Here is a 57671-nt window from a genome sequence, read left to right as displayed (position 1 = left end):
GCGTCGAGGACCACATTCAGGAGAAGGTCCGCGCACTGGTCACCGGTGAGCCGGCTCAGCCGGGCCGTGAAGGGCTCACCGGTGGCGGTGCTCGCGCGCCGTCGCTTCGGTGGCATCAGCTCGTGCAGCAGCGGCGGCGTGCCTTCGGCGGCTGCCGGGTGCAGGCGCATCGGCGCGAGCACCGGCCGGCCGGTCCCGGCGGCGAGGTCGAACAAGGCCATGCCGTCGGCCTCCCGCAACGGCCGCAGCGGCCCGCGCTGATCGAGGCCCGTCGCCATACCGGTCTCCCAAGGACCCCACGCCAGCGAGGTCGCGGGAAGTCCTTCGGCCCGGCGTCGCCACGCCAGGCCGTCGAGGAAACCGTTGGCGGCGGCGTAGTTCCCCTGTCCGGGGCTGCCGATGATGCCCGCGGCGGAGGAGAACAGCACGAACATCGCGAGGTCGCGGTCACGGGTCAGTTCGTGCAGGTTGACCGCACCGTCGACCTTGGCCGCGAACACGGTGTCCAGCCGTTTCCGGTCCAGCGCGCCGATGACGCCGTCGTCGAGGACGCCGGCGGTGTGGACGACCCCGGTCAGCGGATGTTCGGCCGGGACGCCGTCGAGGACGGCGGCGAGCGCGGCGCGGTCCGCGACGTCGCAGGAGACCACCCGAGCGCCGGGCACGTCCACGGTGCCACCGCTTCTGCTGAGCAGCAGGAGATGCCGTACCCCGTGTTCGGTCGCCAGATGGCGGGCGACCGCGGTGCCGAGCGCGCCGGTGCCACCGGTGACCACCACGGTGCCTTCGGCCGCCCATCGCGGGCTCGATGCCACGCCTGCCACCCGTCGCAATCTCGGCACGAACACCACCCCGTCGCGGACGGCCACCTGCGGCTCGTCGCCGATCGGCGGACGGCAGGCCGGATCGTCGACGTCCGCCAGGAAGATCCGGCCGGGCTCTTCAGACTGCGCGGACCGGACCAGTCCCCAGACGGCGTTGCCGACCGGATCGCCGGAGCCCGGACCGACCAGGCCACGGGTCACGACCACCAGGCGATCGGTTCCGCCGGCGCGGCCGAACTCCTGCAGAGCGGCCAGTACACGGGCCACGACCGTGCGGGCGTCACCGTCACCTGCTTCGCATACGATGAAGTCCGAAGTGGACGGATCGACCCGTGCGGGCACCCAGGCCACGTCGAACAGTGAACCTTCCACGGCCCGGCTCGGGGGCAGGTCGCCGAAGCGGAGCGAGCCGATGGTCAGAACCGGCCGGTCGTCGCGATCGGTGGCGAGGAGCCCGCCGGCGGGGGTGTGCCGGACGCGGAGGTCGCGGGCGCCGTCCGCGTGCAGGACGACATCGCGCCAGACGACGGGTTGCCGGTGCCCGAGGGCGGCGTCGACCAGCCGGGGGTGGATGCCGAAGGCGCCAGGATCGTGGTCGAGGCCGACGTCGAGGTGGTCGCCGGAGAAGGCGATGGCGGGTCCAGGGCAAGGCGGGGTCAGCGTCGCACGGGCGTGCTCTTGCCAGCGGTCGTCGTGGCGGGAGTGCACCCGCACCTCGCGGTGGCCGTTGTCACCGGGACCGCCGACGGTGATCTGGACGGTGATGCCGTCCCCGACGACCGGCGCCGTGTCGAGCGTCAGTTCGGCCACGACCGGGCAGCCGACCTGGTCGCCGGCGTGGATCACCATGTCCAGTACCGCGGCGCCGGTCAACGGCCCGGAGTCCCACTGGGACACCCGGCCGGTGCACACCACTCCGCCGTCGGGCAGCGGGACCAGCGCGTCGAGAAAGGGATGGCCGAGGCCCGCCAGTCCCGCCGATTCCACTTTCTGTTCCACCGCCGTGGTTTCCAGCCAGAAACGCTCATGCTGGAACGCGTACGTCGGCAAGTCGGCGTGCCGGTACCCGCCCCGGAAGGCCGGTGTCCAGTCCACGTCGATTCCGCGGGCCCACACCGCCGCCAGCGCTTCCAGGAGGGCGCGTACTTCCCCGCGGTCCCGGCGCAGGACCGGCACGCACAGGGTCTCGTCGACAGCCGCGGCCAGGACACCGTCGGGTCCGACCTCGATCAGTGTCGACGTCCCCAGGGCTTGCAGGGTCTCGATGGCGCCATGGAACCGGACGGGCCGTGGTATCTGCTCGATCCAGTGTCCGGCGCTGTGCTCGGTCAGGAGCTCGCCGGTCACCGTGGAGACGAGGGGGATCTCCGGTTCCGCGAAGGAGATGCCTTTCAGCACGGTCGCGAACTCGTCGAGGACGGGTTCCATCAGGGGAGAGTGGAACGCGTGGCTGACCCGCAGCCGCCGGGTCCGGCAGCCGCGTTCGGCGAACTGTCGCGCGATGGCCTTGACCGCGTGGTCTTCGCCGGAGATCACGACCGAGGCCGGACCGTTGACCGCGGCGAGCCCCGCTGTCTCATGACGGGCCAGCGCGGCGAGCGCTTCCTGTTCGGAGGTGGCGATGGCGATCATCGCCCCGCCCTGCGGCAGCTCGTGCATGAGCTTGCCGCGTGCGGCGACGAGAACGCAGGCGTCCGCCAAGGACAGTGCCCCGGCGACATGCGCGGCGGTGATCTCGCCGACGGAGTGCCCGGCGACGAAGTCGGGGCGGAGACCGAAGGACTCCAGAAGCCGGAAAAGCGCGGTCTCGACGGCGAACAGTGCCGCCTGGGTGTACCGGGTTTCGTCGAGCAGGGCGAGTTCGGTGTCGCCGAACACGATGTCCCGCAAGGGGAATTCGAAGTGCCCGCAGATCTCGTCGAAGACCTCGCGGAAGAGGGGATAGGTGCCGTGGAGTTCGCGGCCCATCCCGATGCGCTGGCTGCCTTGCCCGGAGAACACGAACGCGGTCTTGCCGCCCCCGGCGACCGCCGGGGTGAGGCCACCCAACGCGGTGACGAGTTCGTCGTGATCGGCGGCGACGACGGCGGCACGGTGGCCGAGTCGCGCGCGGTTGAGCAGGGTGTGCGCGACGTCGGCGATACCGGTTTCGGGGTGTGTCCGCAGGTACTGGGCGAGGCGGGCCGCTTGGTCGTGGAGTGCGGCCTCGGTGCGGGCGCTGATGATCACCGGCCACGGTCCGTCACCAGGGTCCACTGTGGACTCAGATGGGTGGTGTTCGAGGATGAGGTGGGCGTTGGTGCCGGAGATGCCGAAGGAGGACACGGCTGCTCGGCGGGGTTCGGGCCAGTCTCGGTGTTGGGTGAGGAGTGTGGTGTTGCCGGTGGTCCAGTCGACTTCGGGGGTGGGGGTGTCGACGTGGAGGGTCTTCGGGAGGGTGGCGTGGTTCATGGCGAGGATGGTTTTGATGATTCCGGCGACACCGGCGGCGCCTTGGGTGTGGCCGATGTTGGATTTCACTGAGCCGAGCCAGGCCGGTGTGTCGCGGTCTTGGCCGTAGGTGGCGAGGATGGCCTGGGCCTCGATCGGGTCGCCGAGTCGGGTGCCGGTGCCGTGCGCTTCCACCAGGTCGACGTCGGCCGGCGTTAATCCGGCGTTGGTGAGGGCGGTGTGGATGACGCGTTGCTGGGCGGGGCCGTTGGGGGCGGTCAAGCCGTTGGAGGCGCCGTCCTGGTTGACCGCACTACCGCGTATCACGGCGAGGACCGGATGGCCTCGTCGTTGGGCGTCGGAGAGGCGTTCGAGCAGGATGAGGCCCGCGCCTTCGCTGAACGCGGTCCCGTCGGCAGTGCTCGCGAAGGGTTTGCAGCGGCCATCAGGAGCCAGGCCACGCTGACGGCTGAAGTCCACCAGCAAACCTGGAGTGGCCATCACCGTCACCCCACCAGCCAACGCCAGTGAGCACTCACCCCGCCGCAGCGACTGCGCCGCCAGATGCACCGCCACCAGCGAGGACGAACACGCTGTGTCCACCGTCAACGCCGGGCCCTCGAGGCCGAACGTATACGCCACCCGGCCGGAGATCACGCTGCCGGAGTTGCCCGTGCTCAGGAAACCCTCCACATCGGACGAAGCGCCGGATGCCCTGGCGAGATAGTCGTTGTACATCACGCCGGTGAAGACGCCGGTGTCGCTGCCCCGCAACGACTCCGGATCAATACCCGCCCGCTCGAACACCTCCCACGAAACCTCCAGCAGCAACCGCTGCTGCGGATCCATCGCCACCGCCTCACGCGGACTGATCCCGAAAAACCCCGCATCGAACCCCGCCACATCCCCCAGAAACGCACCCCCACGCACCGACAAACCCCCCAGATCCCAACCGCGATCCGACGGGAAACCAGCCACCGCGTCCCCACCGCGATAGAGCAACTCCCACAACTCCTCCGGAGAACCCACCCCACCAGGGAAACGACACCCCATCGCCACAACCGCCACCGGCTCCTCGGAAACCCCCACGGACACCGGAGTTCCGATCGCCGGGGATTCACCGGCCAGTTCCCTTCGCAGCAACTGGGCGAGCGCGACCGGGTTCGGGTGATCGAAAACCACCGTCGCCGACAGTTTCAGCCCGGTTTCGGCGTTCAACCGGTTGCGCAGCTCGACGGCCGTCAGCGAGTCGAACCCGGCTTCCTTGAACGGCCGCCGCGGATCGATCGCTTCGGCGGACGTGTGTCCCAGCACGGTCGCCGCCTGGGCCCGCACCAGCTCCACCAGTAGCGCCTCTTGCTCCACTGTGGACAGACCGGCGAGCCGGGCCGGCTCCGGCTTGTCCGCCGAAACCCGGCGGGTGCGGCCGGGCCGGAGGTCGAGATTCGCGGGAAGCAGAACGGGTTCGACCGAGCGCAGTGCCGCATCGAAGAGACGCAGGCCCTCTTCTTCGGACAAGGCGGTCATCCCGCCACGCCTGGTGCGTTCGAGATCGGCCTTGCCGAGCCCTCCCGTCAGCCCGCTGGGCGTCGCCCACAGTCCCCAGGCAAGCGACACCGCGGGCAGCCCCAGCGAGTGCCGGTACCTGGCCAGGCCGTCGAGGTACGCGTTCGCCGCCGCGTAGTTGCCCTGCCCCGGATTCCCCAGCACCCCCGAAGCCGAGGAGAACAGGACGAACGCGTCGAGGTCCAGGTCCTCGGTGAGCTCGTGCAGGTTCCAGGCGCCGTCGACCTTCGGGCGGAAGACGGGGTCGAACCGCTCCGGGGTCAGCGCGGAGATCACTCCGTCGTCGAGCGCGCCCGCGGTGTGCACCACGGCGGTGAGGTCGGGAATGGCCGCCAGGACGGCGGCCAGCGCGTCGCGATCGGCGGCGTCGCAGGCGACGATGTCGGCCTCGGCGCCTCTCGCCGCGAGGTCGGCGACCAGTTCGGCCGTGCCCGGCGCGGCCGGTCCCCGCCTGCTGGTGAGGACGAGGCGCCGGATCCCGTGTTCGGCCACGAGGTGCCGCGCGACCATGGCGCCCAACGTTCCCGCGCCGTTGATCAGCACCGTTCCGGGGCCGAGGCCGCCCGGCATGGTCAGCACGACCTTGCCGATGTGCCGGGCTTGCGCGAGCTGCCGGAACGCCGCCGGTGCCTGCCGGGCTGGCAGGCTCGTCACGGGCAGCGGGGTGAGCTCACCGCGTTCGACCATGCCGGTCAGCTCGGTCAGCAGTTCCTGCGCCCGGTCCGGCCCGGCCTCGCGCAGATCGTAGGCGCGGTAGCCCGGTACGCCTTCCCGGAGATCGGTCTTCCCCAGTTCGAGGAACCGTCCGCCGGGGGCGAGCAGCGCCAGCGAAGCCGTCACGAAATCGCCGGTGAGCGAATTCAGCACGATGTCGACGGGCGGGAAACGGTCCGCGAACTCCAGCGTGCGCGAAGACGCGAGGTGCTCGTCGTCGAGACCGAGTTCCCGCAGCGCGTCCCATTTCTTCGGGCTCGCGGTGCCGAACACCTCCAGCCCGAGAACGCGGGCCAGCCGGACCGCGGCCATCCCGACGCCGCCCGCGGCCGCGTGGATCAGCACGCGCTCCCCCGGTTCGGCCTTGGCCAGATCCCGCAGCCCGTACCAGGCGGTGAGGAACGCGACCGGGATCGACGCCGCCCGCTCGAACGTCCAGCCGTCCGGCATCTTGACCAGCAGTCGCCGGTCGGTGACCGCCACCGGCCCGAACGCGCCGAAGGACCGGTCGAAGGTGCCCATCACCCGGTCGCCTGCCGCCAGCCCCACCACGTCGGGCGCGACCTCCAGCACGACTCCGGCGCCTTCGCCGCCGATCCCCGACTGGCCGGGCACCATGTCCAACGCCACCATGACGTCGCGGAAGTTCAGCCCGGCGGCCCGCATGCCGACCCGAACCTGCCCGGCGGCCGGCGGTTCCAGCACCTCCGGGCACGGCACGACGGCGAGTCCGGGACCCGCCACCTCCCAGCGCCAAGCGCGTCCGGCCGTGCGCGCGAGCCGGTGCACCGACACCGCACCCGCCCGCACCAGGGCCTGCGGTTCACCGGAAGCGACCACGGACGGCACCATCGCGGACGACGCGGGATCGTCGTCGACGTCGACGAGGAAGTAACGCCCAGGGCTCTCCGCCTGCGCCGAGCGGACCAGTCCCCATGCCGCGGCCTGGGCGGGTTCGGCGTCGACACCGCCGCGGGTGAGGACGACCAGCGGGGCTTCCCCGGAGTGCAGGGCCGCCAGCACCCGTGCGGTGATCGCACGAGCGTCGCCGGGGTCTTCGGTGAGGTCGAGCGTCACGAAGTCCGCGGACGCCTTCGGCAGCACGCGCGGCTCCCACTCGGAGCGGAACAGCCCTGAACCCGTCGCCACGCGCAACTGACCGTCCGTGACCGGCCTGAGCCTCAACGAGCCGACCGCGGCGACTGTCTGTCCACTGTGGTCGGTCAGCAGCAGTGAGACCTCGGCCTGCCCTGCCGGGACGGCCCGGACCCGCAGCGCGGTCGCGCCCGTGGCGTGCAGGGAGACCCCGGTCCAGGCGAACGGCAGCAGGATCTCGTGCGACTCCTGCCCGGCGCAGAGACCGGACGCGTGCAGAGCGGCGTCGAACAACGCGGGATGCAGGCCGAACCCGGACACCGGCTCGGCCAGTTCGACCTCGGCGAAGATCTCCTCGCCTCGTCTCCACGCCTTTCGCAGCCCCTGGAACACGGGACCGTACTCGTATCCCGCCTCCGCCTGGCGTTCGTAGAAGCCTTGCACGTCAAGGGGAACCGCTCCGGCAGGCGGCCACTGACCGAGCCCTTCCGGCGCAGGAGCGTCGGCGGACAAGGATCCCGAAACGTGGCGGGCCCAGGATCCGCCCGTCACTCTCGCGTACGCGCTGAACGTGCCGTCGGCGCCGACCCGCACCTGCAGCTCGGCTTCGTCCTCGTCCGGCACCACGAGCGGTGCCTCGATGACGAGGTCCTCGATCACCGGCCGCCCGGCCTCGTCGCCCGCCCGGATGACCAGGTCGACCCAGGCGGTGCCGGGGAAGACGACGGCGCCGGACACCGCGTGGTCGGCCAGCCACGGATGGGCGGACAGCGAGACGGAGCCGGTGAGGACGACCTCCTCACCGTCACCGGCCAGGCCGACCACGGCCTCGGCGAACGGATGCCCGGTCGCCGTCCGGTCGCCGAGCTCCAGCCAGTAGCGCCGGCGTTGGAAGGGGTAGGTCGGCAGATCGACTCGTGGTCCGCGGCCGAGATCCCACCGGACCGGGACGCCACGGATGTGGAGCCGGGCCGCGGAGGCGAGAACCCTTCCCCAATCGCCGTCGTCGCGCCGCAGGGTCCCGGTGACGACCGTGGGCCTGGCGCCGTCGACGATGTCCTCGATCGCGGTGGTCAGGACGGGATGCGGGCTGACTTCCACGAAGGTGTCGTGGCCCTCGGCCGTGAGCGCCCGGATCGCCTGCTCGAAACCGACCGGCCGCCGCAGATTGCGGTACCAGTATCCGGCGTCCAGCTCGGCGCCGCCCGCCCAGCGTCCGTCCACTGTGGAGTACATCGGCACTTTTCCCGGCATGGGACGGACATCGGCCAGCGCCTGGTGGAGCTCGTCGTGGATGGTGTCGACATGCGGACTGTGAGAGGCGTAGTCGACCGGGACGGTCCGGGTGCGGATCCCGAGCGCCGCGCAGTCTTCGGCGAGCCTGACCAGCGCCTCCGGTTCTCCGGACACGACAACGGATTCGGGACCGTTCACCGCGGCGAGGGACAAGGTGTCCGCGAGCAGGTCGCGCACGCGAGCCTCGGCGGCGGACACCGACATCATCCCGCCGTGCCCGGCCAGTTCCCTCGCGATGATCGCGGAGCGGCGCACCACGATGCGGAGAGCGTCGTCGAGGGTGAGGATCCCGGCGACGTGAGCGGCGGCGATCTCGCCTTGACTGTGGCCGGCCACGGCGGCGGGTTCGACGCCGAGCGAGCGCCATACCGCGGCCAGGGACACCATCACCGCGAACGACACGGGCTGCACCACGTCGACGCGGGACAGCATCACCTCGTCGGCGAGCACCTCCCGCAGGTCCCAGCCGACGAGCCGTTCGAGCGCTCGGGAGCAGGCGAGCATCGACTCCCGGAACACCGGGCTGGCGCCGAGGAGTGCCCTTCCCATTCCCGTCCACTGGGCACCCTGCCCTGGGAATACGAACACACCTCGGCCCACCACATCAGCAGAACCCACATCACAGGACTCCAGCTTCTCGGTCAGGTCCCCGGTCGAACCGGCCACGCAGACGGCGCGGCTGGGCAGCAGCGCCCTGGTTTCGGCCAGTGAACGGGCGATGTCCGCGACCCTCAGTTCGGGGCGCGTCCGGACGAATTCCTTCAGCCGCCGCGCTTGCGCCCGCACCGCCTCGGTGCTCGCCCCCGACAGCATCACCGGCCAAGGCCCGGTCGCGGTGTCTTCCGCACCGCGTCGATCGGCTTCGTCGATCGATTCCAGGATGAGGTGGGCGTTGGTGCCCGACACCCCGAACGAGGACACGCCGGCACGGCGCGGCTCGGGCCACTCACGCGGCTCCGTCAGCAGGTCCACTCCCGAGGACGACCAGTCGATCTCGGGGGTGGGGGCGTCGACGTGCAGGGTCTTCGGGAGGGTGCCGTGACGCATCGACTGCACCATCTTGATCACGCCGGCGATCCCGGCGGCGGCCTGCGTGTGGCCGATGTTCGACTTCACCGAGCCGAGCCACAACGGACGGTCGCGGTCCTTGCCGTAGGTCACCTGCAGGGCCCGTGCCTCGATCGGATCACCGAGCCGGGTGCCGGTGCCGTGCGCGTCGACGGCGTCGATGTCCGAGATTGTCAGCCCGGCGTCGGCCAGCGCGGACAGGATGACCCGCTGCTGCGCCTGCCCGCTGGGGGCGGTCAGGCCGTTGGAGGCGCCGTCCTGATTGACCGCCGAACCGCGAACCACCGCCAGCACCGGATGCCCGCGTTCCCTGGCGACGGACAGCTTTTCGAGCAGCACCACGCCGACGCCTTCGGACCACGCCGTCCCGTCGGCCGTCGCGGCGAAGGATTTGCACCGGCCGTCGGGCGCGAGCGCGCCCTGGCGGGCGAACTCCGCGAAACTCTCCGGGGTCGACATGACCGTCACGCCACCGGCCAGCGCCAGCGAGCACTCACCGCGGCGCAGCGACTGCACGGCGAGATGCATCGCCACCAGCGACGACGAACACGCCGTGTCCACGGTGATCGCCGGTCCCTCCAGGCCGAACGTGTAAGCCACTCGGCCCGAAGCGACACTTCCGGCGTTGCCCGTGCTGAGGTAGCCCTCGACCTCTTCCGGCGGCGACCCCGGCCTGCTGAGGTAGTCCCGGTGCATCACGCCCGCGAAGACCCCGGTGTCGCTGCCGCGCAACGAAAGCGGGTCGATCCCCGCGCGTTCGAGGAGTTCCCAGGACGTTTCGAGCAGCAGCCGCTGCTGCGGATCCATCGCGAGCGCCTCACGCGGGCTCACCCCGAACAGCTCTGCATCGAAGTCGGCCGCGTCAGGGAGGAAGCCGCCTTCACGGGCGTAGGATCCGCCGTCCGGATCCCAGCCACGATCGTCCGGGAAGGCCGAGATGGCGTCGCCGCCGTCGGCGACCAGGCGCCACAGATCCTCTGGCGACGCCACGCCACCCGGATACCGGCAGGCGAGCGAGACGATCGCGATCGGCTCGTTCGTCGCGGGAGCCTGTCGCGCCACGACAGGCTCCATCGGCTCGCCGGTGAGGTCGGACCGGAGCCGCGTGGCGAGCGCGGACGGTGTCGGATGGTCGAAAACGATCGTCGCGGGCAGGTCCAGCCCGGTCGCCGCGGCGAGCCGGTTGCGCAGCACGACCGCGGACGCCGAGGTGAATCCGAGGCTCGTGAACGTGGGCTCGCGACCGGGCGTGGCAAGCCCCGCGCAGTCACGCACCTCGGCCGCTTCGGTACGGACGAGTTCGAGCAGCAGGCGATGCTGCTCCACCGCGCCGATCCCGGTCAGCCGCACCGGTTCCACCGCCGGGACAACGGTGTCGATCAGGCCCCTGAACAGCGGCGGGACCGCGCCGAGGGCCGCGGTGTCGAGATCGGTGAGCACGGCGGAGACCTGGTCCGTCGCGCGGGCGCCGTCCAACGCGGCCATGAGCCGCTGCGCCGGAGGCCGCGGGATTCCCGACGCCAGCACCATTCCCCGACCGCCGCGGGCGCGGCGTTCGGCGATGACCATCTCCAGGAACGCGGCCGCCGCCGCGTCGTCACCATGCCCGGCCCCGCCCAGAACGCCGTGGAGCGAGGAAAAGACGACCAGCTCGGTCGTCGCGGTCAGCGCGTCGAGTTCCAGTATTTCGTCCACAAGGGATTCGAGGGAGCCGGAAGGCAGGTGGATCACGGCGGACACGCCGGACAGCGCGGCCCGGTCCGGTCCGGGCAGGCGCACGTCCCGGATCCCGTGCCCGGTCGCCAGCTGCCGCGCCAGGACCCCGGCCGTCTCCCCGTCGGCGCCGGTGATCGCCACCGCACGCCACGGATCCCGCTCCTCCCCCACCGAAACCCGCACCAGCCGCGGCGCGAGCAGCACCCCCGAGCGCACCGCCAGTTCCGGCTCGTCCCGGACGAGCGGTGGCAGCGGAGTTCCGGGTTCGAGATCGACCAGGACCAGACGATCGGGGTGGTCCGCCTGCGCACAGCGGACGAGCCCGCGCAACGCGGCATGCGCCGGACCCCGCGTGACCACGGTCAGCCGTGCATCCGCCCCGTCGATCCGGGCCCGAAGCTCGTCGACGCTCCGCCGGACCGCGGCGCCGGAGAGCTCCGGAACCGGCGGGCACCAGACCACCTCGCCGGGATCGACGGCGGCCGGGACGGCGGTCACCGGAACCCAGTCGACCCGGAACAGCGATTCGTGATGGTCACCGCCGCAAGCACGCAACCTGGCGGGTTTGTCGAGCAGCGCGTGCCGGGTCGTCTTGCCGGACGCCGTCCGCGGGACACGGTCGATCTCGTAGAGCTCTTCGGGCACTTTGAAGGACGACAGCCGCTCGCGGCAGACGGCCAAGAGCCGGTCCGGGTCGAACCCGCCCTCACCGGGCACCACGAACGCGACCGGAACCTCACCGAGCACACCGTGCGGCTTGCCGACGACGGCGACGTCCGCGACACCGGGCACCGAGCGGATGACGTTCTCGACCTCGGTCGGGTGAATGTTCTCCCCGGCCCGGATGATCAGATCCTTGATGCGGCCGGTGACGGTGAAGTAGCCGTCCTCGTCCCGGCGGGCCAGGTCACCGGTGTGATACCAGCCCCCGCTCAGCGCGGCCGCCGTCGCGTCCGGCTGGTTGTGGTAGCCGGCCATGACACTCGGCCCGCGCACCCACACCTCGCCTTCCGCGCCGTCCTCGGCGTCGGTCCCGCTTTCGACGTCCACCAGCCGCACGCCGAGGCCCGGCACCGGCAGCCCGCACGATCCTTCGACGCGGGCACCGGTCGGCCAGTTGATCGTGATGGAGCCGCAGGTTTCCGTGCTGCCGTAAGCGTCGAGCAGGGGGACGCCGAAGGTCTCCTCGAACGCGTTGCGCAGCGCGGCGGTGGTGACCGCGCCGCCGACCAGGCCCATCCGCAGATCCGGTGCGCGGAAGCCCTTTTCCCGCGCCGCCCGCACCAGGTGGTGGTACAGGGCGGGGACACCGGCGAGGAAGGTCGACCGGTCCGAGCTCAGCGCGTCGAGGACGTCGTGCGCCGAGTACCCGTCGACGATCCGGGCGCCGGCGCCGACCGCGGTGACCGCCAGCACGCAAGCGATGTGGGAGAGGCTGTGGAACAGCGGGAGCGGCCACAGCACGCGGTCGGAGCCGGTCAGGCCCGGCACGGGCACGTAGCACGCGGCCACCGACCAGAGGCAGTTGCGCTGGGTGGACAGCACGCCTTTGGGCGCGCCGGTGGTCCCCGAGGTGTAGAGCATCCAGGCGATGTCGTCGAGACCGAGGTCGTCACGGGCCGGGACGCCCGGATCGGTACCGGTGAAGGCGGTGTAGTTCTCGTCCACGACGACGACATCCAGCCCGGACCGCCGGTTCCGGCTCAGCCGGGCGGCGTGCGCGGCGTCGGTGATCACCATCCGCGCGCCGCTGTCGTCCAGCAGGTACGCCAGCTCGGCGTCGGTGGACCGCGGGTTGACCGGTACGCCGACCGCGGCCGCCCTGACGATCGCGAGATAGCTTTCCACCGTCTCCACGCGATTGCCGAGCACGATGGCGACGCGGTCACCGGGCTGCACCCGTCGCCGGGACAGGTGACCGGCCAGCCACCGCGTCCGCCGCTCCAGCTCCGCGTACGTGACCGCGCGGTGTGCGTCCCGGAAGGCGACCTTGTCACCCGAAACCGAGGCGTGCGCCGTGAGCAACTCGGGCAGGGGCCGGATCAAGTCGGTACGTAGCACCCTCCTAGCCTCACCCGGAAACGGGGTAACTCACCCCCCTATCCATCCCCTCACACCGTCCGGTTACCGGGCGGGGGAACTTCCCCTCGGCGTGCCACCCCGGCCGGCACGAGAATGGATTTCCATGAACGAGGTCGAAGTGGCTCTCGGCGAACGCTCGTACTCCGTCCACATCGGACCCGGCGCCCGCTCCCTGCTGCCGGGGATCGTCGCCGGACTCGGTGCCCGCCGCGCGGCCGTCGTCTCCGCGCGGCCCATCGAGTGGCTTCCCGACCTCGGTGTGCCGACCCTTGAGCTGCCCTTCCGGGACGGCGAGCAGGACAAACGCCTCACCCAGGTCGAACGGCTGTGCCGCCGGTTCGCCCGGTTCGGGCTGACCAGATCCGACGTCGTGGTTTCGTGTGGCGGCGGCACCACCACCGACGTGGCCGGGCTCGCCGCCGCGCTGTACCACCGCGGCGTGCCCGTGGTGCACCTGCCGACTTCCCTGCTGGCACAGGTGGACGCCAGCGTCGGCGGCAAGACGGCGGTGAACCTGCCGGAAGGCAAGAATCTCGTGGGCGCGTTCTGGCAGCCGGGCGCGGTGCTCTGCGACACCGATTTCCTCGAAACGCTTCCGCGCCGCGACTGGCTGAACGGATACGGCGAGATCGCCCGATGCCATTTCATCGGTGCCGGTGAGCTACGGGGATTACCGGTGCTCGACCAGATCGTCGCCAGTGTCACGCTCAAGGCGTCCCTCGTCGCCGCCGACGAATACGACCGCGGCTTGCGGCATCTGCTGAACTACGGCCACACGCTCGGGCACGCGCTGGAACGCGCCACGGATTTCGGGCTCCGGCACGGCGAAGCGGTCGGCATCGGCACGGTCTTCGCCGGTCGGCTGGCCGGCGCGCTCGACCGCATCGGGCGGGCACGGGTCGACGAACACGCCGAAGTCGTCTCGGGTTACGGCCTCGCCACGGCTGTCCCGGCGGAGCTGGATCCCGCGCGGCTGGTCGCGCTGATGCGATCCGACAAGAAGGCCAGGGACGGCTTGACCTTCGTCCTCGACGGCCCACACGGCCCCGAACTCGTGGAAGTCCCTGAGGCTGTGGTCCTGGACGTTCTTCTCACCATGCGCGAGTAGCCGTGGGGTCTCGTGGGTGATACGGCTGGGGCTAGCCGTCCTGACCGCTCACGACCGCCGAGAGACTGCGCGGCCCGGACACACGCCGCGTGTCGCGAAAGCCACTTTCGCGACGTCTGATGTCCCGAAAGTGGCTTTCGCGACACGATCGCCGGGTAGTGCCTAGGGCACACAGGGCAAGCGCCTGAGGCGTGACTGAAGGGACCACACTCACGGCCGGGCCGAACACACGTGTCGTCCCATCCGACACACGACACCGCCACCCGCGCACCACAAGCAGGTACCTGAAACACCCTTGGCTCTAACGACCCAAATCACTCACGACCAGCTGGACCGGCCGCCCGCCCCCGCTTCCCGCAGACGTTGCGAAAGCCACTTTCGCAACGTTGAAGGTTGCGAAAGTGGCTTTCGCAACCTCCGCACACCTCCGGACAGCATCGGACAGCGTCGGTACAGGGGTCGCCGCCGCGTGACTGGTCGGACGACTCGTGTGATCAGACGGACGACACGCGTGACTGGAGAGACGACACGTCGGGCGACCAGGTCCTGTCATGAGTCGTCCACCTGATCACGCGAGTCGTCCGTCCCATCACGCGAAACCGCCACCCGCGCACAGGAGCAGGTGCTCACGAGCAGTCGGCGGACGTGAGCGGTCCAGCCGGACACGCGGGCCTCCGAAACCTGCGCGCGATCGTAGGTCACGTCGACGTTCAGGCGACCGTCCACAGTGGTCACGAAGACCAGCGGGGTCGGGCCGGGAGCCGTGGTGAAGAACCGGACCGAGGTGACGTCGAGGCCCACCGGCGCTTCGAGCCGCCCGAGGTTCGAGATCGCCAGTGACGCGGGCGTGAAAGCGGTCTGGGGGCCCGGCCCGCAGAAGACCATGGCGAACCGCCGCTGGGGGACCTCGCGCTCGAGTCCCGCGCGCAGCTGCGGCATGAGCTGCCTGCCGAAACCGACCGGGCAGGCGGGGCCGGTCAGTACGGCGGGCAGGTCACCGATGCAGTTCAGCCCGGCGTCGGGCCGGACCGGCCGCGCCAGCCGGGGCCGCAGGTCGACCGACGACGTCACGAGCAGCGGGGCCGGGTTCGGTTCGAGTTCGGCGTGCAGTGCCGCGGTCAGGATCCCGCCGAGCAGGGCATGCACCGACAGCCGCGCGCGCCGGGCCGCGGTGATCATGCCGGTGGTCTCCGCCCGCCCGAACCCGAGACCGCGGACGCCGTACCCCGTCGCGTCCGGGTGCCCGGCCGGAAGCCTGGCCACCAGGGGCGGCGGTTCGGGCAGGTCGTCGAAGTGGTGGTAGACGCCGCGCAACCGGACGTCCAGGGGCGGTTCGAGCGGGCCTGCCGGATCTGGCCGCACCGACCGGCCGGCGGCCAGTTCCCCGTAGTGACTCAGCAGCCGGTACAGCATCGTCACGCAGAACCGGCCGTCCGCGAAGGCGTGTTCGACGCCTAGAGCCACGTCGGCGCCGGACAGCAGTGCCCGCGCGACCCCGTTCCGGGACGTGGTGCTCTCGGCGAGCAGGTCACCTCCCACGCCGAGTCCGGGCCCGTGGTCCCCGACGAGAAGCCGATCGCCGACGACCTTCCCGCGCAGCAAGGGGTTTTCCGCCGCGAGGATCTCCAGCGCGTCGGCGAGGATCCGCGCGTCGACGGTCCCGGCGACCCGCGCGACGGCGAACACCGGACCGACCCCCGACCCGGCTACACCCTTCTCACTGGCGGACAGCACGCGTTCCATGATCAGTGGCGGACGACCTCCGGGCACAGGGCCAGCAGATCCGCGGGCTCACGCAGGACCATGTCCGGCCCTGCGCCCAGAAGCGAAGGCTCGTCCGTCTCACCCCATAACGCGGCCACCGCGAGCGTCCCGGCCGCCTTCGCGCTGGCCAGATCGGTCACCGCGTCGCCGACCATCATCGCGTCGTCCGGGCCGAGACCGAGCCGGTCGAGCGCGTGCCGGACGATGTCCGGCGCCGGTTTGGGGTTCGCGACCTCGTCGGAGCCGATGACATGCTCGAAGTCCGGGAGCAACCCGACCACGTCCAGCAGCGAGCGGGCGCGGGGGCCGCTCTTGCCGGTCGCGACCGCGAGGCGCAGGCCGCGTTTGCGCAGGGTCCGCAGGAGATCGGGCACGCCGTCGAAGACCGGCACCTGATCCGCGAGCCGGTAGCTCTCGCGGACGAACGGCTCCTCCATCTCCAGCGGCAGGCCCATGATCCGCATGATGTCGGGGAAATAGCGGCCCAGATGACGGTTGTACTCGGCGAACGGGGCCTCCCCGGCGCCGACCACCTCGGCGTACGCGGTGAGGAAGGCCTGCCGCATGACGTCGAAGCTGTTGACCAGGACCCCGTCGAGGTCGAAGATCACTCCGAGCGGCGGGCACCGGCCGGTCATTGTCTCCAGCGCGTCCAAGGACTCGTTCCTTTCACACGTAAGCGGCGGCCGACGCGTAACAGCGCTCGATGGCCTCGACGGTCCAGGCGGCGTCTTGGATCGCCCGGCCGCGGCAAGCGGGATCGGTGAGCTGAGCGGGAATCAGGTCGAGCTGCCTGCGGTACTCCGCGCCGATCGGCTCCGGCGGCACCGCGATCGGCACGGTCTTCCCGTCGCGGAGATGGGTCAGCACCGGGCCGCCCGCGCGCTCGGTGCTGAAGCCGAAGGTGCACGAAAGCGTTGCCACGCCGGCACTCCCCTCGACCCGGATCGTCGTCGTGTCGACCGGTTCGTGGGACGCCCAGCCGGCGCGCAGTGACACCGAGACACCGTCCTCGGTGACCAGGAATCCGCGCGCGGTGTCCTCGACGTCGCCGAGATCAGCTCCGCCGAGATCCACCCGCCAGGTGACCCGGCGGCGTTCGTCGTCGAGGAAGTCCGCGGACAGCGTTCCCGCCGCCTGCGCGATCGCGCTGCCGCCCAGCAGCGGCGACGCGGTGTCCAGCAAATGCCAGCCGAGGTCGATGAGCGCGCCGCCACCGGACATACCGCGCCGGGTGAACCAGCCGCCCGGCACGCCACCGGCCCGGATCCAGCCGAGGTCGACATGCCGGATCCGGCCGAGGCGCCCGGACAGCTCGTACAGGGCGCGGACATCGGCCCGGTAGCGCGCGGCGCTCCCGCCGAGGAGCACGGTGTCACCGTGTCGTTCCGCCTCCCGCAGCCTGTCCGCCTCGGCGGTGCTCAGGCATACGGGCTTCTCGACGAACACCGGGATTCCCTTGGCCAGCAAGGCGCAGGCGAGCTCACAGTGCAGATGGTTCGGCGCGGCCACGACGGCGAGGTCCACTTCGGACGGGGTGAGCACGTCGATGCCGGTTCCCACCAGCAGGCGGGCTTCCAGACCGGCGCCGGCGGTGTGATCGGGATCGACCACCGCGGTCAGCTCGAACGCCGGATGGTGCGCGAGCTGCGGCAGCCAGATCGATTTGGCCGCCACACCGAGCCCCACCAGGGCGACCCGGATCGTCACAGGAGCCCGGCCAGAACCGACGCGATGTCGCGCATCTGCTGCTCGGTGCCCAGCAGCGCCCGATGGTGCAGCCAGAGGCAGTCCTTGCCCAAGGCCTCGGAGTTCGGGCAGGCGCGGGCGAGTTCGTCCGGCGTCGTCTCGGGCGCGCCGGTCTCCCAGAAGGCCTTCGTCCGGTAGATCGCCCGGAAGGCGACGAACGCGGGGATACCGTGCTCGACCAGCGCGGCGACGATCTCCGTCCGGCGCTCTTCGGTGATGCCGGGAATCCGGAACATCGCCATGTAGTGCGGGTTCCGGTCACAGCGGCCGTCACGCGACTGGGGCACGACGCCGGGGATCTCGGCCAGCGCGGCGGACAACACCGGCCAGCGCCGCTCGCGAAGGTCGATCTGCTCCCCCAGCCTCGCCAGCTGGGCCCGGAGCACGGCCGCGGTGAACTCGGTGACCCGGAAGTTCGACCCGGACGTCGCGTGGAAGTACCCCCGGTCACCGCGCGGACGGCCACAGCTGTGCCGCAGGAAGGCTTCCTCGTATTGCTCACGGTCGTCGAACAGCACGGCGCCGCCCTCGCCCGCGGTCATCAGCTTCCCGTTCTGGAAACTGAACGCCGCCACCGATCCCAGCTCGCCGACGCGTTTGCCCTGCCACTGCCCGCCGTGGGCGTGCGCGGCGTCCTGGAGCAGGGGCACCCCGGAATCGGCGGACAGTTTCGTCAGCGCGTCCATGTCCGCGAACTGGCCGCCCATGTGCACCGGCATGATCACGCGGGTCTTCGGACCGAGCGCGGCCTCGACCGCGGCGGGGTCGAGACAGTAGGTGTCCGGATCGACGTCGACCGGGATCACCGTCGCGCCGAGGCGCTGCGCGGCCTGCGACGAGGAGATGAAGGTGAACGCGGGAACGATGACTTCGGTGCCGCGGCGGACTCCGAGCACTTCGAGGCTCAGTTCCAGCGCGTGGGTCCCGGTCGTCACCGCCAGCGCGTGCGCCGCGCCGTGGTACTCGGCGAACTCGGCTTCGAAGGCGTCGACCTCGCTGCCCGCGATACGCCACCATTGACCTTGCTCCAACGCTCGGATCAGCCCGGTCCGTTCCTCGTCGCCGTACCGGGGCCACGCCGGGAATTCCAATTCCATGGTCTCGATCCCCATTCCACCCGAAATGATCGACACTTCCGAAGCTACCGACACCGACAGAGACACCCAACCCCCTATAAATCCCCTCAATCCCCCTTACCCGCTCTTACCGGTTCCACCTTTCCCTACAGGCTGACATAATCGTCTTTCGTGACCGGAATACTGCTGATCAACGGCCCCAATCTCGGCATACTCGGCAGGCGCGAACCCGAGATCTACGGCACGGACACCCTCGCCGACATCGAAACGGCCGTCGCCGAGGAAGTGGCCGGTTCCGACTGGAAAGTCCTGGCATACCAACATGACTGCGAAGGCGAGCTCGTCCGCTTCGTCCAGGACAACTACGACACCGCGGGCGCGATCATCAACCCCGGCGCGCTGATGATCCACGGCTGGAGCCTGCGCGACGCGCTCGCGAACTATCCGAATCCGTGGATCGAAGTGCATCTGTCCAATATCTGGGCGCGGGAATCTTTCCGGCACGAATCCGTACTCGCTCCGCTCGCCGCCGGAATGGTCGCCGGCCTCGGCGCCTTCGGCTACCGTTTAGCCGCCAAAGCCCTACTGGAAATGGCCTGACCGTCCGTGAAGGCCTCCTTCCCTACTCTCAAGGTAGGGAAGGAGGCCTTCACGGATCAAGCCGCGGGCCGCACCCACAGGAAGTAGAAGAGATCGTGCGGCGGCTCGCACGGGAAGGTCCCGGCGATCTCCAGCCCCGCGGCCGTGATCATCGGCCGGAACACCTCGGGATCCGAAGCCGCCCAGCATTCCTGGAGCAGGACGCTGCCGCCGGGCGTGAGACGGTCCCCGACCTGGTCGTAGAAGCGCCGGTGGATCTCCCAGTCCTTGTCCGCGTAGACCAGCTCGGGTTTGATCCGCCGGAACACCTCGACATGCTCGGCGGGCGCGGTGGTCACGTTCATATGCGGCGGGTTGCCGACGATCAGATCCCATTTCCGGTCGGCGGGCACGGTGTCGAAGCAATCGCTGTGGAACACCGAGACCCGGTCGCCGAGGCCGTTGGCCGCCACGGTCGCCCTCGCGACGTTCACCGCTTCCTCGTTCACGTCGCACAGCTCCAGGCGCTCGCACAGATCGGCGCCCAGCAGCGAAAAGCCGATGAACGCCGGTCCGCAGCACCATTCCAGCAGCCGCGGGACCTTCCCGAACCGCGAGGCGACGAAGGGCACGTATGCCCGGCCGAAGTCGCTGCCGCCGCCGTCGAGGTGATCGGCGTAGCGGACATCCACGCCTTCGCAGTCCACAGTGTGCATCGTCATGGGCCCAGCCTTTCGATCAGCGGAATCAAGACTCCAGACCGCCCATCGGTGCCAGCGGCCGCACTTCGACGACGTTCAGCTTCGCGTCGGGGATCTCCGCCGCGATCTCGATCGCGCGGTCCGGGCCGGCGCAGTCGACCACGTAGTAACCCCCGAGGTATTCGTCCGACCCGGTCAGCGGGCCGGACGTCACTTCCCGCCTGCCGTCGCGCACCCGGACCGCGTGCGCCTGCGTCCGGTCGGCGAGCGGGCCGCCGTACCGGTGTTCCCCGGACGCCTTGATCTTCTCGGTGAAGGCCAGGTACTCCGCGAGGAATTCCTCCTTGTCCGCCTGCGTCAGCGTCTTCCAGCGATCCGCGCTGGTGTGGATCAGCAGCATGAACCTCATGCGTGGCTCCTCCTTCCGAGCGGTTCAGCCGAGCGCGCCCGTGAGCCAGCGGGACAGCTCTTCCCCCGGTGCGGGACGCCCGCGCCAGGCGAGGTGCGCGTCCGGGCGGATCAGCAGGACATCGCGTGGGCTCCCGTCCGCCGGGGTCAGCGAGACGACCTCCTTGTCCCCCAGCGCGTCCGCCGCGACGGCGACGCTCCCGGCGGCACCGGGACCGCCGAGCACCGCCCATCGCCCCTGAAGCGCTTCGTGCAGGCGGACGGTCACGCCGTCTCTGTCGCGGCACAGGATGTCCGGCACGCGTTCGCCAGGCCTGGGACCGAAGCGCCGGCGCGAAGGCGCGGCGAGCGGGCCGCCACGGTAGTGCACACCGAGCTGGGACGCGTTCCGCCACAGGGCGTTCTGGACCTTCGCGGTGTTCATCAGCGGCATCACCACCCGGTCGCGCAGCAGCGCGGTCGCCTTGTTCTCCGCCATCACCAGCCTCGTCACGAAGCCGGTGCCCGCGAGCACCCCGCGCGCGACAGGACGGCGCTCGGCCTCGTAGCTGTCGAGAAGCCTTTCACCGGCGCGATCACCGATCACCAGCGCGAGCTTCCACGCCAGGTTCTCCGCGTCACCGAGCCCCGTGTTCATCCCCTGCCCGCCGAACGGGTGATGGATGGCGACGGCGTCCCCGGCGAGCAGCACCCTGCCCTTGCGGTAGGTGTCCGCGAGCCTGCGGTGGATGCGGAACGTCGAGAGCCACTCGACGTCCCTGATCCCCGCCACCCCGTACGGAGTGCATTTGACGAGCTGCCGTTCGACGAGCGCGAGGATGTCGTCCTGGCTCAGCTCACCCTCGGTGCCGGACGGGGACGGCCCCATCAGCCGCCAGCGGCCCTCGCCGGGGAGCGGGCAGACGCTGATCATGTCGCCACCGCGCGACCAGCTGCCCATCACCTGCCGGTCCAGCCGCCAGTCCGCGCGGACGTCGGCGATCAGGAAGTGTTCCGCGACCGGCACACCGGGGAAGCCGATCCCGGACAGCTTGCGGACCCGGCTGTGCGCGCCGTCGCAGCCGGCCAGCCAGCCGGCGCGCACGGTCTCCGGCCCGGACGGGCCGCGCAACCTCACCGTGACGCCGTCGGCGTCCGGAGCGCAGTCGACCAGCTCGTGTCCCCAGCCCGGCCGCACCCCGAACTCCGCCAGCCGCTCGCGCAGCGCGCCTTCGACCTCGACCTGCGAAACGAGCAGCGGCGAGCGGCCGGAGGCGGCACCCATCCGGTCCATCGGCATGGTGGAGATCAGCTTCCCGGCGACGTGCATCCTGACCTCACGCAACGGGATCACCCGTTCGGGCAGGTCGGCGAGCGCGCCGAGCCGGATCAGCACCTCGACACCGCGTGGTTGCACCCCGAGCGCACGGGAGGTGCCGATCGGGCCGTCCGCGCGGTCCACCACCCGCACCGGAATCCCCTTGGCCCGCAGCCCGCACGCCAGTGCGAGCCCGGTGGGCCCGGCGCCCGCGATCAGCACGGCGGGCTCGATCACGGTCGCGCCGCCGCGACCTCGGCCCGGTCCGCCGCGTCCAGTTCCGGATAGACCGGGCAGCCGAACACCGGCCGGAACGGCGCGAAGGTGCGCCAGGCGGTGTTGGCCCGCAGTGCCTGCGCGATCGGATTGTGTTCGCTCCAGAAGTCGCCGCCGAGCAGGCGCACCATGTACATCTCGAGGTTTTCGCGCTCCACCACCGTGCTCGCGTCGGCGACCGCGCTGATCAGTTCGCTCTGGTAGAAGGCGAAGATGAGCCGGACGTAGGTGTCGTACCCGGTCTTGAAGAAGTTCGCGTACTCGTCGGTGAGCGCCCGCTCGGCACCGGGATCGGCGAGCACGCGGGTGATGGTGTCGGCGGCCCGCGCCGCGGTCACCATCGCGACCAGCGTCCCACCCGAGAACATGGGATCGCCGAAGCATCCGGCGTCCCCGGCCATCAGCCAGCCGGGGCCGGTCACCTCGTCGGCGTGATAGCAGTAGTCGGCCTCCACCCGGAACTCCGTCGACGGGCGGGTGCCGCTCAGCCGCTGGACGATCCGGGGGATCCGGGCGACGTGCTCGGCGAAGACGTCTTCCTTCACGGCCTCGCGGAACACCGCCCGCGGCATCACCGTGCCGACGCTGACCTTGTCACCGGACAACGGGATCGCCCACACCCAGCCGTCGGCGTGGCTGCCGATCTGGATGTCGCCCTCGTGCCCTGGGTTGTGCCGCTCGTCCAGTCCCTCGTAATGCCGGAAGACCGCGACCATCCGCAGGCCGTCCGTCGTCTTCCGGAGGCCGAACCGGTTCGCGATCGTGCCCGCCCGGCCGCTCGCGTCGACCACGAACGAGGCACTGATCTCGTGCTCGCCGCCTTCGTGGCGGTAGCGCACGCCGGTGATCCGGTCGCCCGTCATGACCAGGTCCCGCACCGACGCGCCGGTGATCACCTCGGCGCCGTTCGCCCGCGCCTTCTCCAGCAGGACCTGGTCGAAATGCGCGCGCTCGACCTGAAAGGTCTCGCTGTGCCTGCCTTCACCCTGTTTGGAGAAATCCGCGCGGTAGACACCGGGAGTGACGAACTTCGTCCCGGTCGGGTCGATGAACTCGCCGCCGCGTTTGACCACGTACCCCTGTTTCCCGACCGCGTCCAGGAGATCGAGCCGCTCCAGGAGGCCGATCATGTACGGCAGCATCGATTCACCGATGTGGAACCGCGGGAATTCCTGCCGCTCCAGCACCGCGACGGAATGACCGTGGTCGGCGAGCGCGGCCGCACAGACCGAACCCGCCGGGCCGCCGCCGATCACGATGACGTCGAAAGCCTTGTCCGCCATGGATTTCCTTCCTGGAGCCGGAATGTTCCCGAATCTAGGCCGGGTCGCCGCGGCCGACAACGTGATCGCGCCGGGGAGGGTTCCACCGGGACGTAACCGGAAACCCATTGCCGCGCCGATGGGCGGAGAGTGGAAGGTCTTCCCTGCCCCGGCGAGCCCGGCCGGACCTACCGTGACCTCCGTGACTGGTGATCGGGTGACGGACCGGGTGACGCTGCTCGGCGCGGGCGTGATGGGCGCCGGTATCGCGACTTTGGTTCTGGGACAAGGGTTTCCGGTGCTGCTGATCGATATCGACGGAGCCGCGCTGGACAAGGCGCGAAGCGACGTCGAAGCCCAGCTGCGGATGGCGCAGCTGATGGGCGCGCGCGGCGGTGACACCGGCGAACTGTCGACGAGCACCGTCGCCGCCGACGCGGCGGAGTCGACGGTCGTCATCGAAGCGATCACCGAACGCGCGGACCTCAAAGCCGCGGCGCTGCGCGAAATGACCCGGATCGTGCGCCCCGGCACACCGCTGGTGTCCAACACGTCGTCGATCCCGATCGCCGAACTGGCCGCCGTCCTCGACCGCCCGGAGGACCTCGCCGGTACGCATTTCATGAACCCGGCGTATCTCATCGGCACGGTGGAGGTGGTCAAGGCCGCCGGGACCGCGAGGGCGACGATGGACGCGGTGACCGGGCTGCTGACCGCGCTCGGCCGCGTGCCGGTGGTCGTCGGCGACGCGCCGGGGTTCGTGACCAGCCGCATCCTGCATCCGATGATCAACGCCGCCGCCCGCGTCGTCCAGGCGGGGACGGCCACCGCCGAAGCCGTCGACACGCTGATGCGCGACTGCCTCGGGCATCGCACCGGCCCGCTGCGCACGGCGGATCTGATCGGCCTGGACAACCTCGTCGACTCGCTCGCGGTACTGCACGCCCGGACCGGGGACGAAGACTGCCTGCCCTGCGAACTGCTGCTGGCCAAGGTCCGCGAAGGCAGCCTCGGGCGGAAAAGCGGCCGTGGATTCTTCGACTACCAGGAGGCGATGCCATGACCGTACCCACTGTCGAACAGGATCTGCTGCGCTATCTGGAATCCCGCACCAAGGCGAGCTGGGAGCCGGACCGTGACCTGTTCACCGCGGGCGGGCTGTCGTCGCTGTTCGCCATGGAGCTGGTGGTGCACATCGAGCAGGTCTTCGACGTGGTGATCGCCGGCGCCGATCTGCGGCTGGACAACTTCCGCACGGTGCACGCGATGACGGCCCTGGTGGACCGGCTCCGGGACAACCATGCCGGGTGACACGCTGGCGCGGGCCACGGCACTGATCACCGAACTGGTCGAAGGCCAGGCCGAAGAGTGGGACCGGACCGGGCTGCTGCCGCCGGAACTGTTCGGCAAACTCGGTCCGGTGCTGTGCGCGCAGGTCGCCGCCGAACACGGCGGCCTGGGGCTGAGCAGCCGCGACAACGGCGAGCTCACCGCGCATACCGGCAGCCTGTGCGGTTCGGTCCGCAGTGTCATGACGACGCAGGGCATGGCGGCGTGGACGATCCGGCGCTCAGGTGACGCGGCGCAGCGCGCCCGCCTGCTGCCGAGGCTCACCGGTGGTGAGCTGGCCGCCGTGGCGTTCAGCGAGCCGCGGGCGGGCAGCGACCTGTCCGCGATGACGACGCGGATCCGCGACGAGGGCGACACCGTGGTGCTCGACGGCCGCAAGGTGTGGGTGACCGGCGGGCACTACGCCGGCCTGATCGTCGTGTTCGGCCGGTACGGCGAAGGAGGCGCCGCCGTGGTCGTCCCCGCGGACGCGCCGGGAGTGCGGATACGCCGGATCCCCGATCCGCTCGGCTGCCGTGCCGCGGGGCACGCCGACGTGGACCTCGACGGGGTGAGGCTGCCTGCGGACAGCCTGCTCGGCGGCGCCGGGCAATCGCTTTCGCTGCTGGTCACCTCGGCCTTGACCTACGGCCGGTTGTCCGTCGCGTGGGGCTGCGCCGGCCTGCTCCGCGGCTGTCTCGCGGCGGCGACGGACCACGCGCGCTCACGCTCCCAGTTCGGCAAGCCGCTCGCCGAGCACCAGCTGGTTTCCGGGCATCTCGGCAGGCTGCTGATCGCCGAACAGGTCAGCGCGCGGGTCTGCGAGCACGCCAGCGAGCACTGGGACTCCGGATCACCGGATGTGGTGATGACGACGGTGCTGGCCAAGCACGTCAGCGCGGGCAACGCCGCCGACGGCGCGTCGGCGGCGGTGCAGGTCCTGGCCTCGGCGGGCGCGCACGACGGCAGTCTGGTGGCGCGGGCCTACCGGGACGCGAAACTCATGGAAGTCATCGAGGGCACCAACGAGTTGTGCCTGCTCATGCTCGCCGGGCACGCGCTGAGCGGGGTCCGCCGATGACCGGTGAGGTGAAGTGCCTCGTCTGGGACCTGGACGACACCCTGTGGCGGGGGACCCTGAGCGAAGGGGACCACGTCACGCTGCCCGACCAGGTCCGCGCGACGGTCGTGGAACTGGACGCGCGCGGCATCCTGCAGTCGGTCGCCAGCAGGAACGATCACGATCGGGCGTGGAAGCGCCTGGTGGAGCTCGACCTCGCCGGGTACTTCGTGCTCCCCCAGATCGGCTGGGGCGCCAAATCCGGCGCGCTGCGCAGGATCGCCGACAAACTGGGCTTCGCGCATCACACGATCGCGTTCATCGACGACCAGCCCGCCGAACGCGCCGAGGTCGGCTTCCATCTCCCCGAGATCCGGTGCTACCCCGCGGACCAGGCGACCGCGCTGACCCGGCTGCCCGAGTTCAGCCCGGCCGTGGTCACGATCGACTCCCAACGGCGCAGGCAGCTCTACCAGGCCGGGTTCCGGCGTGAGGCCGAGCGCGCCGGGTTCTCCGGCCCGGACACCGACTTCCTGAAGTCGCTGTCCCTGGTGATGCGCATCGGCCCGGCGACCGAGGAGGATCTGTCGCGGGTGTCGGAACTGACCGCCCGGACCAGCCAGATGAACGCGACCGGCGTGGTCTATTCCGACCGGGCGCTGCGCGAACTCCTCGCGGCGCCCGGCCATGACGTGCTGGTGGTCAGCATGTCCGACCGGTTCGGCCCGCACGGCGCCGTCGGCATCGTCCTGCTCGAACGGCATCCGCGGTCATGGCACCTCAAGCTGCTCGCCACCTCGTGCCGGGTGGTCTCGTTCGGGGCGGGCAGCGCGCTGCTGTCGTGGCTCGCCTGCCGGGCCGCCGCGGCGGACGTCCACCTGGTGGCCGACTTCCGGCGGACCGGCCGCAACCGGATGATGGAGATCGCCTACCGGTTCGCCGGGTTCGAGGACCTCCCCCGGCACGGCTGTTCCTGCGCCGCCACCTTCGGCGAGCACTCGGGGGTGCAGCGAATGCATCTGAAACCGGTTACCCAACCGGAATCCGAAACCATCCAGATCTTGTCACCGGCACTGGAACGGAATGGATATGGGTGAGCAGGTCGGCACCACCGAACGCCTGATCGACTATGTCAGACGGGTCTCATTACGGGAGGACGAGATTCTCCGCGACCTGCGCGCGGAAACGGCACGGCTTCCGGCGGGGCGGCACCTTCAGGTAATGCCCGAGGAAGGACAGTTGCTCGGGATGCTCGTCGGCTTGGTCTCGGCGAGACGGGTACTGGAGATCGGCACCTTCACCGGCTACAGCACCTTGAGCATGGCACGCGCGCTTCCGCCCGGCGGCCGTGTCGTCACCTGCGACGTCAGCGCGAAATGGCCGGCGATCGCCGAACCCTTCTGGCGGCGCGCGGGTGTCGCCGACCGCATCGAGGTCCGCGTCGGCGACGCCATCGAGACCTTGGCCGGGCTTCGCACCGAACAGGGTGGCGGCCGGTTCGACCTGGTCTTCATAGACGCCGATAAGGTGAATTATCCTTGGTATTACGAGGAAGCCATGCTTCTCACCCGTCCGGACGGGTTGATCGTCATCGACAACACGCTGTTCCTCGGCAAGGTCGCGGATCCGGACTCGAACGACCAGGACACCCTCGCGATCCGCAAGCTCAACAGCATGCTCCGTGACGACGACCGCGTCGAACTCTCCCTGATCGTGATGGCCGACGGAATCACGCTGGCCAGGAAAAAAAGGTGGGGACCGGAACGTGAATATCCGACTGCCGGGCAAACGGCGACCGAGCGCGACTGATCGCGGCGGACGACCGCTCCAACGGAGCAACGACGGCCACGACCGCGTGTCACCTTCCTTGTCAGGTCAACTGGGAATATCCCCGCACAGTGGCAAAACACTGACAAACTCGCACCGTTCCCGACCGGCACCGGTGCCCCGGACCGGTGACGCGCACCGATTACCTTGACCGGTCCCGGTCCCGGCGATAACTTGGGAATGCGGGAAATCAGCGAGCCCGCCCAGCGAGTTCTTGCCATTCAAAAAAGCAAGTCCGACTCGATGCAACAGATGCTTCGCACTCACCGGGAAAATCACAGGGTACGAGGACGGATGCGAGATGCTACCACCACTGCCAGCTTTCTTGATCGGACTGGTCATCGCCCCGCTTGCCGGCAAGATGGTGAAGCCGCTGGCCCGCGGCGCCGTCCGGGCCTCGGTCGGAGTCGCGCTGGAACTGCGCAAGCTGGCCGCACAGACCAGCGAGGAGTTGCAGGATCTCGCGGCCGAGGTCAGGGACGCCGAGCAAGCCGAAAAGAAGAGAAGCGCGCCCTGAACTCACCGGTGAACGCGAATTTCCCCGAACAGGAAATCGGTGACGGCGAAACATGTCATTAACAAAGGGGCGAGGACACGAAAAGCTGAGCGCGCGGCCGAGGTCGGTCATTCCGGGGCGCCAGCGCTGGGACATCGGCGTGGTACGAGGACGGCCTCGGCTGGCGGCCGCCCTCGAAACGAGCCTGCGCGCCGCGCCGGGTGTGCTGGCGGCACACGCGAACCCGGTCACCGGCAGGCTGCTCATTCACCATGACCCTTGCCTCACCGGTGAAGAGGCAGGCCGGACAGTACTGAAGGCCGTCGCCGGCGCGGTCCGCGAGATCACCGGCTCCGGCCAGGTCACGACGGCCGGACAGGCCAAGACCGACGGCGGTCTCGCGCTGATCGCCGTCGGTGCTTCGGCGACGGTCGTCGCGGTGGCGGTGCCCGCCTCGCTCGTCGGGCTCGGCGCCGTGCTCGGCACCACCGCGATCATCATCCGCTCCGCGTGGCGGAAGTCGAAACGCGCGGCCTCGCTCGAACCGTCCCCGCCGAAGTGGGCGAGACAGCCACCGCTGCTGACCATCGTCGGCAGGCACCGCAAACGCTTCTACCTCGCGTCGGCCCTTTCCGTGCTCGGGCAGCTCATGGACATGCTGCTGGTGCTGGTCATCGGCTGGATCGTGCTCGTCCTCGTCCGCGGCGAAAGCGCCGCGCTGATCAGCGTCGGCCTCGCCGGTGCCACCACCCAGATCTGGGTGCTCGCCGGAGCGGCCGCGCTGGTCTGCCTCGGCCTCGCCGCCCTCTCCTACACGGCCGGGATCCAGTGGCGTGCCCTCGCGCACGACGTGCGGCACGAATGGCGGGACCGGCTGTACCCCCACGTGCAGCGTCTCGAACTCCGCTACCTCGAGGACGAGCGCACCACCCGGATGGCCAGGCTGCTGACCGACGACATCAACCAGCTCGGCACCTTCCTCTCCTCGTCGGCGCACGAGGTGCTGACGCTGACCACCAGTTTTCTCGTGCTCGTCCCGGTGTTCCTCGTCTTCGCGCCGCAAATCGCCTGGGTGGCGTTCCTGCCGGTGCCGATCGTCACCTGGCTCTCGTTCCGTCACCACGACAAGGTGGGCCCGGACTACGTCGACGTCGCCGAGAAGGAGTCCGCGCTCAACAGCAGGCTCACGGACAACCTGGCGGCGACGGCCACGGTGAAGAGCTTCAGCGCGGAGAACCACGAGATCCAGCGGGTCCGCGCGCTCAGCGAGCGGTACCGGGACAGCGGCAAGCGGCTCGACCGCGGCGCCGTCTCCTACACCGAGACCGTGCGGGTGTCCGCGACCGTGTCCCTCGCCGGGATCCTGCTGCTCGGCGGGCGCGCGGTGCTCGCGGAGACCCTCCGGTTCGAGATCTTCAACCCGCTGGTCGGCCTGCCGCAGCAGGTGCTGTGGAAGCTCCCGAACCTCGGGAACGTCGTCGACGGGTACCAGCAGACCGCGGCCGCGCTGCATCGCGTCCGCTATCTGGAAGACCTCCCGACCGAATCCGGCACCCGCGGGCACCGGCTCGACGTGGCCCAGGTCAAGGGGGAAATGGTGCTGGAGAACGTCACCTTCGCCTACCCAGGGCGCGCTCCGGTCCTGCGCGGGCTGACCATGCACATCGCGCCGAAGAAGGTCACCGGCATCGTCGGGGTGACCGGCTCGGGCAAGACGACGATCGCCAAGCTCATGATGCGGTTCCAGCGGCCGGAGTCGGGACGGGTCCTCCTCGACGGGCAGGACGTCACCGGGATCCGGCTGCGCGATCTGCGCCGGGCGATCGGTTTCGTGGCGCAGGACGCGTTCCTGTTCGACGGGACGATCGCGGACAACATCCGCTACGGGAGCTTCCAGGCAAGCCATCGGCGGGTGGTGGACGCCGCCCGGATGGCGGCCGTGGACGAGTTCGTCGAAACGCTGCCGTCGAAGTACGCCACGAAGATCGGCGAACGCGGGGTTTCCCTGTCCGGCGGCCAGAAGCAACGCATCTCGCTGGCTCGCGCGTTCGTGAAGGACGCGCCGATCGTCGTGCTGGACGAAGCGACGTCCGCGGTGGACAACGAGACCGAGTCCGCGATCCAGCACGCGCTCAGGGATTTCGCCCGTGACCGGACACTCGTCGTCATCGCGCACCGGCTGTCCACCATCCGGCACGCCGATCACATCTATGTCCTCGGTGCGGACGGGGTGCCCGCCGAGGAGGGAACGCACGAGGAACTCCTGCGTCTCGGCGGCGTCTACGCCTCGCTCTGGCGGCTGCAGGTCGGGGAGGCCGGTTGATTCGGTGACCGAACCGTCCAGCCACCACCGCAACCTCACGCCAGGGGGACATATGCGATTCCAGTTGTTAGGCCCGCTGGAGGTCATCGACGACGGCAGACCGCTGGCGGTGAACGGCAGCAAGCAGCGCGCCGCGCTCGGTTTCCTGCTCCTGCACGTCAACAGTGTGGTCGCCACCAGCACCCTGCTCAAAGCGCTCTGGCCGGTCGAGATGCCGACCACGGGACGGAAGATGCTGCAGAACGCCGTTTCCGGGCTGCGCCAGTTGCTGTCCCCCAGCGGGTACAGCTCCGATTCCACCGTGCTGCTGACCCACGCGCCCGGCTATCTGCTGCGCGCGCCGTCGGACAGCGTCGACCTGAACCGCTTCCACGACAAGGTGAACGACGGCCGGGCGAAGCTGGCGGACGGTGACTGGCCGCGGGCCGCGAGCACCCTGCGCGACGCGCTGGCGCTGTGGCGCGGCCCGGTCCTCGCCGATCTCGTCGAGCTCGGCGTCGACTGGCCGGTGCTGACGACCGTCCGCAACTCGCGGCTGGCCGCGATCGAAGACTACGTCGAAGCCGAGTTCGCGTGCGGCCGCTACGGCGAGGTGATGCGCGAGCTGGAGACGTGGGTCGAGGCGGAGCCGCTGCGGGAACGGCTGTGCGGCCAGCTCATGCGTGCGCTCTATCACAACGGCCGCCAAGCCGACGCGCTCGGCGTCTACCGCCGTATCCGGACCAGGATGATCGACAGCCTCGGGCTCGACCCCGGTCGCGAGCTGCAGGAGCTGGAGCAGGCGATCCTCAATCAGGAGCTGGTGATCGAGCACCCGCGCCCGGTCTCGCCGTCCGAACCCCGGCGCCCGGTCGAGATCACGCCGCGACCGGCGAAACGGCGGGAGCCGTCCGGGCAGATCGCGGAGCTCAAATGGGTCAGCGTCGTCGTCGTGATGACCCGGTTCGGCCGCGACGTCCGCAACGCGGGCCCCGAACACGTCGACGCGGAGCTGCAGCATGTCGCGGCGACCATCCGGGAAGAGACCGAACAGCTCGGCGGCATCATCGGCGGCACGATCGGCCCGCTGTGGCTCGCCCTGTTCGGGCCGTTGCGCTGCCGGGAGGACGACGCCGCCAGGGCGGTGCGCGCGGCGCTGGCCATCCGGGACCGGCTGCTCCGCCCCGCCGGCAGGGCGGGCACGCTGACCGTCGCGGTCGCCGTCGCCACGGGCGACGCGCTCGTCCGCCGCCATCAGGGCGACGCCGGCGAGCCGCCGATGGTCACCGGCGCGGTGCTCGACCGCTGTCTCCGCCTGCTCACCCAGGTCCCGGACGACGAGGTTCGGGTCTGCGCGGAGACCCGAACCGCCAGCGACTCCGAGATCGCCTACGCCACCGCCGGAAGCCATGACGAGGGCTCCCCGGCCGTCACCGTGCTGCCGAGACAGTCGCATGCCCGGTCGACGGCGCCGTTCGTCGGCCGGGATCGCGAGCTCGGGATGCTCCTCGGCGCGCTGAACCAGGTCGGCACCCGGAGCAGGCCGCATCTGGTCACCGTGCTCGGCGAGCCGGGCATCGGCAAGAGCAGGCTGATCGCCGAGTTCCATCACTCGACCTCGGCCCGCGCCCGGTTCGTCACCGGCCGGTCCTCCCGGTTCGAGACGCCGGGCACGCTCGCCGCGCTGGCCGACTGCGTTCGGTCCTACTCGGGGATAAGCGACGCCGACACGGCCGAGCGCGCGGACCGCAAACTGACCGAAACGGTGACGAAGCTGGCCGGTGACGGGACCAGGTCGGCGTGGCTGCTCTCCCATTTGCGCACCCTGCTCGGGCTCGGCACGGATGCGGAGATCTCGCGCGAATCCTTCCCCGCCTGGCGGCAGTTCCTCGACGCGGCGAGCGGTGAGGAACCGCTCGTGCTCGTCGTCGAAGATCTCCATCTCGCCGAGGATCTGCTGCTGGACTTCATCGACCACCTCACCGGCAACGCCGGGCTGTTCCCGATCCTGGTGGTGGTCACCGCGCGGACCGAGCTGCTGGACCGGCGCCCCACCTGGGCGGGCGGCAAGGCCGGTGCCACCACGATCACCCTCGATCCCTTGTCCGACGAGGACATCACTCGGCTGCTGGCCATCCTGCACGACGGCAGGAGCACCGGGCGGGCGCTTCGGTCCTATGTCTCGCACATCGGCGGAAACCCGCTCTTCGCCGGCGCGTTCGCGCGGATGCTGCGCGAGAACACCGCCGAGGACGCCGGCAACCCCGGCCCGCCGGTACCGCAACTGGTGCACCGCACCGTCGCGTCCCGTTTGGACAGTCTGCCCACCGGGACCAAGGCGGTGCTGGTCGACGCCGCGGTCATCCGTTCCGGCATCCGGGCGGCGGGGGTGAGCGCCGTGGGCGGCCAGGCGGAGGACGAGGTTTCGGGCGCGCTGGAACATCTCGAACGCCATGGCCTGCTCACCCGCGTGCGCACGAGGGAACCGGGGGTGACCACCTACGAGTTCCGGCACAAGCTGATCCGCGACATCGCCTACCTGACGATCCCGCAGGCCGTCCGCGCGGACAAGCACCAGCGGGCCGCGACCTGGGTCGAACTCCAGCCAGGGCGGGACGCGCTCCTGCTGGCGTACCACCGTTCGAAATCCCTGGCCGCGACGCATGTCCCCGCCCAGCGCGGAGCCGAAATGATCCCCCATGCGAGCGTGGGATCGTGAGCGTGCGGCGAATATTGTGCACGGTGACGGGAGCTCGCTCTCACGCGCGGGAGATGATCCCCGCGGCGTCCGCGCTCGCACGGGCGGGGCACGAGGTGCTGGTCGCGTGCGTGCCCCAGCTCGTCGAGGAGTTCACTTCGGCCGGGCTCAAGGCCGTCGCCGCGTTGCCGGATCAGGCCGAATGCTGGGCCGAGATCACCGACACCGGTCATGACCAGGTGATCAAGGTCGTCGTCGGGCAGCGTCTCCTTGCTCGCGGGTATCCGGAACTGCGCAAGGTCGCGGCCTGGTTCGAACCGGATCTCGTCCTCCGTGACGGCATGGAGTTCTGCGGCTGCCTCGTCGCCGAGCAGCTCGGTATTCCGCATGTGGCGGCCCCGTCCGGCGCGGTCAACACCCTGGCTCCGGCCGCGATCGCGCCGCTGTTGAACGAACGTCGCGCCGAATTCGGGCTCGACGTCCAGGACGACCCGCTCGCGATCTACCGCTACGGCCGCATCGACTCGCTCCCGCCGCGCTACTCGTTCGCGGCGCGCGGGATCCCGCGGGCGGTGGCCTACCGGCAGCCGGAGGCGTCCGACCGGTGCGAGCCGCTTCCGTCGTGGATCACCGAACTCGACCCCGGCAAACCCTTGGTGTACGGCGCCATCGGCGTCGCCCTGCCGACGGCCGCGGCGTCACGGGACGGCGGGAAGGCGTCGACCATCCCGGCCGATCCGGTGCGGGCACTGGCCGCGCTGGTCGGCGCACTGTCCGAACTGGACTGCACGGCGGTGGTGTCGACGGGCGGTGTCTCTTTTCCACGCGCCGGTGTTCCGCCGCATGTGCGGCTCGTCGAGCACATCGCCCAGCCGTTGCTGCTGCAGACCGTCCAGCTGTTCGTCACCCACGGCGGGTACAACAGTGTCCGCGAAGCCGTCCGCGCGGGTGTGCCCATGGTGGTCGCTCCCCTGTTCGGCGATCAGCTCGACAACGCGCGGAAGGTGGCGGAACTCGGGCTGGGCGAGCAGGCCACCGCCCCGTCGGAGATCGCCGCCGCCTGCCGGAAAGTGCTCGGCAGCAGCGAAAACCTCGCACGCGCCCGGCACGCGCAACGTGAACTGCTTGCGCTGCCGCCGGTCGACGAGGTCGCGCGACGACTGGCGCTCCTCGCCTCTGCAAGGTAACGCGGTCCGTGAAGGCCTCCTTCCCTACTCTCAAGGTAGGCAAGGAGGCCTTCACGGACTTGCCAAATGGGTGGTCAGTGGAATCCCGGAACTCCCGGTCCCGACAGTGCGCTGGCTAGGCTGGCTCCGGCGGTTCCCATCGACACCGATTGGTCCGGTGAAACAATGCTCGTACTCGGTTTGAACGGGAACTTCTCCGCCGGGAACACCGATCTGGTGGACGGCATGCTGGAGTTCTTCTGCCACGATTCCTCGGCCAGCCTGGTCCGCGACGGTGTCCTGATCGCGGCGGTCGAGGAGGAGCGGCTCAACCGGATCAAGAAGACGACCAAGTTCCCGGTCAACGCCATCCGCGCGTGCCTCGAACGAGCGAACGTCCGCGTGGACGAGATCGACGCCGTCGGGTACTACTTTCCCGAGGATCACATGGACATGGTCCTCAACCAGCTGTACACCGAGCATCGCGAGACGCCGACGCGGTATACGCGGGAGCTGATCAAGGACTGGCTCAGCCGCGAGCTGGACTGGGACCTGCCCGACGACAAGCTCTTCTACAGCCCGCACCACACGGCCCACGCGCTGTCCACCTATCGTCATTCGGGGATGACCGAGGCGCTGGTGGTCATCATGGACGGCATGGGGGAAGAGAGTTCGGGCACCGTCTACCGTGCCGAAGACGGGGATCTGCACACGCTGACCTCGTATCCGATTCCGAAGTCGCTGGGATCGCTCTATCTCGACGCGACCCGGCAGCTGGGCTACAAGTTCGGCGACGAGTACAAGGTGATGGGCTTGGCGCCGTACGGCGACCCCGGCACCTATCGGGAGATCTTCGAGTCGTTGTACACCTTGAAGGACAAGGGAGACTACGAACTCGCGCCGGGCGCTTTCGGGCTCAACAATCTGGGACCGGCACTGTTCGGGAACGGGCTCTTGCCGAGACGGAAAGGTGAGACGTTCACCCAGCAGCACATGGACATCGCGGCCGGCATCCAGGAAGCCGTCGAGACGATCGTTCTGCACGTCCTCACCTACTGGGCCGAACTCACCGGCCTGCGAAAGCTGGCGTTCGGCGGTGGTGTCGCGCACAACTCCAGCCTCAACGGCGTCATCCTCCGCTCCGGCCTCTTCGACGAAGTCTTCATCCACCCCGCCTCCCACGACTCCGGAGCCGGAGAAGGCTCGGCACTGGCCGCCCAAGAACGACTCGGCGCCACGCACACCACACCACGGCTCCGTGCCGCCGACCTCGGCCCCGAACTCGGCACGCCCCAGCACATCGAATCCACCCTCCACGCCTGGAGTTCCTGGGTCGACGTCGAAGAACCCGACGACATCGTCGAGCGGGCAGCACAACTACTCGCCGACGGCGCCGTGCTCGGCTGGGCCCAAGGCGGATCCGAATTCGGACCACGAGCCCTCGGCAACCGCAGCATCATCGCCGACCCACGCCCCAAAACCAACCAGACCCGCATCAACGCCATGGTCAAAAAACGCGAAAGCTTCCGCCCCTTCGCCCCCGTCACCACCCCCGAAGCCGCCCACACCTACTTCGAAATCCCCACCACACAAGGCAACCACGACTTCATGTCCTTCGTCCTCAACGTCCACCCAGACCGACGAGAAGAACTCGGCGCCGTCACCCACATCGACGGAACCGCACGCCTCCAAATCATCGACCCCAACACCAACCCACGCTTCCACCACCTCGTCACCACATTCGGCGAAAAAACCGGAACACCCGTCCTCCTCAACACCTCCTTCAACAACAACGCCGAACCCATCATCCAAACCGTCCAAGACGCCCTCACCTGCTACCTCACCACCGAACTCGACCACCTCATCATCGAAAACCACCTCATCACCCGCAAACCCGACTGGCGAAGTCGGCTCGGTCAAGCCGTCCTCCACTTCCGCCCCACGACAAGGCTGACCAGGCTCGTGAGATCCGGTCCGCAGGGGGAACCCGTTACGGGAAGCGAGATCCGGCTCGACTATTCGACGGGACCCCGAGCCGATGTCTCCCCAAGGCTGTACGCGGTGCTGAAGCAGGTGGACGGGCCGACGCCGTTGAGCGAACTCGGGCTCACCCAGGATCTGCACGCGGAGCTGTACACACTCTGGCAGGAACGGTTCTTCACCCTCACCCCGATTGGCCGGTGAACGAGATGCTGGTGCTCGGACTGAACGGCAACTTCTCCGCGGCGGACACCGATCTGGTGGACGGCATGATGGAGTACTTCTTCCACGACGCCGCCGCCTGCCTGGTCCGCGACGGCGAGCTGATCGCGGCGGTGGAAGAGGAACGGCTCAACCGGATCAAGAAGACCACCAAGTTCCCCATCAACGCCATCCGCGCCTGCCTCGATCGCGCGGGCGTCACCCCCGCGGACATCGACGCCGTCGGCTATTACTTTCCCGAAGAGACCATCGATCTGTCACTGAACCTCCTCTACTCCGGTAACAGCTCGGTGCCCACGCGGTACAGCCGTCAGCTGATCAAGGAGTGGCTCAAGCGGGAGCTGGACTGGGATCTGCCCGACGACAAACTCTTCTACAGCCCGCATCATCTGGCTCACGCGCAGTCCACCTTCACCCGCTCCGGCATGAGTGAGGCGCTCGTGGTGGTGATGGACGCGGCAGGCGAGGAGAACTCGGGCACCGTGTACCGGGGAGGCGACCGACGGCTGGAAAGCCTCGCGTCGTACTCGATCCCGAAGTCGCTGGGCAGGCTCTATCTGACGGCGACCCAGCAGCTCGGCTACGGTTTCGGCGACGAGTACAAGGTGATGGGCCTGGCGCCGTACGGCGACCCCGCCACCTACCGGAAGATCTTCAAGTCCATCTACACGTTGCAGGAGAAGGGGAACTACGAGATCGCGCCGAGCAATCTCGGGTTGAACGTCGTCGGCCCCACGTTGTTCGAGCACGGGATCTCGCCGAGACGGAAAGGCGAGGAGTTCACCCAGCAGCACATGGACATCGCGGCCGGCATCCAGGAGGCCGTCGAAACGATCGTTCTGCACGTCCTCGCCTACTGGGCCGAACTCACCGGTTTACGGAAGCTCGCTTTCGGCGGTGGTGTGGCGCACAATTCCAGTCTCAACGGCGTCATCCTCCGCTCCGGCCTCTTCGACGAAGTCTTCGTGCATCCCGCCTCGCACGACTCCGGAGCGGGTGAGGGCGCGGCGCTGCTGGCAGGACAACAGCTCGGGGCAGCTCACACCCCGTCCCGGCTCCGTTCCGCGGACCTCGGTCCCACCCTGGGCACACCACGACACATCGAGACGATCCTCGAAGGCTGGAGCTCTTGGATCAAAGTGGAACAGCTGGACGACATCGTCGAGCGGGCAGCACAACTACTCGCCGACGGCGCCGTGCTCGGCTGGGCCCAAGGCGGATCCGAATTCGGACCACGAGCCCTCGGCAACCGCAGCATCATCGCCGACCCACGCCCCAAAACCAACCAGACCCGCATCAACGCCATGGTCAAAAAACGCGAAAGCTTCCGCCCCTTCGCCCCCGTCACCACCCCCGAAGCCGCCCACACCTACTTCGAAATCCCCACCACACAAGGCAACCACGACTTCATGTCCTTCGTCCTCAACGTCCACCCAGACCGACGAGAAGAACTCGGCGCCGTCACCCACATCGACGGAACCGCACGCCTCCAAATCATCGACCCCAACACCAACCCACGCTTCCACCACCTCGTCACCACATTCGGCGAAAAAACCGGAACACCCGTCCTCCTCAACACCTCCTTCAACAACAACGCCGAACCCATCATCCAAACCGTCCAAGACGCCCTCACCTGCTACCTCACCACCGAACTCGACCACCTCGTCATCGAAAACCACCTCATCACCCGCAAACCCGACTGGGCGGACCACCTCGGCCGAGCCGTCCTCCACTTCCGGCCCACCACCCGCCTGGCCGAGCACCGGACCCCTGCGGTGACAAGGGAAATCTTCCTCGCCTACTCGACAGGACCACGCGCCTCGGTGTCACCACGCCTGTTCGCGGTACTGGAAAAGACCGACGGGCGGACCACACTGGGCAAGCTCGGGCTCACCGAGGATCTGCACGCGGAGCTGTACGCGCTCTGGCAGGAACGCTTCTTCACCCTCACTCCGGCCTGACGTCCATGTTGGTCGCCGAAGAGCTGCACACCGAGATCCGCCGCCTGAGCCTTCGCCTCGCGAACGCCCGAGCCGACCCGCTCGTGGAAGCCGGTCTGGCCTGCCTCGAAGCTGCCGAAAGAGTCTGCGCCGCCCTCGGCGAACGTCACACCGCCGCCGACAGCTGCCAGGAAGCGCTCAACGCGACCAGGGCCGCGACCTTGGCGATCAGATTCGCCATGGCCGCCGAGGCAGGCATCCGCGAGTGATCAGCCGATCCTCGGGACGGACGCCAGCAGAGCGCGGGTGTACGGATGCCGCGGCTCGGCGAACAACCTGCCGGTGGGTGCCACTTCGACGAGTTCGCCCTGCCGCAGCACGGCGATCACGTCGGCCACGTAGCGGACGGCGGCCAGGTTGTGCCCGATGAACAGGATCGTCAGATCCAGCTTGTCCCGCAGTTCGCGGATCAGGTTCAGCATCGCGGACTGCACCGAGGCGTCCAGCGCGGAGGTGATCTCGTCCGCGATCAGCACCTCCGGCTCCACCGCGAGCGCCCTGGCCAGGGCCACCCGCTGCCGTTGCCCGCCCGAGAGCGCGCTGGGCAGGGCCGACGCCAGCGCCGGGTCCAGCCCGAGCAGGTCGAGCAGCCGGGCGATCTCGGACCGCCGTTCGCTCCGGCGCGGCCCCCGGTGCGCGGTCAGTGCCTCCGACACCGTGTCACCGACCGTCATCCGCGGGTCGAGCGCGCTGTGCGGGTTCTGGAACACCAGGTGGATCCGGCTGCCGAGCCGCCGTCGGCGCGCCCCCTTCGCCCGCGTGATGTCCTCGCCGTCGAGCAGAACCCTCCCCGCCGTCACCGGCGACAGGCCGACGGCGGCGCGGGCGAGGGTGGACTTGCCCGAACCGGATTCGCCGACCAGTCCGACGATCCGGCCGTGCGGGACGTCGAGACTGACGTCGTTCACCGCGGTCAGGCCCCGGTACCGGACGGTGAGCCCGTCGAAGCTCAGGCCGCTCACAGCGGATGCCAGCAAGCGACTCGGTGCGAGCGCGCGTGTTCCCGCAGGCGCGGCGTTTCGGTCGCGCACCGGCGGGTGGCCCGCGGGCAGCGCGGGGCGAACGGACAGCCATCGGGCATCGTGGTGGGCGGGCGGCCGGGAATGGTCGCGAGCGGCAGATCCCGGTCGGTGTCCAGGTCGACACTGGTCGCCAGGAGCGCCGCCGTGTAGGGATGGGCGGGGGTTCTGGCGCGCAAGACGCTCACCGGCAGCTCCTCGACGATCAGACCGGCGTACATGACGAGCACCCGGCGGCTGATCTCGGCGACCACCGCCAGGTCATGGCTGATCAGCAGCACCGAAGCACCGGTTTCGGCGTTGATCGAGGCGAGCAACCCCAGTATCCGGCGCTGCACGGTGACGTCCAGCGCGGTGGTGGGCTCGTCCGCGATGACGAGCCGAGGCGTCCCCATCAGGCCCATCCCGATGACCGCCCGCTGCTGCATCCCGCCCGAAAGCTCGTGCGCGTACTGGCGGGCCCGCCTCGGCGGATCCTGGATCGCCACCGCGCGCAGCCGCGCGACGGCCCGGTTCATCGCGTCCTTTTTGGACAGACCGGCGTGCACCTCGGCGACCTCCGCCAGCTGTCTGCCGATCCGGATCGTCGGATGCAGCGCCGTGCCGGGGTTCTGGAACACCATCGCGAGCGCGCCCCGATCGAGTTCGAGTTCCCGCGCCGACACCCGGCCGGGATGCGGGACGAGACCGGCCACCGCGAGCGCGGTGAGCGTCTTGCCCGAACCCGACTCCCCGACCACCCCCACGATCTCACCGTTCCCGATGGTGAGATCCACTCCCCGGACCGGCCGCGAACCGGGGAATTCGACCGTCAACGATCGCGCCCGGAGCACGTGGTCTCCTTCCGGTGCCGGCGCCGGGGCCCCGGCGCCGGCGAACCGGGTCCGTCGATGACCGCCCGCGGCCCGCGCGAGCGCCTCGCCGAACAACTGGAATCCCAGTCCCGCCAGCACGATCGCCACCCCTGGCCCCAGCGCGGCCGCGGGTGACAGGTAGATCCGGTCCAGGCCCTGGCCGAGCAGCAGCCCCCAGTCGTAGGACGGCGAGCCGACGCCGAGCCCGAGGAAGCTCAGCCCGCTGATGGCCACCAGCGCGAAAGCCAGCGACGAGGTGACCGTGATCGCCAGCGGTTCGACGATGTTGGGCAGCACGTGGCGGTACAGCAACCGATGCCGCCGCACGCCGAGCACACGGGCGGCGGCCAGGTAGTCCGCGTCGGCAACAGAGGCGGCCAGTGTCTGGGTCAGCCGCGCGAAACCGGGCATCGAGGCGATCGCGAACGCGACCAGCACCCCGGCCGTCCCGGCCCCGAAGACGATCGCCAGGAACATCACCAGCAGCAGCGCGGGGAACATGAGCAGGATGTCGATCACCGTGCCGATCACCCGCCCGGCGATCGGCCCGAGCACCGACGGCAGCACGCCCAGCAGCACTCCGGCCACCGCGCCGAGCAGTGTCGCGGAGACCGCGAGCAGCACCGACAGCCTGGTCGCGACGAGCACCCTGGCCAGCAGGTCGCGGCCGAGACCGTCCGTGCCGAGCGGATGCGCGCCCGACGGTGCCTGCCAGATCGCGCCGGTGTCGACGCGCTCGGCGGCCGCTCCCCAGACGACCGGGCCGAACAACGCGAACACCAGCACCAAGACCAGCAGCGAGGTCGCGGCCGTCGCACGGTATCCGGTCATCGGCTCACCCGTTCCTGATCGTGGAGCGCAGATCGAGCACGGCCAGCGCGAGGTCGACCACGACATTGGTCACCAGCACCAGGACACCGAGCAGCAGCACCACCGCCTGGGCCACCGGATAGTCCTTCACCAGCACCGCCCCGGTGATCTGGCTGCCCAAGCCTGGCCAGGCGAAGACGTTCTCGACGAGCACGGTCCCGGCGACCATCCCCGGCAGGAGCATGCCGCCGACGGTGAGCGTCGCGGTGAGCATGCCGGGCAGCGCGTGCCGGAGGTAGATCAGCCGCGCGGGCAGCCGTTTCGCCCGCGCGGTGCGGATGTAGTCCTCGCCGAGCACCTTGCGGCCTTCCACCCGGACGATCCTCGCGAGCAGCGCCGCCGGGCCGAGCGCGAGCGAGAGCACCGGCAGCACGTAGGACCCCGGTTCGGCCATCCCCGCGACCGGTACCGCGCGCAGTGCCACCGCGAAGACGGCGACGAGCATGGTGGCCAGCACGAAGTTGGGCACCAGGCCGAGTGTCGCGGACAGCCCGGTGAAAGCGGATTCGACGCCGGGGTACCGGTCGTCACGGGTGTACACGGCCATCCCGAGGCCGGCGGGGATCGCGAGCAGGACCACCACCGCGAAGGCCAGCCCGGCGAGCGCGAGCGTGTTCGGCAGCCGGGCGGACATGATCGTCCAGACCTCCTCGCGGGACACCAGCGAAGTGCCGAGGTCACCGCGCGTCAGTCCGCCGACGTAACCGAGGAACTGGTGAAGCAACGGCCGGTCCAGGCCGAGTTCCGCGGTGCGCGCCGCGATCACCTCCGGCGGGGCCTGCGCGCCGAGGGCCGCGCGGACCGGATCGCCGGGGATGAGATGGATCAGGACGAAGGACGCGATCACCACCACCAGCAACGCCACGGTCAGGCGCCCCAGCCGTCTCGCCGCGAACACCAGGAGCGGATGCCGGTCCCTCGTCATCCGCGGATCAGCCGGATGCTCGTCGGCACGATGGTGGTGTCGGCGGCCACCTGGAACCGTGTCTTGCGGGCGAACCAGATCGCCGTGGTCTCGGCGACGGCGACCACGTCGGCCCGTTTCACCAGCGCCGCCTCGGCCTGCTGCCACACCGGGCAGCTCGCCTCGTCCGGGAGGGCGGACGCCTGGCCGATCAGGCGCAGGTACTCGGCGTTGTCGATCGCGCCGGCGTTGCGTCCCCGCGGCGGGATCGGGCCGGAAAAGAACGGGACCGCGTCCGAGGGCAGTGAACCGGTGACTCCCGCGCCGAGCGCGAGTTCCCAGTCCCCGCTCTGCTGGGTCACGGTGATGAACGCCATGACGGTCACCTCCTCGACGACCGTGTCGGCCCCCAGTTTCTTCCATTCACCGGCGAGGAATTCCGCCGTCGCGCGGAGCTGGGCGCTCGTGGCGAAGGTGACGATCTTCAGCCGCAACCGCTTGCCGTCACGCACACGCACGCCGTCCGCGCCCGGTACCCAGCCCGCCTGGTCCAGCAGACGGGCCGCCTCGGCGGTGTCATGAGCGGGCCGGTTCGCCGAGACCGTGTCGCCGGAACAGAACGCCGCCGGTGCCATCACGCCCCGTGCGGGCCTGCCTTTGCCCCCGGTGGCCACCGCGGCGGCCTGGCCTGGATCGACGGCGGCGAGCAATGCCCGGCGCACCAGCGGATCCCCGGTGACCCGGCCCGGACGCTGGTTGAACGACGCCATGCCGGTCACGGCGGGCACTTCCACCTTCGTCACTTCCGGCCCCGGCGCGCGCACCGAGTCCGGATCCGGGGTGTAGAACGCGTCCACGTCCCCGGCGATCAGCTGGTTGGCCGCGGTCGCCGGGGTGGGGACCACGCTCAGCACGATCGCGGCGGGCACACCGGGCTCGTCGGTGCGGGCGCCGTCCGGCCCCCAGTGGTATCCCTTGCGCACTTCGAGCCGGTACGGCCCGCCCGACGTGTACCCCGTCAGTACATAAGGCCCGGTGCCCGCCGACACCTTCTCGAAGTCCGCGGGCGCGGCGATCCCTTTCGGACAGACGATCGGCCGGGTGCCCAGCAACCGGACGATGAAACTGTACGGGGCGGCCATCCGGATCTTCACGGTCCTCGTCACGTCGTCGGCGTCCGCGGTGAACGACGGCACGGTGGCCAGTGCCGCCGCGGCGGCCGGGGCGAGCGCCGGATCACGCTGATGGTTGAGCGCGTTCGCGACGTCGGCCGCGCGCAGCGGGGTGCCGTCGGAGCAGGTGACGTCGTCGCGCAGGGTGAACTCCGCCGAAGTCGTCGTCGCGCTCCACTTCCCCGCCAGCCCGGAGACCACCTTGTTCTCCGGGGTCACGTTCACCAGCGAGTCGTAGAGCAACGTGGAGTAGACGGCGGCGACCTGATCGCGATACGGGTGGAAGTTCGGTATTTCCAGGCCGAGCACCTGACGGAAGGTGCCGCCGTCGGCGAGCCGGACATCACCCGGTTCACCGGCGCCGCATCCGGCCACGACGAGAAGTGTCAGGAAAAACGCCGCGACTATCGGCTGCTCACGTTTCACCGCGAACCTTTCTCCACCGGGGATCAGTGCCCCGGCAGGCCATTCCACGATGGCTCGATTCCCCTTGGCTGGTCAAGGGAATCGGCCCGGTTCGCCGTCGATGACCTCTCGATGGGCGGTAGCTGGAGCAGCGCCCCATGGGCATCGGGAAGATCGGCTCGTAGAGTTGGTTTTTCCGTGGATCGCGGCCGAGGAAGGGAGGTCCGGTGTCACTGGCAGAGCGAACCGGGCAGCTGGACATCCTCGATCGGCTGTTCGACCGATGCCGCATTGGAAAGGGCCGGATCGTACTGGTGAAAGGCCCCGTGGGGCACGGGAAGACGGCGTTACTGCACACCTTCGCCCGCAAGGCGGAACGCGACGGCGCCTTGGTACTTCAGGCCGGTTGCTCGGAGTTCGAAAACGATTTCCCGTTCGGTGTCGTGAACCAGCTTTTCCAGGACTTCAGCGAACGCGAAGCAGCTCTTCCGGATATTTTTCAGGAATTGCTGGAAACCCTTCTCACACTCGCGAAAGAAAGACCACTGGTGATCGCGATCGACGACGTCCACTTCGCGGACATCGTTTCCTTGCGTTTCCTGCTCTACTCGGCGAGGCGGACCCGGTCCGCGCGGATACTCATGGTGCTCACCGAGACGGAACGGACGCGCCACGCGCATCCGGCGCTGTTCGCCGAACTCGGCGATTCCGCCCACCGGCTGTGTCTTCCTCCGCTGTCCACGGCCGGGTCCTCCGAGTTCGCAGGCGGCAACCCCGCGCTCGTCAAAGCCGTCCGCGCCGACCACGGCGTACCCGGCGGGCACTACCGCGAGACGGTCCTGTCCTGCTTGCACCGCGGCGAAGACGCCGTGCTGACCGTTGCCCGCGCGCTCGCCGTCCTCGGCCCGGAGTCGTCCGAGACCCGGCTGTCCGCGATGACCGGCGGCGGCGCGGTCCGCCCGGCGCTCGACCTGATGACCAGGGCAGGACTGCTCGACGGCGGTTCCTTCCGGCATCCGGCGGCAAGGCTCGCCGTCCTCGAAGACCTGGCCCCGGACGAAAGCGCGCGGGCGCATCGGCGAGCTGCCGGGCTCCTCCACGACCAGGGCGAATCCGCGCTCCCGGTCGCCAGGCACCTCGTGCGCGCGGGATCCCCTGCGCCGTCCTGGGCGCCTGACGTCCTCGCCGAAGCCGCCGAGCTGGCACTGCACGAAGACGACGTCACCTCGGCCGTCGACTTCCTGACCGTCGCTCATCAGGCGCGGCCCGGCAGGGCCGACATCCTGGCGAAGCTGGCCAGGGCCGAGTGGCAGCTCAATCCCTCCGCCGTGCTCCGCCACTTCGAGCCGCTGCTCGCCGGAATGCGCGCCGGCCTGCTTTCCCGCTCCGACGCCCTCGGTACCGCGCGGCAGCTGCTCTGGCACGGCCGGACGGCGCAGGCCGCCGAAGTCCTCGACTGGGTGCGCGAATCCGGCGAGCTCCACGACGCCGGACTGTGGATGACGGCAGGCTACCCGAGACTCGGGAAGGCACGCGCCGAAACGACCACCGCACTGACCGAAGTGCTCACCCGCGGCGACCGCCGGGACGCCGTCGCCGACGCCGAGCGTTCGCTGCGCGAGACCCGGCTCAGCCACGCGGCACCGTGGTCCGACGAACCCGCGCTGGTGGCGCTGCTGGCCCTCGTCTACGCCGACGAGGTCGACGCCGCCGAAGCCGGATGCGAACGCCTGCAAGCGGAAGCGGCCGAGCGCGGCGGTCCCACCTGGCAGGCGGGATTCAGCGCCGTCCGCGCCGAAATCGCGCTCCGGCGGGGAGATTTCCGCGCGGCCGCCGCCCAGGCGTGCGCCGCGCTGACCCATCTGTCCGCGAAGGCGTGGGGCGTCGCGGTCGGTTTTCCCCTCGGCAGCCTGATCCTCGCGTGCACGAAGAGCGGCGAGTCCGGCAAAGCCGCCGCCCACCTCGCGCGACCGGTGCCCGACGCGCTGCTGCAGACCCGCCACGGGCTGCACTACCTGCACGCGCGCGCCCACCACCATCTCGACGGCGAGCGCCATCACGCCGCGCTGGCCGACTTCCTCTCGTGCGGGAAACTCATGCGCGACTGGGGTATCGACACGCCCGGCTTCGTGCCGTGGCGGTCCGGCGCGGCGGAGGCCTGGCTCTCCCTCGGCAACCACGACGACGCCAAGCGGCTGCTGTTCGAGCAGATGTCCCGCCCCGGGGTGGACGGGACGAGGGCGCGGGCGCTGGCGCTGCGGGTGCTGGCGATGACCGGCAAGGAGAGCAAACGCCCGCAGCTGCTGAGCGAGGCCGTCGACATCCTCGAGAACTGCGGGGACCGCTACGAGCTCGCGCGGGTGCTCGCCGACCTCGGCCGGGTCCGGCACCACCTCGGCGAGCACAAACGCGCGCGGATGACGGTGCGCCGCGCCTGGCATCTGGCGAAGTCGTGCGCGGCGGCCCCGCTGTGCCAGGAGCTCATGCCGGAACCGGGCGCCGTCGACCTCGGCGTCGGACGTCGGGCCGACGCCGCCAGGCTCGGCTCGCTCAGCGAGTCCGAACGGCGGGTCGCGGGGCTGGCGGTGGCGGGCTACACCAACCGCGAGATCGCCAGGAAGCTGTTCATCACCGACAGCACGGTGGAACAGCACCTCACCCGCGTCTACCGGAAGCTCGACGTCAAGTACCGCAGAGAGCTCCCGGCCGACCTGCACGCCGACATGGCCACATCGGCATAAGGAGGTGTCCGGGCCGTGCCCGAGGACGAAAAGCTGGTCGACTACCTCAAGTGGGTGACCGCGGATCTGCACCAGGCCCGCAGACGGCTCGCCGAGGTCGAAGCCGCTGCGCGGGAGCCGATCGCGATCGTGGCGCTCGCGTGCCGGTTCCCCGGCGGGGTGCGGTCGCCGGAAGACCTGTGGGACCAGGTCGCGGGCGGGGTCGACGCGATCTCGGGCTTTCCCGTCGACCGGGGCTGGGATCTCGCGGGGCTGTACGACCCGAATCCGGACAGTGTCGGCAAGTGCTACACCAGGGAAGGCGGGTTCCTGCACGACGCCGCCGATTTCGACGCGGGGTTCTTCGGGATGAGCCCGCGTGAGGCGACCGCCACGGATCCGCAGCAGCGGCTGCTGCTGGAGACCAGCTGGGAGGTGTTCGAACGCGCGGGTATCGACCCGGATTCGCTGCGGGGCGGTGACACCGGCGTGTTCACCGGCGTCGTCTACCAGAACTACGGGAACCGCAACCGGGTCGCCGACGAGTTCGAGGGCTATCTCGCGGTCGGGAGTTCGGGCAGCGTCGCCTCGGGCCGGATCGCCTACACGTTCGGGCTCGAAGGACCGGCGGTTTCGCTCGACACCGCGTGCTCGTCGTCGCTGGTGGCGATGCATCTCGCGGTGCGGTCCCTGCGCCAGGGCGAGTGCTCGCTGGCACTGGCCGGCGGCGTGACCGTGATGCCGCTGCCCGGTGTCTTCGCGGAGTTCTCCCGGCAGCGCGGGCTTTCCCCGGACGGCCGCTGCAAGTCGTTCGACGCCGCCGCCGACGGGACGGCGTGGTCCGAAGGCGTCGGCGTGGTGCTGCTCGAAAAGCTGTCCGTCGCCAGGGAGCGCGGGCATCCGGTGCTGGCGGTGGTCCGTGGCTCGGCGGTCAACTCCGACGGCGCTTCGAACGGTCTGACGGCGCCGAACGGGCCGGCTCAGCAGCGAGTCATCTCAGCCGCGCTCGCGGACGCCGGTCTGTCCACTTCGGACATCGACGCGGTCGAAGCGCACGGGACGGGGACCAGGCTGGGCGACCCGATCGAAGCGCAGGCACTGCTGGCGACCTACGGGCGGCATCGGCAGGCCGGTTCACCGCTCCTGCTCGGCTCGTACAAGTCCAACATCGGCCACACCCAGGGCGCCGCCGGGATCGCCGGGGTGATCAAGATGGTGATGGCGATGCGCCACGGCGTCCTGCCCGAGACCCTGCACCTGGAGACACCGACCCCTCAGGTCGACTGGTCGTCCGGCGCCGTGGAGTTGCTGGCCGACCCGGTTCCCTGGCCGGATCACGGCCGCCCCCGTCGCTGTGCGGTCTCCGCGTTCGGCATGAGCGGCACCAACGCCCATCTCGTCCTCGAGTCCATCGAGTCCATCGAGTCCGTCGGGGAAGACGCCTTTCACGGCACCGAAGACGACGAAGGTCCTTGGCCGGTAGTCGTGTCAGGGGCGTGCGCCGCCGGGGTGCGGGCACAGGCCGGTCAGATCGCCCGGTTCGCCGAGGCGAATCCGGAAACCGGTATCGGGGACATCGCCCGGTTCTTGGCGGGTTCCCGCGCTTCGCTGGGCGTCCGGGCCGTGGTGGTGGCCGGATCCGCCGCGGAACTGCGGGAACGGCTGGACTCGTGCGAGACCGGGCTGGCCGACGTGACCGGCCGGACGGTGTTCGTGTTCCCAGGGCAAGGGGCGCAGTGGCCGGGGATGGGACTGGCGTTGTGGGAATCCAGCCCGGTGTTCCGCGACCGCATGCTCGCCTGCGCCGACGTGCTCGACGGACTCGTCGGGTGGTCGCTGCGGGACGTGCTCGCGGACGAGGCGGCGCTGGCGCGGGTCGAAGTGGTGCAGCCGGTGTCGTTCGCCGTGATGGTGTCGCTCGCCGAAGTGTGGCGGTCGCTCGGGGTCGAGCCGGACGCGGTGGTCGGGCACAGCCAGGGCGAGATCGCCGCCGCCTGCGTCGCCGGGATCCTCACGCTGCGCGACGCGCTCCGGATCGTGGTGAGCCGTTCCGCGATCATCGCCCGCGACCTCGCCGGTCGAGGCGGGATGCTGTCGGTGTCCGCGTCCGAGACGCGGGTGCGGGACCTGCTGGCCGGAACCGTGTTCCTGGCGGCGGTGAACGGGCCGGAATCCGTGGTGGTGTCCGGAGACCGGGAAGCGCTCGCCGCGCTCACCGTCACCTGCGAAGGCCTCGGGATCCGCACCCGCGCGATCCCGGTCGACTACGCCTCCCACAGCCCCGGCGTCGACCGCATCCGCGACGACCTCCTGCACGCGCTCGCCGATCTCCGTCCCGCAACCGGAACGGTACCGCTGTATTCCACAGTGGACGGTGGCTGGGCCGACGGCCCGACGATGGACGACGACTACTGGTTCCGGAACCTGCGGCGACCGGTCGGTTTCGAGCAGGCGATCCGCACGCTCGCCACCGGTGGCCATCACGCGTTCGTCGAAGTCAGCCCGCATCCGGTCCTGACCACCGGTATCGAAGACACCGTCGAGGAGCTGGGTCCCACGGTCGTCACCGGCACCCTCCGCCGTCAGGACGGCGGCTGGGACCGGGTCCTCACCTCGGCGGGCAGCCTCCACATCCGGGGCGTGCCCGTCGACTGGGGGCTCGGTCGCGGCCCCCACCTCGACTTCCCCACCTATCCGTTCCAACGGGAGCGGTACTGGCTGGAGGAGCTCGACCCGCCGAAACGGCTCAGCGACCAGGCCACCCTCGACTCCTGGCGGTACCGGATCGTCTGGAAGCCGGTCGCGGAGAACCCGCCGCTCCCGGCCGGAACCTGGCTGCTGGTCACCCGCGGCGGGCAGGACGACCCGGCCGTCGCGGCCGTCGCCGACGGCATGACCGCCGCCGGTGTCCGGATCGAACGGCTCACCGTGGGTGAGCTGGACCGGCTGCGCGAGATCGGCGCGGTCGATGGCGTGCTCTGCCTGCTCGCGCTGGACGAGGCCGCCGACCTGCTCACCCTGGTCCAGGCGCTCCGCGACGTGAAAGCTCCACTGTGGACAGTCACCCGCGGTGGCGTCCAGGTGGACGAGCACGACGGCGTGCCCGATCCCCGGCAGGCGGCGGTCTGGGGGCTCGGGCGGGTCGTCGGACTCGAGCATCCCGGCCGGTGGGGCGGCCTGATCGACCTCCCCGAAGTGGTCGACACCGAGGCGGTGAAACGGCTTCTGGCCGCCTTGAACGGAACCGAAGACCAGCTCGCGGTGCGGGCCACCGGCGTCTGCGCCCGGCGGCTGGTCCGCGCCGAACCGGCCGACGGCGTGGCCGAGTGGAGGCCGCGCGGCACCGTGCTGGTGACCGGCGGCACCGGTGGCGTCGCCGCCCACGTCGTGCGCTGGCTCGCGGCCAACGGGGCAGGCCATCTGGTGCTGACCGGCAGGCGCGGCTTGCCCGCCGAAGACACCGCCCGGCTGGCCGAGGAACTCGGAGTCGAGGTCACCGTGGTCGCCTGTGACATGGCCGATCGGCCTTCGGTCGCCGCTCTGCTGGCCGCGTATCCCCCGGACGCCGTGGTGCACGCGGCGGGTATCGCCACCCCCGCCGCCATCGAGGAGACCGACGCCGCCGGGTTCGGCGAAGTCATGGCGGGCAAGGCTATCGGCGCCGCGCACCTGGACGAGCTCCTCGCCGACCGGCCGCTGGACGCCTTCGTCCTGTTCTCGTCGAACGCGGGCGTCTGGGGCAGCGGCACCCAAGGCGCTTACGCCGCGGCCAACGCGTTCCTCGACGCGCTCGCCCAGCGCCGCCGCGGCCGGGGCCTCGCCGCGACGTCGATCGCCTGGGGCGCGTGGGACGGCGGCGGCATGTCCACCTTCTCGCCGCAGATCCAGGCGGGGCTCGCCCAATCCGGGCTCGTCCACATGCCGCCGGAACTCGCCGTTTCCGCGCTGGCGCAGGCCGTCGGCCGCGGCGAGACCTGCGCGATCGTCACCGACCTGCGCTGGGACACCTTCACCCCGCGCTTCACCGCCCTACGGCCGAGTCCCCTGCTCGACGACCTGCCCGAGGCGCGCCGGGCGCAGAGCGAGCCCGGTGAACCGGCGGGTTCCGAACAGGCGACGCCGGAGTTCGTCCTGCGGCTGCGGGCCACCCCCGCGGCCGACCGGCCCCGGCTGCTGCTGGACCTGGTCCGCGCCCACGTTTCCGCGGTGCTCGGGCACAGCACGGCCGGAGCCGTGGCCACGGACCAGGCCTTCAGCGCGATCGGGTTCGACTCGCTGACCGCCGTCGATCTGCGCAACCGGCTGGTCACCGCCGTCGGCGCGCGGTTGTCGCGCACGGTGGTCTTCGACCATCCCAGCCCGCGGGCGCTCGCCGACCACCTGCTCGGCGAACTGGACACCGAGCCGACGGTGCTGACGGATCTGGACACGGTGGCGGCGGCGCTCCCGGCAGCGGCCGGGGACGGAACCCTGCGTTCCCGCGTCTCCGTCCGGCTGCGCGAGGTCCTCGAACAGTGGCACGCGCTGACCGGAACCGGCCTGGACGGCGACGAAGTCGACCTGGACCTGGCGAGCGACGAGGAGATCTTCCGGCTCGTCGACAGCCGCCTCGGCCCCGTGGAGCACTGACCTACCCCGAGGAGCGGACCTGCCATGGCGAACGACGAGAAGCTGCGCGAGTACCTGAAGCGCGTGCTCGCCGACAACGAGCGCTACCGCAGGCGGCTGCGCGCCCTCGAGGAAAGCGACCGCGAGCCGATCGCGATCGTGGCGCTCGCCTGCCGGTTCCCCGGCGACGTCCGGTCCCCGGAGGACCTCTGGGACCTCGTCGCGCGCGGCGGTGACGCGATCTCGGGCTTTCCCGTGGACCGGGGCTGGGATCTGGACAACCTGTTCGACCCCGATCCGGAGTGCGTCGGGAAGTCCTACGTCAGCCAGGGCGGTTTCCTCCACGACATGACGATGTTCGACGCCGGGTTCTTCGGGATCAGCCCCCGTGAGGCACTGGCGATGGACCCGCAGCAGCGGCTGCTGCTGGAGACCTCGTGGGAGGTGTTCGAACGCGCCGGGATCGACCCGATGTCCTTGCGGGGCAGCGACACCGGCGTGTTCACCGGCCTGGTCTACTACGATTTCGCGACCAGGCTGCACCCGGTACCGGACGAGTTCGAGGGCTATCTGGGCACGGGTATCGCGGCGAGCGTCGCGTCGGGGCGCGTGGCGTACACCCTCGGTTTGGAAGGCCCCGCGGTCACCATCGACACGGGCTGCTCGTCTTCGCTGGTGACGATCCACCTCGCCGCGCAGTCGCTGCGGCGCGGCGAGTGTTCGCTGGCGGTGGCGGGCGGGGTCACCGTGATGTCCCTTCCGGGCGCTTTCCCGGAGTTCTCGCGCCAGCGAGGGCTCGCCCCCGATGGCCGTTGCAAGTCCTTCGCGGCCGGCGCCGACGGCACCGCCTGGTCCGAAGGTGTCGGCGTCGTGCTGCTGGAGCGGCTCTCGGTCGCGCGGGAACTGGGGCATCCGGTGCTCGCGGTGGTCCGCGGCTCGGCGGTCAACTCCGACGGCGCTTCGAACGGGCTCACCGCGCCCAACGGTCCTTCCCAGCAGCGGGTGATCAGGCAGGCGCTCGCCAACGCCGGTCTGGCCGCTTCGGACGTGGACGTCGTGGAGGCGCACGGCACCGGCACGACCTTGGGCGATCCCATCGAAGCGCAGGCGGTGCTGGCGACCTACGGCCAGGGCCGTGACCGTCCGCTGTGGCTCGGCTCGCTGAAGTCCAACATCGGGCACACCCAGGGCGCGGCGGGCGTCGCGGGCGTCATCAAGACGGTGCTGGCGATGCGCCACGGTGTCCTGCCGAAGACCTTGCACGTCGACGCCCCGACCCCGGCGGTCGACTGGTCCGCCGGAGCCGTCGAGTTGCTCACCGAATCCCGTGCCTGGCCGGAACCCCGGCGTGCGGGAGTTTCCGCCTTCGGTGTCTCCGGCACCAACGCCCATGTGATTCTCGAATCTGCCGAAGAACACGGCACGGAAGCCGGGGAAACCAGCCCGCTCAGGCAGTGGCCGGTGGTGGTGTCGGGGGCGTCCGCGGACGCGGTGCGGGCGCAGGCCCGGCAGGTGGCGGAGTTCCTGCGGACGAGGCCCGACGTCGGACTGGCCGATGTCGCACGGGCACTGGTGAACACGCGCGCGCTGCTGGAGCACCGGGCGGTCGTCGCCGGCGACCGGGACACGGTGCTGGAGCGGCTGGGTTCGTGCGAAGCCGGGGTGGCCGACGTGACCGGCCGGGTGGTCTTCGTGTTCCCTGGGCAAGGTGCCCAATGGGTGGGGATGGGGCTGGCGCTGTGGGAGTCCTCGCCGGTCTTCCGGGACTCGATGGTGGCCTGTGCCGGCGTGCTCGAAGAGCTGGCCGGGTGGTCCTTGCGGGACGTGCTCGCCGACGAGGTGCTGCTCAAGCGGGTGGACGTGGTGCAGCCTGCGTCGTTCGCGGTCATGGTGTCCCTCGCCGCGGTGTGGCGTTCGCTGGGTGTCGAGCCCGACGCGGTGGTCGGGCACAGCCAGGGCGAGATCGCCGCCGCCCATGTCGCCGGGGTGCTCTCCCTCGGCGACGCGCTCCGTGTCGTCGTCCTGCGGTCCGCGATCATCGCCCGCGATCTGGCCGGGCAAGGCGGCATGCTGTCGGTGTCCGCGGCCGAATCGCGGGTCGGTGCCCTCCTTCCGGACGGGACCACCATCGCGGCGGTCAACGGGCCGGAATCCGTGGTGGTGTCGGGAGATCCCGAGCGGCTGGCCGCGCTCGCCGACACCTGCGAAGGTCTCGGGATACGCGCACGCACCATCCCTGTCGACTACGCCTCCCACAGCCCCTACGTCGACACCATCCGCGACGATCTGCTGCGGGCGTTGGCCGGTTTGACCCCTGAGCCGGGAACCGTGCCCCTGTATTCCACAGTGGACGGACGCTGGGCCGACGGCACCACCCTGAGCGCCGGCTACTGGTACCGCAACCTTCGCCACCCGGTCGGCTTCCACGCGGCGATCCAGGCGCTGGCGGCCGAGGGCCACCACGCTTTCGTCGAGGTCAGCTCCCATCCGGTCCTGACCAGCAGCGTCGACGACACCATCGCGGGCGCCACGCCCACCGTCGTCGTCGGCACCCTGCGGCGCGACGACGGCGACCGGGACCGGGTCCTCACCTCGGCGGGCGAACTCCACGTCCGTGGCATCGCCGTCGACTGGGGGCTCGGCCGCGGACCGCTGCTGGACCTTCCCACCTATCCCTTCCAGCGCAAGCGTTACTGGCTGGATGTGTCACGTCCGTCGGCCGAGGTGGCGTCCGCCGGGCTGGTCGCGACGGGGCATCCGCTGGTGACCGCCTCGGTGGGGCTGGCCGACGACGGCGCCGTCCTGCTGACCGGATTCGTTTCGGTGTCGCAGCAGCCGTGGCTGGCCGACCACACCGTCTCGGGGGTCGTGCTGTTCCCCGGCACTGGGTGGATCGAGCTTGCCGTCCGCGCCGGGGACGAGGTCGGACGGCCGGTGGTCGAGGAGCTGCTGGTCGAGACGCCGCTCGTGGTGCCGGAGGGCGGGGTCCGGCTGCAGGTGCGGGTCGACGCCGAGGGCTCGTTCAGCGCCTACTCCCGCGCGCCGGACAGTGATTCCTGGACTCGCCATGTCTCCGGTGTCCTGTCCGCGAAGGAACCCGATATCGACGGGGAGGTCTTCGCGCAGTGGCCGCCCGCCGGCGCGGAACCGGTCTCGCTGGAGGGTTTCTACGAACGTCAGGCCGAGGCCGGTTACGAACACGGGCCGCTCTTCCGTGGCCTGCGGACGGCCTGGCGGCTCGGCGACGAGATGTTCGCCGAGGTCGCGCTCCCCGCGGACGCCGGGTCCTCCGGCTTCGGTATCCATCCCGCGCTGCTCGACGCCGCCCTGCACACGTCGGCGGTCGGCACCACGCCCGGTGACGACGAGCAGGTGCTGCTTCCGTTCTCCTGGAACGGATTCACGCTGCGCGCGTCGGGTGCCACGACACTGCGGGTCCGGGCGGTCCGCGACGGTTCCGGCACCGTGTCGCTCACGATGGCGGACGGCAACGGGAAGCTCGTCGCCTCACTGGCTTCGCTGGTGTTCCGTCCGCTCGGCTTCGACAAACTGGCCGCCGTCTCCGGCTCGTTGTTCGGGGTGGAGTGGGTTCCGGTCGAGCCTGGGTTGTCCGCTGACACGGACTTCGCCGTGTGTGAGGTGGGTGACGGTGATGTCCGCGATGTGGTCGCCGGGGTGCTGGCGCGGCTGCAGGAACAGGGCCCGTCACGCCTGGTCGTGGTGACCCACGGTGTATCGACCCCCGTCGGAGCAGCCGTATGGGGCCTGGTCCGCTCCGCCCAGGCAGAGGAACCCGGCCGGATCGTCCTCGCCGACCTCGACGACGACCCGGCATCCCGTGCCCTGCTGCCCCAGATAGCCGCGGGCGACGAACCCCAGGTCACGATCCGGGCCGGGCAGGTCACCGTGCCCCGCCTGAGCAGGATCGAACCCGCAGGCAAACCACCCGCGCTGGACCCCGACGGCACAGTCCTGATCACCGGCGGCACCGGCACCCTCGGCCACATCCTCGCCCACCACCTCGCCGACGTACACGGCATCCGGCACCTGATCCTGCTCAGCCGCACCGGCGGCACCACCGACATCCCCGGCGCACACGTCGTGACCTGCGACGTCGCCGACCACACCGCACTCGCCGCCATCATCGACAGCATCCCACCCGAGCATCCGCTGACCGGTGTCATCCACGCCGCCGGAATCCTCGACGACGGCACCCTGAGCACCCTCAACCGCCACCGCCTCGACACCGTCTTCACCCCCAAAATCGACGGCGCCCTCAACCTCCACCACCTCACCCGCCACCACAACCTCACCATGTTCGTCCTCTTCTCCTCCGGAGCCGGGGTGTTCGGAACACCAGGGCAGGCGAATTACGCCGCGGCCAACGGTTTCCTGGACGGACTGGCGCACCAGCGCCACGCTGAAGGACTCCCCGCGACCTCGCTCGCGTGGGGCCTCTGGGAACCGTCGACCGGCCTGACGCAGAAACTGTCCGAAGCCGATCGCGGCCGGATGGCGGTCGCGGGCGTCCGCCCACTGTCCACAACGGACGGTCTGGCCCTGTTCGACGACGCGCTGCGGTCCGGCAGGCCGGTGCTCATCCCCACCCACTTGGACCTGTCGCCCAGGGAAACCGTCCATCCGCTGATGCGGGGCCTGGTGCGGACGAGCCGTCCCCTCGCGAGCGCCGCCCGTCAAGACGGCACTCTCGCCCGGCGCGTCGCCGAACTGCCCACGCTGGAAGGAAAGCAACTGCTGCTGGACCTCGTCCTCGACGAGGCGTCCGCCGTACTCGGCTACTCCCCCGGCGAGACGATCGATGCCGGCCGGGCGTTCAAAGAAGTCGGGTTCGACTCCCTGACCGCGGTCGAGTTACGTAACCGGCTGTCCGCCGCCGCCGGTGTCCGCCTGCCCGCCACGCTGGTCTTCGACTATCCGAACCCGGTCGCGCTCGCCCAGTTGCTGCGAAGGGAACTGGCCGGTGAACGACCGGCGATCGGAACTCCGGTGTCCGTGGGGGTTTCCGAGGAGCCGGTGGCGGTTGTGGCGATGGGGTGTCGTTTCCCTGGTGGGGTGGGTTCTCCGGAGGAGTTGTGGGAGTTGCTCTATCGCGGTGGGGACGCGGTGGCTGGTTTCCCGTCGGATCGCGGTTGGGATCTGGGGGGTTTGTCGGTGCGTGGGGGTGCGTTTCTGGGGGATGTGGCGGGGTTCGATGCGGGGTTTTTCGGGATCAGTCCGCGTGAGGCGGTGGCGATGGATCCGCAGCAGCGGTTGCTGCTGGAGGTTTCGTGGGAGGTGTTCGAGCGGGCGGGTATTGATCCGGAGTCGTTGCGGGGCAGCGACACCGGCGTCTTCGCCGGCGTGATCACCCACGATTACGCCACGCTTCTGCGCGAAGCCGTCGATGACTCCGATGGCTATCTCACCACCGGTGTCTCCGCAGGCGTGGTGTCGGGCAGGGTGGCGTATACGTTCGGTCTCGAGGGCCCGGCGTTGACGGTGGACACAGCGTGTTCGTCCTCGCTGGTGGCGGTGCATCTGGCGGCGCAGTCGCTGCGGCGGGGTGAGTGCTCGCTGGCGTTGGCTGGTGGGGTGACGGTGATGGCCACTCCAGGTTTGCTGGTGGACTTCAGCCGTCAGCGTGGCCTGGCTCCTGATGGCCGCTGCAAACCCTTCGCGAGCACTGCCGACGGGACCGCGTTCAGCGAAGGCGCGGGCCTCATCCTGCTCGAACGCCTCTCCGACGCCCAACGACGAGGCCATCCGATTCTTGCGGTGGTGCGTGGGTCCGCGGTCAACCAGGACGGTGCCTCCAACGGCTTGACCGCCCCCAACGGCCCCGCCCAGCAACGCGTCATCCACACCGCCCTCACCAACGCCGGGCTCACCCCGGCCGACGTCGACCTGGTGGAGGCGCACGGCACCGGCACCCGACTCGGCGACCCGATCGAGGCCCAGGCCATCCTCGCCACCTACGGCCAAGACCGCGACACACCGGCCTGGCTCGGCTCAGTGAAATCCAACATCGGCCACACCCAAGGCGCCGCCGGTGTCGCCGGAATCATCAAAACCATCCTCGCCATGAACCACGCCACCCTCCCGAAGACCCTCCACGTCGACACCCCCACCCCCGAAGTCGACTGGACCACCGGCAACACCACACTCCTCACCCAACACCGAGACTGGCCCGAACCCCGCCGAGCAGCCGTGTCCTCCTTCGGCATCTCCGGCACCAACGCCCACCTCATCCTCGAACACCACCCCACACAATCCACAAAGGACCCCGGTGACGGACCGTGGCCGGTGATCGTGAGCGCCCGCACCGAGGCCGCACTCCACGACCAAGCGGCCGAACTGGCAAGGCATCTGCGGGAGCATCCCGAAATCGGGGTCGCCTCGGTCGCGCGAACACTGTCGAAGCGGGCCCGGTTCGGCCACCGCGCCACCGTCATCGCCGAGGACCGGGAAGAACTCCTTGCCGGGCTGGAGACGCTGACTCCGATCGTCGCCGGTGGCAAGACCGCGTTCGTGTTCAGCGGGCAGGGGACCCAGCGGGCCGGGATGGGCCGCGAACTCCACGAGACCTTCCCGATCTTCCGCGACACCTTCGACGAGATCTGCGGACACTTCGAATTCCCCTTGCGGAACATCGTGTTCGAGTCGGACCGGCTGGACGGGACCAGGTACGCGCAGGCCGGGCTGTTCGCCCTCGAAACCGCGCTCTTCCGCCTGCTCGAATCCTTCGGCCTCCGTCCCGACTTCGTCGCGGGGCACTCCATCGGCGAGATCACCGCGGCGCACGTGGCGGGAGCGCTGTCCTTGACGGACGCCTGCACCCTCGTCGCCGCACGCGGCACGCTCATGCAGGAGCTTCCCCCAGGCGGCGCGATGGTCGCCATCGCCGTGGCCGAGCACGAGATCGTGGCCGCGCTCGACGGCAGGGCGAGTCTCGCCGCGGTCAACGGCCCGACGTCGGTCGTGATCTCCGGAGAGGAAGACGCCGTCCTCGCCATCGCCGCCGAATTCGC

Annotated in this window: 29 protein-coding genes and 1 pseudogene (2 of these 30 only partly in view); 17 read left to right on the top strand and 13 right to left on the bottom strand. The window is 70.1% G+C overall.

The features are described 5' to 3' along the window. Positions 1 to 12770 carry the 5' portion of a type I polyketide synthase gene (locus AMYAL_RS50235; RefSeq protein ID WP_157358234.1) on the bottom strand. Its footprint begins 223 nt before the window's first position, so the window shows 12770 of its 12993 coding nt (coding positions 1-12770); its start codon is at positions 12768 to 12770; its stop codon lies off the left edge, out of view. 124 nt (positions 12771 to 12894) lie between these two features. Between AMYAL_RS50235 and AMYAL_RS0139595 the strand changes: the two genes are divergently transcribed. Continuing rightward, entirely contained in the window at positions 12895 to 13899 is a 1005-nt protein-coding gene (locus AMYAL_RS0139595; protein ID WP_020636844.1) for a 3-dehydroquinate synthase family protein, read from the top strand. 549 nt (positions 13900 to 14448) lie between these two features. Here AMYAL_RS0139595 and AMYAL_RS0139590 read toward each other — a convergent pair. The 4 genes from AMYAL_RS0139590 to AMYAL_RS0139575 are packed head-to-tail and all read right to left on the bottom strand — an operon-like array spanning position 14449 to position 18509. Then, positions 14449 to 15633 (bottom strand): phthiocerol/phthiodiolone dimycocerosyl transferase family protein, encoded by a 1185-nt coding sequence (locus AMYAL_RS0139590; protein WP_143267812.1) that lies wholly within the window; start codon positions 15631 to 15633, stop codon positions 14449 to 14451. Positions 15634 to 15644: 11 nt separating this feature from the next. Further along, entirely contained in the window at positions 15645 to 16301 is a 657-nt protein-coding gene (locus tag AMYAL_RS0139585) for an HAD-IA family hydrolase (RefSeq protein ID WP_020636842.1), read from the bottom strand. A gap of 31 nt (positions 16302 to 16332) precedes the next feature. Then, on the bottom strand, positions 16333 to 17373 hold the full coding sequence (locus AMYAL_RS0139580) for a Gfo/Idh/MocA family protein (protein ID WP_020636841.1): 1041 nt from the start codon (positions 17371 to 17373) through the stop codon (positions 16333 to 16335). Continuing rightward, the gene (locus tag AMYAL_RS0139575) at positions 17370 to 18509 is read right to left on the bottom strand and encodes a DegT/DnrJ/EryC1/StrS family aminotransferase (protein ID WP_245193314.1); all 1140 of its coding nucleotides are present in this window, start codon (positions 18507 to 18509) and stop codon (positions 17370 to 17372) included. The genes AMYAL_RS0139580 and AMYAL_RS0139575 overlap by 4 nt, the downstream gene beginning before the upstream one ends. 150 nt (positions 18510 to 18659) lie before the next feature. On the opposite strand from AMYAL_RS0139575, the gene AMYAL_RS0139570 reads away from it, so the two are divergent. Beyond that, positions 18660 to 19088, top strand: coding sequence for a type II 3-dehydroquinate dehydratase (locus tag AMYAL_RS0139570; protein ID WP_020636839.1), 429 nt, complete (start codon positions 18660 to 18662; stop codon positions 19086 to 19088). A 56-nt stretch (positions 19089 to 19144) separates the two neighbouring features. Here AMYAL_RS0139570 and AMYAL_RS48140 read toward each other — a convergent pair whose 3' ends face one another. The 4 genes from AMYAL_RS48140 to AMYAL_RS0139550 are packed head-to-tail and all read right to left on the bottom strand — an operon-like array spanning position 19145 to position 23032. Beyond that, entirely contained in the window at positions 19145 to 19789 is a 645-nt protein-coding gene (locus AMYAL_RS48140) for a methyltransferase (RefSeq protein WP_020636838.1), read from the bottom strand. 25 nt (positions 19790 to 19814) lie between these two features. After that, positions 19815 to 20177: a YciI family protein gene (locus AMYAL_RS0139560; RefSeq protein ID WP_020636837.1), complete on the bottom strand. Its 363-nt coding sequence runs from the start codon at positions 20175 to 20177 to the stop codon at positions 19815 to 19817. Positions 20178 to 20201: 24 nt separating this feature from the next. Continuing rightward, positions 20202 to 21710, bottom strand: coding sequence for an FAD-dependent monooxygenase (locus AMYAL_RS0139555; protein WP_020636836.1), 1509 nt, complete (start codon positions 21708 to 21710; stop codon positions 20202 to 20204). Beyond that, positions 21707 to 23032, bottom strand: a complete 1326-nt coding sequence (locus tag AMYAL_RS0139550) for an NAD(P)/FAD-dependent oxidoreductase (RefSeq protein ID WP_020636835.1) — start codon at positions 23030 to 23032, stop codon at positions 21707 to 21709. Before AMYAL_RS0139550 ends, AMYAL_RS0139555 begins: the two co-directional genes overlap by 4 nt. A 181-nt stretch (positions 23033 to 23213) precedes the next feature. Here AMYAL_RS0139550 and AMYAL_RS0139545 point away from each other — a divergent pair, with 181 nt between their 5' ends. The 12 genes from AMYAL_RS0139545 (at position 23214) to AMYAL_RS47370 (ending at position 38300) form a co-directional block, all read left to right on the top strand. Further along, positions 23214 to 24074 carry a 3-hydroxyacyl-CoA dehydrogenase family protein gene (locus tag AMYAL_RS0139545; RefSeq protein ID WP_026467820.1) on the top strand — a complete coding sequence of 287 codons (861 nt, stop codon included), beginning with the start codon at positions 23214 to 23216 and terminating at the stop codon, positions 24072 to 24074. Next, the gene (locus AMYAL_RS0139540; RefSeq protein WP_020636833.1) at positions 24071 to 24322 is read left to right on the top strand and encodes an acyl carrier protein; all 252 of its coding nucleotides are present in this window, start codon (positions 24071 to 24073) and stop codon (positions 24320 to 24322) included. The genes AMYAL_RS0139545 and AMYAL_RS0139540 overlap by 4 nt, the downstream gene beginning before the upstream one ends. Next, a complete protein-coding gene (locus AMYAL_RS0139535) occupies positions 24312 to 25421 on the top strand; it encodes an acyl-CoA dehydrogenase family protein (protein ID WP_020636832.1) in 1110 nt (369 codons plus the stop codon). The genes AMYAL_RS0139540 and AMYAL_RS0139535 overlap by 11 nt, the downstream gene beginning before the upstream one ends. Continuing rightward, positions 25418 to 26497 carry an HAD-IIIC family phosphatase gene (locus AMYAL_RS0139530; protein ID WP_020636831.1) on the top strand — a complete coding sequence of 360 codons (1080 nt, stop codon included), beginning with the start codon at positions 25418 to 25420 and terminating at the stop codon, positions 26495 to 26497. Before AMYAL_RS0139535 ends, AMYAL_RS0139530 begins: the two co-directional genes overlap by 4 nt. Then, positions 26490 to 27209 (top strand): O-methyltransferase, encoded by a 720-nt coding sequence (locus AMYAL_RS0139525; protein ID WP_020636830.1) that lies wholly within the window; start codon positions 26490 to 26492, stop codon positions 27207 to 27209. The genes AMYAL_RS0139530 and AMYAL_RS0139525 overlap by 8 nt, the downstream gene beginning before the upstream one ends. A gap of 343 nt (positions 27210 to 27552) precedes the next feature. Continuing rightward, positions 27553 to 27744, top strand: a complete 192-nt coding sequence (locus tag AMYAL_RS47380; RefSeq protein WP_020636829.1) for a DUF5132 domain-containing protein — start codon at positions 27553 to 27555, stop codon at positions 27742 to 27744. A gap of 139 nt (positions 27745 to 27883) precedes the next feature. Continuing rightward, on the top strand, positions 27884 to 30046 hold the full coding sequence (locus AMYAL_RS0139515) for an ABC transporter ATP-binding protein (protein WP_245193312.1): 2163 nt from the start codon (positions 27884 to 27886) through the stop codon (positions 30044 to 30046). A gap of 4 nt (positions 30047 to 30050) precedes the next feature. Next, positions 30051 to 32744 (top strand): ATP-binding protein, encoded by a 2694-nt coding sequence (locus AMYAL_RS48135; protein ID WP_167336196.1) that lies wholly within the window; start codon positions 30051 to 30053, stop codon positions 32742 to 32744. A 23-nt stretch (positions 32745 to 32767) separates the two neighbouring features. Continuing rightward, the gene (locus AMYAL_RS0139505) at positions 32768 to 33910 is read left to right on the top strand and encodes a glycosyltransferase (protein ID WP_143267813.1); all 1143 of its coding nucleotides are present in this window, start codon (positions 32768 to 32770) and stop codon (positions 33908 to 33910) included. 165 nt (positions 33911 to 34075) lie between these two features. Beyond that, positions 34076 to 36073, top strand: a complete 1998-nt coding sequence (locus tag AMYAL_RS0139500) for a carbamoyltransferase family protein (RefSeq protein WP_020636825.1) — start codon at positions 34076 to 34078, stop codon at positions 36071 to 36073. Positions 36074 to 36078: 5 nt separating this feature from the next. Continuing rightward, positions 36079 to 38052: a carbamoyltransferase family protein gene (locus AMYAL_RS0139495; protein ID WP_026467817.1), complete on the top strand. Its 1974-nt coding sequence runs from the start codon at positions 36079 to 36081 to the stop codon at positions 38050 to 38052. 5 nt (positions 38053 to 38057) lie between these two features. Further along, positions 38058 to 38300, top strand: a complete 243-nt coding sequence (locus AMYAL_RS47370) for a hypothetical protein (protein WP_020636823.1) — start codon at positions 38058 to 38060, stop codon at positions 38298 to 38300. Here the strand turns inward: AMYAL_RS47370 and AMYAL_RS0139485 are convergent, their stop codons facing one another. Genes AMYAL_RS0139485 through AMYAL_RS0139470 form a run of 4 tightly spaced genes read right to left on the bottom strand, consistent with a single transcriptional unit; the run spans position 38301 to position 43336 of the window. Beyond that, the gene (locus tag AMYAL_RS0139485) at positions 38301 to 39053 is read right to left on the bottom strand and encodes an ABC transporter ATP-binding protein (RefSeq protein ID WP_020636822.1); all 753 of its coding nucleotides are present in this window, start codon (positions 39051 to 39053) and stop codon (positions 38301 to 38303) included. It lies immediately after the preceding gene. Continuing rightward, on the bottom strand, positions 39050 to 40795 hold the full coding sequence (locus AMYAL_RS0139480) for a dipeptide/oligopeptide/nickel ABC transporter permease/ATP-binding protein (RefSeq protein WP_020636821.1): 1746 nt from the start codon (positions 40793 to 40795) through the stop codon (positions 39050 to 39052). The genes AMYAL_RS0139485 and AMYAL_RS0139480 overlap by 4 nt, the downstream gene beginning before the upstream one ends. A 4-nt stretch (positions 40796 to 40799) precedes the next feature. Then, on the bottom strand, positions 40800 to 41759 hold the full coding sequence (locus tag AMYAL_RS0139475; RefSeq protein WP_020636820.1) for an ABC transporter permease: 960 nt from the start codon (positions 41757 to 41759) through the stop codon (positions 40800 to 40802). After that, the gene (locus tag AMYAL_RS0139470; RefSeq protein ID WP_020636819.1) at positions 41756 to 43336 is read right to left on the bottom strand and encodes an ABC transporter substrate-binding protein; all 1581 of its coding nucleotides are present in this window, start codon (positions 43334 to 43336) and stop codon (positions 41756 to 41758) included. The genes AMYAL_RS0139475 and AMYAL_RS0139470 overlap by 4 nt, the downstream gene beginning before the upstream one ends. A 206-nt stretch (positions 43337 to 43542) precedes the next feature. Between AMYAL_RS0139470 and AMYAL_RS0139465 the strand changes: the two genes are divergently transcribed. The 3 genes and pseudogenes from AMYAL_RS0139465 to AMYAL_RS49685 all read left to right on the top strand — a co-directional run. Continuing rightward, positions 43543 to 46056, top strand: a complete 2514-nt coding sequence (locus tag AMYAL_RS0139465) for a helix-turn-helix transcriptional regulator (protein WP_020636818.1) — start codon at positions 43543 to 43545, stop codon at positions 46054 to 46056. A gap of 18 nt (positions 46057 to 46074) precedes the next feature. Beyond that, positions 46075 to 50664: pseudogene (locus AMYAL_RS0139460) on the top strand (type I polyketide synthase); the annotation flags it as partial. A gap of 24 nt (positions 50665 to 50688) precedes the next feature. Continuing rightward, positions 50689 to 57671 carry the 5' portion of a type I polyketide synthase gene (locus tag AMYAL_RS49685; RefSeq protein ID WP_051137607.1) on the top strand. It continues 2731 nt past the right edge of the window, so only the first 6983 of its 9714 coding nucleotides appear in the window; it begins with the start codon at positions 50689 to 50691; the stop codon falls past the right edge of the window.

The organism is Amycolatopsis alba DSM 44262 (assembly GCF_000384215.1).
GTDB lineage: Bacteria > Actinomycetota > Actinomycetes > Mycobacteriales > Pseudonocardiaceae > Amycolatopsis > Amycolatopsis alba.
This window is presented reverse-complemented; position numbering and strand designations above follow the sequence as displayed.

Coding starts and splice junctions, on each gene's coding strand:
- AMYAL_RS0139560 (WP_020636837.1), bottom strand. CDS start 20,177: ATGAGGTTCATGCTGCTGATCCACACCAGCGCGGATCGCTGGAAGACG.
- AMYAL_RS0139530 (WP_020636831.1), top strand. CDS start 25,418: ATGACCGGTGAGGTGAAGTGCCTCGTCTGGGACCTGGACGACACCCTG.
- AMYAL_RS0139475 (WP_020636820.1), bottom strand. CDS start 41,759: ATGACGAGGGACCGGCATCCGCTCCTGGTGTTCGCGGCGAGACGGCTG.
- AMYAL_RS48140 (WP_020636838.1), bottom strand. CDS start 19,789: ATGACGATGCACACTGTGGACTGCGAAGGCGTGGATGTCCGCTACGCC.
- AMYAL_RS0139575 (WP_245193314.1), bottom strand. CDS start 18,509: ATGGAATTGGAATTCCCGGCGTGGCCCCGGTACGGCGACGAGGAACGG.
- AMYAL_RS0139495 (WP_026467817.1), top strand. CDS start 36,079: ATGCTGGTGCTCGGACTGAACGGCAACTTCTCCGCGGCGGACACCGAT.
- AMYAL_RS0139480 (WP_020636821.1), bottom strand. CDS start 40,795: ATGACCGGATACCGTGCGACGGCCGCGACCTCGCTGCTGGTCTTGGTG.
- AMYAL_RS0139500 (WP_020636825.1), top strand. CDS start 34,076: ATGCTCGTACTCGGTTTGAACGGGAACTTCTCCGCCGGGAACACCGAT.
- AMYAL_RS0139550 (WP_020636835.1), bottom strand. CDS start 23,032: ATGGCGGACAAGGCTTTCGACGTCATCGTGATCGGCGGCGGCCCGGCG.
- AMYAL_RS0139595 (WP_020636844.1), top strand. CDS start 12,895: ATGAACGAGGTCGAAGTGGCTCTCGGCGAACGCTCGTACTCCGTCCAC.
- AMYAL_RS47370 (WP_020636823.1), top strand. CDS start 38,058: ATGTTGGTCGCCGAAGAGCTGCACACCGAGATCCGCCGCCTGAGCCTT.
- AMYAL_RS0139535 (WP_020636832.1), top strand. CDS start 24,312: ATGCCGGGTGACACGCTGGCGCGGGCCACGGCACTGATCACCGAACTG.
- AMYAL_RS0139585 (WP_020636842.1), bottom strand. CDS start 16,301: ATGACCGGCCGGTGCCCGCCGCTCGGAGTGATCTTCGACCTCGACGGG.
- AMYAL_RS0139525 (WP_020636830.1), top strand. CDS start 26,490: ATGGGTGAGCAGGTCGGCACCACCGAACGCCTGATCGACTATGTCAGA.
- AMYAL_RS0139540 (WP_020636833.1), top strand. CDS start 24,071: ATGACCGTACCCACTGTCGAACAGGATCTGCTGCGCTATCTGGAATCC.